This is a genomic window from Streptomyces sp. NBC_01298 (genome assembly GCF_035978755.1).
Taxonomy (GTDB): Bacteria; Actinomycetota; Actinomycetes; order Streptomycetales; family Streptomycetaceae; genus Streptomyces.
On the sequence record NZ_CP108414.1, the window covers coordinates 7737805 to 7794445 of the forward strand.

49 protein-coding genes, 1 tRNA gene, 2 pseudogenes and 1 riboswitch (2 of these 53 running past the window's edge) are annotated in these 56641 nt (G+C 72.7%); of the genes and pseudogenes, 22 read left to right on the forward strand and 30 right to left on the reverse strand.

Going from position 1 to position 56641, the window contains the following annotated elements; translation table 11 throughout:
• On the forward strand, positions 1 to 3257 hold the 3' portion of the coding sequence (locus OG730_RS35400) for a Pls/PosA family non-ribosomal peptide synthetase (RefSeq protein ID WP_327308065.1). It extends 706 nt beyond the left edge of the window; 3257 of the gene's 3963 nt are visible here — the last part of the coding sequence; its start codon lies off the left edge, out of view; the stop codon is at positions 3255 to 3257.
• Positions 3258 to 3345: 88 nt separating this feature from the next.
• A complete protein-coding gene (locus OG730_RS35405; RefSeq protein ID WP_327308066.1) occupies positions 3346 to 4683 on the forward strand; it encodes a M1 family metallopeptidase in 1338 nt (445 codons plus the stop codon).
• Between the two features lie 34 nt (positions 4684 to 4717).
• On the opposite strand, the gene OG730_RS35410 is transcribed toward OG730_RS35405, so the two are convergent.
• Together OG730_RS35410 and OG730_RS35415 are read right to left on the reverse strand one after the other, a co-directional pair.
• The gene (locus tag OG730_RS35410) at positions 4718 to 5380 is read right to left on the reverse strand and encodes a response regulator (protein WP_327308067.1); all 663 of its coding nucleotides are present in this window, start codon (positions 5378 to 5380) and stop codon (positions 4718 to 4720) included.
• Complete coding sequence (locus OG730_RS35415) at positions 5355 to 6527, reverse strand: sensor histidine kinase (RefSeq protein WP_327308068.1); 1173 nt, start codon at positions 6525 to 6527, stop codon at positions 5355 to 5357. The genes OG730_RS35410 and OG730_RS35415 overlap by 26 nt, the downstream gene beginning before the upstream one ends.
• 175 nt (positions 6528 to 6702) lie before the next feature.
• On the opposite strand from OG730_RS35415, the gene OG730_RS35420 reads away from it, so the two are divergent.
• Complete coding sequence (locus tag OG730_RS35420) at positions 6703 to 8967, forward strand: MMPL family transporter (protein ID WP_327308069.1); 2265 nt, start codon at positions 6703 to 6705, stop codon at positions 8965 to 8967.
• A gap of 193 nt (positions 8968 to 9160) precedes the next feature.
• Here the strand turns inward: OG730_RS35420 and OG730_RS35425 are convergent, their stop codons facing one another.
• The 4 genes from OG730_RS35425 to OG730_RS35440 all read right to left on the reverse strand — a co-directional run bounded on the left by OG730_RS35425 (position 9161) and on the right by OG730_RS35440 (position 12492).
• Positions 9161 to 9682, reverse strand: a complete 522-nt coding sequence (locus tag OG730_RS35425) for a hypothetical protein (protein ID WP_327308070.1) — start codon at positions 9680 to 9682, stop codon at positions 9161 to 9163.
• Entirely contained in the window at positions 9673 to 10104 is a 432-nt protein-coding gene (locus tag OG730_RS35430) for a hypothetical protein (RefSeq protein WP_327308071.1), read from the reverse strand. The genes OG730_RS35425 and OG730_RS35430 overlap by 10 nt, the downstream gene beginning before the upstream one ends.
• A gap of 48 nt (positions 10105 to 10152) precedes the next feature.
• On the reverse strand, positions 10153 to 11877 hold the full coding sequence (locus OG730_RS35435; protein WP_327308073.1) for a SulP family inorganic anion transporter: 1725 nt from the start codon (positions 11875 to 11877) through the stop codon (positions 10153 to 10155).
• Positions 11878 to 12000: 123 nt separating this feature from the next.
• Positions 12001 to 12492: a DUF1269 domain-containing protein gene (locus OG730_RS35440; protein ID WP_327308074.1), complete on the reverse strand. Its 492-nt coding sequence runs from the start codon at positions 12490 to 12492 to the stop codon at positions 12001 to 12003.
• Positions 12493 to 12818: 326 nt separating this feature from the next.
• Positions 12819 to 13041: riboswitch (cobalamin riboswitch) on the forward strand.
• Between the two features lie 174 nt (positions 13042 to 13215).
• Between OG730_RS35440 and metE the strand changes: the two genes are divergently transcribed.
• Complete coding sequence (gene metE, locus OG730_RS35445) at positions 13216 to 15549, forward strand: 5-methyltetrahydropteroyltriglutamate--homocysteine S-methyltransferase (RefSeq protein ID WP_327308075.1); 2334 nt, start codon at positions 13216 to 13218, stop codon at positions 15547 to 15549.
• A gap of 61 nt (positions 15550 to 15610) precedes the next feature.
• On the opposite strand, the gene OG730_RS35450 is transcribed toward metE, so the two are convergent.
• Together OG730_RS35450 and OG730_RS35455 are read right to left on the reverse strand one after the other, a co-directional pair.
• A complete protein-coding gene (locus tag OG730_RS35450; protein WP_327308076.1) occupies positions 15611 to 17029 on the reverse strand; it encodes a nucleobase:cation symporter-2 family protein in 1419 nt (472 codons plus the stop codon).
• A gap of 367 nt (positions 17030 to 17396) precedes the next feature.
• Positions 17397 to 18116: a helix-turn-helix domain-containing protein gene (locus tag OG730_RS35455; protein WP_327308077.1), complete on the reverse strand. Its 720-nt coding sequence runs from the start codon at positions 18114 to 18116 to the stop codon at positions 17397 to 17399.
• 375 nt (positions 18117 to 18491) lie between these two features.
• Between OG730_RS35455 and OG730_RS35460 the strand changes: the two genes are divergently transcribed.
• Entirely contained in the window at positions 18492 to 20012 is a 1521-nt protein-coding gene (locus OG730_RS35460) for a nucleobase:cation symporter-2 family protein (RefSeq protein WP_327308078.1), read from the forward strand.
• On the opposite strand, the gene OG730_RS35465 is transcribed toward OG730_RS35460, so the two are convergent.
• Positions 19974 to 21335, reverse strand: a complete 1362-nt coding sequence (locus tag OG730_RS35465) for a DUF2254 family protein (protein ID WP_327308079.1) — start codon at positions 21333 to 21335, stop codon at positions 19974 to 19976. The genes OG730_RS35460 and OG730_RS35465 overlap by 39 nt on opposite strands.
• Positions 21336 to 21500: 165 nt before the next feature.
• On the opposite strand from OG730_RS35465, the gene OG730_RS35470 reads away from it, so the two are divergent.
• The 3 genes from OG730_RS35470 to OG730_RS35480 all read left to right on the forward strand — a co-directional run bounded on the left by OG730_RS35470 (position 21501) and on the right by OG730_RS35480 (position 23788).
• On the forward strand, positions 21501 to 22016 hold the full coding sequence (locus tag OG730_RS35470; protein ID WP_327308080.1) for a hypothetical protein: 516 nt from the start codon (positions 21501 to 21503) through the stop codon (positions 22014 to 22016).
• Between the two features lie 109 nt (positions 22017 to 22125).
• The gene (locus OG730_RS35475) at positions 22126 to 22887 is read left to right on the forward strand and encodes a hypothetical protein (protein WP_327308081.1); all 762 of its coding nucleotides are present in this window, start codon (positions 22126 to 22128) and stop codon (positions 22885 to 22887) included.
• Between the two features lie 310 nt (positions 22888 to 23197).
• The gene (locus OG730_RS35480) at positions 23198 to 23788 is read left to right on the forward strand and encodes a hypothetical protein (RefSeq protein ID WP_327308082.1); all 591 of its coding nucleotides are present in this window, start codon (positions 23198 to 23200) and stop codon (positions 23786 to 23788) included.
• Positions 23789 to 23845: 57 nt separating this feature from the next.
• On the opposite strand, the gene OG730_RS35485 is transcribed toward OG730_RS35480, so the two are convergent.
• Together OG730_RS35485 and OG730_RS35490 are read right to left on the reverse strand one after the other, a co-directional pair.
• Positions 23846 to 24721: an ABC transporter permease gene (locus OG730_RS35485; protein WP_327308083.1), complete on the reverse strand. Its 876-nt coding sequence runs from the start codon at positions 24719 to 24721 to the stop codon at positions 23846 to 23848.
• Positions 24718 to 25629, reverse strand: coding sequence for an ABC transporter ATP-binding protein (locus OG730_RS35490; protein ID WP_327308084.1), 912 nt, complete (start codon positions 25627 to 25629; stop codon positions 24718 to 24720). Before OG730_RS35490 ends, OG730_RS35485 begins: the two co-directional genes overlap by 4 nt.
• A gap of 133 nt (positions 25630 to 25762) precedes the next feature.
• Here OG730_RS35490 and OG730_RS35495 point away from each other — a divergent pair, with 133 nt between their 5' ends.
• Complete coding sequence (locus tag OG730_RS35495; protein WP_327308085.1) at positions 25763 to 26935, forward strand: sensor histidine kinase; 1173 nt, start codon at positions 25763 to 25765, stop codon at positions 26933 to 26935.
• Positions 26932 to 27639 carry a response regulator gene (locus OG730_RS35500; protein WP_327308086.1) on the forward strand — a complete coding sequence of 236 codons (708 nt, stop codon included), beginning with the start codon at positions 26932 to 26934 and terminating at the stop codon, positions 27637 to 27639. Before OG730_RS35495 ends, OG730_RS35500 begins: the two co-directional genes overlap by 4 nt.
• A gap of 12 nt (positions 27640 to 27651) precedes the next feature.
• Here the strand turns inward: OG730_RS35500 and OG730_RS35505 are convergent.
• From OG730_RS35505 to OG730_RS35515, 3 genes and pseudogenes are all read right to left on the reverse strand, one after another.
• Positions 27652 to 28233, reverse strand: a pseudogene (locus OG730_RS35505) (response regulator); the annotation flags it as partial.
• Positions 28234 to 28419: 186 nt separating this feature from the next.
• Positions 28420 to 29376 (reverse strand): glycoside hydrolase family 16 protein, encoded by a 957-nt coding sequence (locus OG730_RS35510; RefSeq protein WP_327308087.1) that lies wholly within the window; start codon positions 29374 to 29376, stop codon positions 28420 to 28422.
• Positions 29377 to 29642: 266 nt separating this feature from the next.
• Complete coding sequence (locus OG730_RS35515; protein ID WP_327308088.1) at positions 29643 to 30350, reverse strand: hypothetical protein; 708 nt, start codon at positions 30348 to 30350, stop codon at positions 29643 to 29645.
• Between the two features lie 62 nt (positions 30351 to 30412).
• Between OG730_RS35515 and OG730_RS35520 the strand changes: the two genes are divergently transcribed.
• Positions 30413 to 32506, forward strand: coding sequence for a bifunctional polysaccharide deacetylase/glycosyltransferase family 2 protein (locus OG730_RS35520; protein ID WP_442815232.1), 2094 nt, complete (start codon positions 30413 to 30415; stop codon positions 32504 to 32506).
• Positions 32503 to 33780 carry an acyltransferase family protein gene (locus OG730_RS35525; protein ID WP_327308089.1) on the forward strand — a complete coding sequence of 426 codons (1278 nt, stop codon included), beginning with the start codon at positions 32503 to 32505 and terminating at the stop codon, positions 33778 to 33780. Before OG730_RS35520 ends, OG730_RS35525 begins: the two co-directional genes overlap by 4 nt.
• Positions 33781 to 33848: 68 nt before the next feature.
• On the opposite strand, the gene OG730_RS35530 is transcribed toward OG730_RS35525, so the two are convergent.
• The 4 genes from OG730_RS35530 to OG730_RS35545 form a co-directional block, all read right to left on the reverse strand.
• Entirely contained in the window at positions 33849 to 34451 is a 603-nt protein-coding gene (locus tag OG730_RS35530; protein WP_327308090.1) for a TIGR03086 family metal-binding protein, read from the reverse strand.
• Positions 34452 to 34942: 491 nt separating this feature from the next.
• The gene (locus OG730_RS35535) at positions 34943 to 35104 is read right to left on the reverse strand and encodes a hypothetical protein (RefSeq protein ID WP_327308091.1); all 162 of its coding nucleotides are present in this window, start codon (positions 35102 to 35104) and stop codon (positions 34943 to 34945) included.
• Positions 35105 to 35298: 194 nt separating this feature from the next.
• Positions 35299 to 35703 carry an FKBP-type peptidyl-prolyl cis-trans isomerase gene (locus OG730_RS35540; protein WP_327308092.1) on the reverse strand — a complete coding sequence of 135 codons (405 nt, stop codon included), beginning with the start codon at positions 35701 to 35703 and terminating at the stop codon, positions 35299 to 35301.
• A gap of 242 nt (positions 35704 to 35945) precedes the next feature.
• Complete coding sequence (locus tag OG730_RS35545) at positions 35946 to 37967, reverse strand: ATP-binding cassette domain-containing protein (protein WP_327308093.1); 2022 nt, start codon at positions 37965 to 37967, stop codon at positions 35946 to 35948.
• A gap of 581 nt (positions 37968 to 38548) precedes the next feature.
• On the opposite strand from OG730_RS35545, the gene OG730_RS35550 reads away from it, so the two are divergent.
• On the forward strand, positions 38549 to 38968 hold the full coding sequence (locus OG730_RS35550) for a TOBE domain-containing protein (protein ID WP_327308094.1): 420 nt from the start codon (positions 38549 to 38551) through the stop codon (positions 38966 to 38968).
• Between the two features lie 131 nt (positions 38969 to 39099).
• Here the strand turns inward: OG730_RS35550 and OG730_RS35555 are convergent, their stop codons facing one another.
• Complete coding sequence (locus tag OG730_RS35555; protein WP_442815133.1) at positions 39100 to 39609, reverse strand: DUF2199 domain-containing protein; 510 nt, start codon at positions 39607 to 39609, stop codon at positions 39100 to 39102.
• 253 nt (positions 39610 to 39862) lie between these two features.
• Positions 39863 to 40239: pseudogene (locus OG730_RS35560) on the reverse strand (NADPH-dependent F420 reductase); the annotation flags it as partial.
• Positions 40240 to 40315: 76 nt separating this feature from the next.
• Between OG730_RS35560 and OG730_RS35565 the strand changes: the two are divergent.
• A complete protein-coding gene (locus tag OG730_RS35565) occupies positions 40316 to 40666 on the forward strand; it encodes a winged helix-turn-helix transcriptional regulator (RefSeq protein ID WP_327308095.1) in 351 nt (116 codons plus the stop codon).
• A gap of 62 nt (positions 40667 to 40728) precedes the next feature.
• On the opposite strand, the gene OG730_RS35570 is transcribed toward OG730_RS35565, so the two are convergent.
• The 4 genes from OG730_RS35570 to OG730_RS35585 form a co-directional block, all read right to left on the reverse strand.
• On the reverse strand, positions 40729 to 41583 hold the full coding sequence (locus tag OG730_RS35570; protein ID WP_327308096.1) for an NmrA family NAD(P)-binding protein: 855 nt from the start codon (positions 41581 to 41583) through the stop codon (positions 40729 to 40731).
• 8 nt (positions 41584 to 41591) lie between these two features.
• Complete coding sequence (locus tag OG730_RS35575) at positions 41592 to 42053, reverse strand: hypothetical protein (protein ID WP_327308097.1); 462 nt, start codon at positions 42051 to 42053, stop codon at positions 41592 to 41594.
• Positions 42054 to 42157: 104 nt separating this feature from the next.
• Positions 42158 to 42679, reverse strand: a complete 522-nt coding sequence (locus OG730_RS35580; protein WP_327308098.1) for a MarR family winged helix-turn-helix transcriptional regulator — start codon at positions 42677 to 42679, stop codon at positions 42158 to 42160.
• Between the two features lie 200 nt (positions 42680 to 42879).
• A tRNA-Met gene (locus tag OG730_RS35585) sits at positions 42880 to 42956 on the reverse strand.
• 309 nt (positions 42957 to 43265) lie between these two features.
• Between OG730_RS35585 and OG730_RS35590 the strand changes: the two genes are divergently transcribed.
• From OG730_RS35590 to OG730_RS35625, 8 genes are all read left to right on the forward strand, one after another.
• Positions 43266 to 44138, forward strand: a complete 873-nt coding sequence (locus OG730_RS35590) for a CAP domain-containing protein (protein WP_327308100.1) — start codon at positions 43266 to 43268, stop codon at positions 44136 to 44138.
• Between the two features lie 181 nt (positions 44139 to 44319).
• The gene (locus OG730_RS35595; RefSeq protein ID WP_327308101.1) at positions 44320 to 44883 is read left to right on the forward strand and encodes a hypothetical protein; all 564 of its coding nucleotides are present in this window, start codon (positions 44320 to 44322) and stop codon (positions 44881 to 44883) included.
• Between the two features lie 293 nt (positions 44884 to 45176).
• Positions 45177 to 45968: a thioredoxin family protein gene (locus tag OG730_RS35600; protein WP_327308102.1), complete on the forward strand. Its 792-nt coding sequence runs from the start codon at positions 45177 to 45179 to the stop codon at positions 45966 to 45968.
• The gene (locus OG730_RS35605; protein WP_327308103.1) at positions 45965 to 46588 is read left to right on the forward strand and encodes a TlpA family protein disulfide reductase; all 624 of its coding nucleotides are present in this window, start codon (positions 45965 to 45967) and stop codon (positions 46586 to 46588) included. The genes OG730_RS35600 and OG730_RS35605 overlap by 4 nt, the downstream gene beginning before the upstream one ends.
• A complete protein-coding gene (locus tag OG730_RS35610) occupies positions 46585 to 47373 on the forward strand; it encodes a cytochrome c biogenesis CcdA family protein (protein WP_442815134.1) in 789 nt (262 codons plus the stop codon). Before OG730_RS35605 ends, OG730_RS35610 begins: the two co-directional genes overlap by 4 nt.
• Before the next feature lie 47 nt (positions 47374 to 47420).
• Positions 47421 to 48050, forward strand: a complete 630-nt coding sequence (locus OG730_RS35615) for a hypothetical protein (protein ID WP_327308104.1) — start codon at positions 47421 to 47423, stop codon at positions 48048 to 48050.
• 27 nt (positions 48051 to 48077) lie between these two features.
• Positions 48078 to 48809 (forward strand): response regulator transcription factor, encoded by a 732-nt coding sequence (locus OG730_RS35620; RefSeq protein ID WP_327308105.1) that lies wholly within the window; start codon positions 48078 to 48080, stop codon positions 48807 to 48809.
• Positions 48806 to 50209: an ATP-binding protein gene (locus OG730_RS35625; RefSeq protein ID WP_327308106.1), complete on the forward strand. Its 1404-nt coding sequence runs from the start codon at positions 48806 to 48808 to the stop codon at positions 50207 to 50209. Before OG730_RS35620 ends, OG730_RS35625 begins: the two co-directional genes overlap by 4 nt.
• 62 nt (positions 50210 to 50271) lie before the next feature.
• Here the strand turns inward: OG730_RS35625 and OG730_RS35630 are convergent, their stop codons facing one another.
• The 6 genes from OG730_RS35630 to OG730_RS35655 form a co-directional block, all read right to left on the reverse strand.
• Entirely contained in the window at positions 50272 to 50907 is a 636-nt protein-coding gene (locus tag OG730_RS35630) for a TetR/AcrR family transcriptional regulator (RefSeq protein WP_327308107.1), read from the reverse strand.
• A 149-nt stretch (positions 50908 to 51056) separates the two neighbouring features.
• The gene (locus OG730_RS35635) at positions 51057 to 51917 is read right to left on the reverse strand and encodes a 3-hydroxybutyryl-CoA dehydrogenase (RefSeq protein ID WP_327308108.1); all 861 of its coding nucleotides are present in this window, start codon (positions 51915 to 51917) and stop codon (positions 51057 to 51059) included.
• A gap of 71 nt (positions 51918 to 51988) precedes the next feature.
• On the reverse strand, positions 51989 to 53164 hold the full coding sequence (locus tag OG730_RS35640) for an acyl-CoA dehydrogenase family protein (RefSeq protein WP_327308109.1): 1176 nt from the start codon (positions 53162 to 53164) through the stop codon (positions 51989 to 51991).
• Positions 53165 to 53225: 61 nt separating this feature from the next.
• Entirely contained in the window at positions 53226 to 54401 is a 1176-nt protein-coding gene (locus OG730_RS35645; RefSeq protein WP_327308110.1) for an acyl-CoA dehydrogenase family protein, read from the reverse strand.
• A 67-nt stretch (positions 54402 to 54468) separates the two neighbouring features.
• Entirely contained in the window at positions 54469 to 56562 is a 2094-nt protein-coding gene (locus OG730_RS35650; RefSeq protein ID WP_327308111.1) for an acetate--CoA ligase family protein, read from the reverse strand.
• 1 nt (position 56563) lies between these two features.
• Positions 56564 to 56641, reverse strand: partial view of a ferredoxin gene (locus OG730_RS35655; protein WP_327308112.1) — the final stretch only. 114 nt of this gene lie beyond the right edge of the window; the window shows 78 of its 192 coding nt (coding positions 115-192); its start codon lies beyond the right edge, outside the window; its stop codon occupies positions 56564 to 56566.

A 56641-nucleotide genomic window follows, 5' to 3' on the forward strand; every position in this document is an offset into this window, starting at 1 on the left:
CCGTGGCCTTCGACGCCTCCTGCGAGGAGATGTGGCTGGCCTGGCGCTACGGCGCCTGCCTGGTCCCCGTCCCGCGCTCGCAGGTCCGTAGCGGCGCCGACCTCGGCCCCTGGCTGGCCGAGCAGGAGATCACCGTGGTCTCCACCGTGCCGACCCTGGCCGCCCTGTGGGAGCCCGAGGCGCTCAACGAGGTCCGGCTGCTGATCTTCGGCGGCGAGGCCTGCCCGCCCGAGCTCACCCAGCGCCTTGTCACCGAGGGCCGCGAGGTCTGGAACACCTACGGCCCCACCGAGGCCACCGTCGTCGCCTGCGCCTCCCTGCTGACCGGCGAGGAGCCGATCCGCATCGGCCTCCCGCTGAACGGCTGGGAACTGGCCGTCGTCGACGAATCCGGCGAACCGGTGCCCATGGGCGGCAGCGGCCAGCTCGTCATCGGCGGCGTCGGCCTGGCCCGCTACCTCGACCCCGCGAAGGACGCCGAGAAGTACGCCCCGCTGGAATCCCTCGGCTGGGAGCGCGCCTACCGCAGCGGCGACCTCGTCCGCGCGGAACCCGAGGGCCTGGTCTTCCTGGGCCGCGGCGACGAGCAGATCAAGCTCGGCGGCCGCCGGATCGAGCTGGGCGAGGTGGACGCCGCCCTCCAGGCCCTGCCCGGGGTCGCCGGCGCGGCCGCCGCCGTCCGCACGGCGCGCAGCGGCAACCAGCTCCTCGTCGGCTACCTGGTCACCCAGGACGGCTGGGACCACGCGGCGGCCGTGACGCGACTGCGCGCCGAGCTGCCCGCCGCCCTCGTCCCGCTGCTCGCGCCGGTGGAGGAGCTGCCCACCCGCACCTCCGGCAAAGTCGACCGGAACGCGCTGCCCTGGCCACTCCCGGAACTGGAGACCAGCGGACCCACCGAGCAGCTCTACGGGACCGAGGCCTGGCTCGCCGAGCAGTGGAGCGAGACCCTGGGCGTGACCGTCACCGGCGCCGCCGACGACTTCTTCGCGATCGGCGGCAGCAGCCTCGCCGCCGCCCAGCTCACCACCCGGCTGCGCACCCGCTACCCGAGCGCCGCCGTCGTCGACATCTACCAGCAGCCCACGCTGCGCAAGCTCGCCCGGCACCTGGAGAAGTCCGCACAGGACGACGGGGCGGTCCGGACCATCGCCCCCGTGCCGCGCCGGACCGAGGTCATCCAGTCCCTGCTGCTGATCCCGCTGTTCACCCTGGTCGGCCTGCGCTGGACCGTGGCGGTGCTCGCCCTGGGCAACGTCCTGCACTGGTTCGGGGCCTACCCGTGGGCGCCCGCCGCCTCCTGGTGGCTCGTCGCCGCCGGCGCCGCCCTCCTCTTCAGCCCGCCCGGCCGCCTCGCGATCGCCGCCGGCGGCGCCCGGCTGCTGCTGCGCGGGGTGAAGGCGGGGCGCCACCCGCGCGGCGGAAACGTTCACTTGCGGCTGTGGACGGCCGAGCGGCTGGCCGAGTACTCCGGCGCGACCTCGCTCACCGGCTCCTGGCTGGAGCGCTACGCACGGGCCCTGGGCGCCAAGATCGGCCCCGAGGTGGACCTGCACTCGCTGCCGCCCGTCACGGGGATGCTCAAACTCGGCCGCGGCTGCGCCGTGGAGTCCGAGGTGGACCTCTCCGGCCACTGGCTGGACGGGGACCGGCTGGAGATCGGCGCCGTCAAGGTCGGCGCGGGCGCCGTGGTCGGCACCCGCAGCATCCTCTTCCCCGGCGCCCGGGTCGGCAAGCGGGCCGAGGTGGCCCCCGGCTCCGCCGTCGTCGGCCAGATCCCGACCGGCCAGCGCTGGGCCGGAGCCCCCGCCGGCAAGCTCGGCAAGGCCAAGCGGAACTGGCCCAAGGAGCGCCCGCCGCGCGGCCTGCCCTGGCGCGCCGCCTACGGGGCGGCCGGCTTCTGCCTCACCTCCCTGCCCGTGCTCGCCGCCCTGCCCGCCCTCCTGGTGGCCGCCCGGTTCGTGCCCGCCGACGCCGGAGCGGGCCGGGCCCTGGCCGGAGCGCTGCTCGCCGTGGTGCCCGGGGCGCTCGCCTTCGGGTTCGCGTACGCGGCCCTGATCCTGGTCTCCGTACGCCTCCTCAGCCTCGGGCTGCGCACGGGCGTCCACCCCACGCACAGCAGGATCGGCTGGCAGGCCTGGACGGTCACCCAGCTGATGGACCTCTCCCGGGAAACCCTCTTCCCGCTGTACGCCGGGCTGATCACACCGGTGTGGCTGCGACTCCTCGGCATGAAGATCGGCCGGGGCGCCGAGGTCTCCACCGTGCTCGCGCTGCCGAGCCTCACCACCGTCGGCGAGGGCGCCTTCCTCGCCGACGACACCCTGACCGCCCCCTACGAGCTGGGCGGCGGCTGGCTGCGGATCGGACACTCCGAGATCGGCCGCCGGGCCTTCCTCGGCAACTCCGGCATGACCGCGCCGGGCCGCTCCGTGCCGGACGACGGGCTGGTCGGCGTCCTGTCCGCCACCCCGAAGAAGGCCAAGAAGGGCAGCTCCTACCTGGGCCTGCCGCCGGTCCGGCTGCCGCGGTCCACCGCGGACTCCGACCAGAGCCGGACCTACGATCCGCCCGCGCGGCTGCTGTGGGCGCGCGGGCTGGTGGAGCTGTGCCGGCTCGCCCCGGTGTTCTGCTCGGCCGCGCTCGGCGTCCTGACCGTGGCGGCGTTCTGCGCGCTGGCCGGGGCGGACGGGCCCGGCCCGTGGGTGACCGCGCTGCTGTCCGGCGCTGTCCTGCTCGCCGCCGGGGCCGCCGCGTGCGTGGTCTCGGCGGCCGCGAAGTGGCTGCTGGTCGGCCGGCACCGGACGGGCGAGCACCCGCTGTGGAGCGGCTTCGTGTGGCGCAACGAACTGGCCGACACCTTCGTCGAGGTGCTGGCCGTGCCCTGGCTCATCGGCTCGGTGCCCGGCACGCCGGTGCTGTCCCTGTGGCTGCGCGCACTCGGTGCCCGGATCGGCCGGGGCGTGTGGTGCGAGAGCTACTGGCTGCCCGAGACCGACCTGGTCACCCTGGGTGACGCGGTCAGCGTGAACCGGGGCTGCGTGTTGCAGACGCACCTCTTCCACGACCGGATCTTGAGGACGGATACTGTGGTCCTGCGTGAGGGCGCCACCCTGGGCCCGGGCGGAATCGTCCTGCCCGGGAGCACGGTCGGGGCCCGCAGCACTCTGGGTCCCGCCTCCCTCGTGATGGCCGGGGAATCCGTTCCCGCCGACACCCGCTGGCTGGGCAACCCGATCGAGTCGTGGCGGCCTTGAACGACGGGTCCGGGCGATCGGAAACGGGCGTCCGGACCGGGCGGCACCAGCACGTCGTACGAGCACAACGCAGGGAGCGGAAGCGGCAGTGAACGGCCAGAAGACAGCGGCATCGGACCCGTACTTTCCGGCCAACGGCGACCACCGTTACCGCGTGCACCGGTACGAACTCGCTCTGGAGTACCGGCCCGGCCCCAACCGGCTCGCCGGGACGGCCCGCCTCAGCGCGATCGCCGGGCGGGCGCCGCTCACCGAGTTCCACCTCAACCTGGCCGAGTTCAAAATAGGCCGCGTCCTGGTGAACGGCCGCGCTCCGCACTACAGCCACCGCGGCGGCAAACTCCGCGTCCGGCCGCCCAAGCCGCTGCCCGCCGGCGCCGCCTTCACCGTCGAGGTGCACTGGGCGGGCAACCCCACACCGGTGCGCAGCCCCTGGGGCGGGCTCGGCTGGGAGGAACTGACCGACGGCGCGCTGGTGGCCAGCCAGCCCGTCGGCGCGCCCTCCTGGTACCCGTGCAACGACCGGCCCGCGGACAAGGCCTCGTACCAGATCTCCGTAAACACCCCCTCCGCCTACACCGTCGTCGCGGGCGGCCGGCTGCTCACGCGCACGACCCGCGCCTCCACCACCACCTGGGTGTACGAGCAGCCCGCGCCGACCTCCACGTACCTGGTCGGCCTGTCCATCGGCATGTACCAGACGGTGCTGCTCGGCGATCCCGGGCTCGGCGGGGTCCCGCAGAGCGCCCACGTACCGGCGCACCTGCTGCCCCGTTTCTCCCGCGACTTCGCGCGGCAGCCCGCCATGATGCAGCTCTTCGAGGAGCTGTTCGGCCCCTACCCCTTCGGCGAGTACGCGGTGGTCGTCGCCGACGAGGAGCTGGACGTGCCGGTGGAGGCCCAGGGGCTCTCGCTGTTCGGCGCCAACCACGTGGACGGCGTACGCGGCTCCGAGCGGCTCATCGCCCACGAGCTCGCGCACCAGTGGTTCGGCAACAGCGTGACCATCGCCGACTGGCGGCACATCTGGCTCAACGAGGGCTTCGCGAAGTACGCGGAATGGCTCTGGTCGGAGCGCTCGGGCGGCCGCACCGCGCACGAACTGGCGGCCGCCGCACACCGCTTGCTGTCCGGGCAGCCCCAGGACCTCCTGCTGGCCGACCCGGGACGCAAGCTGATGTTCGACGACCGCCTCTACCAGCGCGGCGGCCTGGCCGTACACGCGATCCGCTGCGCACTGGGGGACGGCCCGTTCTTCCGCATGCTGCGGGAGTGGGCCACCGTGAACCGCCACGGCGTGGTCACCACGGCCGGCTTCACCGCGCACGCGGCCCGCTACGCGCACGAACCGCTGGAGGACCTCTTCGGGGCCTGGCTCGGCGAGCCGGCCCTCCCGCCGATGCCTTCGCGGGTCGGGGCGTCCTAGGGCGCGCGTAGGCGGACATGGCCCGGCAGCCGGCTCAGGTTCCGGGGAGGATGCGGCGCGTTTCGTAGGCCCACATCGCGATCTCGACCCTGTTGCGGGCGCCGAGTTTGGCCATCAGGCTGGCCAGATGCGTCTTCACCGTGCTGAGGCTGATGTGCAGTGCATCGGCGATCTCGGTGTTGGTCAGCCCGCGAGCGACGGCGAGGAGCACCTGCTCCTCGCGGGCGGTGACGGGGGAGACCGGCTGGGTCGCGGGCCGGCCTGCGGGGAGGTCCGCGAATGCCCGGAGCAGACGGACGGTGACGCTGGGCGCGATGAGCGCCTCACCGTCGGACGCCGACCGTACGGCCTGCGCCAGCAGGTCCGGTCCCGTGTCCTTGAGGAGGAATCCGCGGGCGCCGGCACGCAGTGAGCCGTAGACGTACTCGTCGAGGTCGAACGTGGTGATGACGACCACGGCCAGTGGGTCGGCGACGCCCGGGCCGGCGACCAGCCGGGTGGCCTCGAGCCCGTCGAGTACGGGCATGCGGATGTCGAACAGGCAGACGTCGGGGCGTAGTTCGCGGGCCAGGCGGACCGCTTCCCGCCCGTCGGCGGCCTCGCCGACCACCTCGATGCCGGGCTGGGCGTTCAACATGATCCGCAACCCGGTGCGGATGATCGTCTGGTCGTCAGCGACGAGGACGCGAATGGACACGGCTCCGGCTCCTCGCTCCCGGCAGTTCGGCTTCGACGTGCCAGCCCCGGTCGGTACCCGGGCCGGCTCGTAGTGTGCCGCCGAGCAGGGTCGCGCGCTCGCGCAGTCCGGTAAGTCCGTATCCGTCGCGACCCCGGCCGGTGCGCCGGCCGTTGTCGCGCACGCTCACCCGTACCGTGTGCCGCTCCGCGGCGACCCGAACGACGAGTTCGGTCGCGTCGATCGCATGGCGCAGCGCGTTGGTCACCGACTCCTGCACGATCCGGTAGACGGCCGCGTCCACGGCCGGGGGCAGCGCGTCCAGTTCGCCGTCGAGCCCCAGGTCGACCCTGAGGCGACCACCCGGGGTGCGCACCAGGCGCTCCAGATCCGCGACCCCGGCAGGGGGCGCCAGCTCGGCGCCGACCCCGCGGTCGCGCAGCGCGGCGACCATGGCGCGCATTTCCTCCAGCGTGCGGGCCCCCTCCTCCTCGATCCCCTCCAGCGCCTGGACGGCGGCGGACGGGTCGGTGCCCGCGAGCACCCGTCCCGCCTGGGCGATGATCACCATGGCCGACACGTGGTGGGCCACCGTGTCGTGCAGTTCCCGGGCGAGCTGCTCGCGCTCGCGGGAGCGCACCTGCTCCAACAGCCGCTCGCGAGCGGTCACCCGGAACCGCACGGCAGCCCCGACCACGCCGGGCAGCAGCAGGAAGACGAGGCCCACGGCCTTTTCGATGACCGGGGTCCCGTCCGTGACGACACACAGCGAGCCGGCCGCGAGGATCACCGCGCCGCCCAGCACGATCTCGCGTCCCGATCCCCACCGGGTCAGCGCGTACACCAGCACGAGCACGACCGCGCCGGTGTCCAGGCCGACGGGCTCGAGCGGTGCGGCGACGAGCGAGGCCACCGGAAGCAGGATCACCGAGCCGAACGCCAGCGTCACCATCGCCAGCGGGCGGGTCCGGCGCCACAGGGGCAGCAGGCACAGCCATACGGCGATCACCACCGCCACCGGCCGCCACACGACGTTCTCGCGCAGGCCGGCCTCCAGCGCCACACCGGCAAGGCCCGCGGCGAGCAACGCCCAGTCCCGCCGCACCCGGGCGGGCGGGTCGGGCGGCCGGGGTTCGGTCCACAGGGTTCGCAGGTCGTCTCGGAGCACGGTTCTCAGCCTAGGGACCGCGGCGCGGCGCGCATCGGCCGAAAGGACGGGTCGTCACTCCGCCCCGGGGCTGACGGATCCGCGGCCCGCGGGCCGATGCCGCGGAGCGCCGTGGCGACGAGTCTCGGCATCGGCGGCCGTACTAGGACGGCCGACGCGGTGGTTGGAGGACCCGATGCTCTCGAAAGCCCTGTCGCGCCTGGGCGCAAGCGCAGCCCGCCATCCCTGGCGGGTGATCGCGGCGTGGCTGATCGCCGCCACGCTCGCCGTCCTCGCCGCCGTCGCCTTCGGCGGGCGGACCGCGGACTCGATGACCGCTCCGGGGCTGGACTCCCAACGGGCCGCGGAACTGATCGAGCGGGCAGGCACCGGCCAGGAGGGGATGACCGCCCAAGTGGTCGTCACCCCCCTCGGCGGCGGTGCGACGTTCTTCGACGACGACGGTGCGCGCACCGCTCTCGCGCGGCTGCGGGCCGAGGTGAAGCGGCTGCCGCACGTGCTCGGCGCGAGCGACCCCGTGGGGGCGCTCGACGCGGGCGGCGACACCGCCGTGCGCGGCGGCCTGGTTTCGGCCGACGGGCGGATCGCTGTCGTCCGGGTGCAATACCCCGACCAGAGCCGGCTGTCGGCCGAAGACCTCGACGCCCTCGTCGATCTCGGCGACCGGCTGCGCGCCGAACTGCCCCTGCGCATCGAGATGGGCGGGAACCTCTTCTACGCCTTCTCCGACCCCGACGGCGGAGTGAGCGAGCTGATCGGCCTCCTCGCCGCGGCCGCGATCCTGTTCCTGGCGTTCGGTTCGCTCGTCGCCGCCGCGCTGCCGATCGGCATGGCGGTCTTCGGGCTGACCATCGGGGTCGCCACGATGACGCTACTGGCGGGGGTGACGGACGTCCCGACCTTCGCACCGGTGCTGGGCAGCATGGTCGGGCTCGGAGTGGGCATCGACTACGCCCTGTTCGTGCTCGCCAGGCACCGGGAGTACCTCGCGTGCGGGCTCGATCCGCAGGCGGCGGCCGGACGAGCGGTGGCAACGGCGGGTCGGCCGGTGGTCTTCGCCGGCGGCACCGTCGTCGTGTCGATCCTCGGCCTGGCTGTCGCGAACGTGCCGTTCATGACGGTGGGCGGGGTCGCCGTCTCGATCGTCGTCCTGACGATGGTGCTCGCGTCGGTGACGCTGCTGCCGGCCTTCCTCGGCGCGGCGGGCCCGCGCCTGGCCCGGGCCGGCCGGCTGGGCCGGGCGTGGCGGACCAGGAAGCCGGGCCGACTCGCACGGCGGCGGGACCCGGCGGCAGGCGCCGCCCACGCCGCCGGGTGGCGTCGCTGGATCGGGCACGTCAGCCGGCACCCCGTGCCGTACGCGGTTGGCGCGGCGGGGCTGCTGCTGACCGCGACGCTGCCCGTGCTCGGCCTGCGCGTCGGCCTGCCCGACGACGGCTCGATGCCCCGCGGCCGTACCGAGCGCCGCGCCTACGACCTCGTCGCCGAGGGGTTCGGCCCGGGCACCAACGGTCCCCTCGTCATCGCCGCGGACGCCGCCGGTGATCCGGGAGTGCTGGACCGGCTCGTCGGGGCGGTCGCGGCGGATCCGGGCATCGCGTCCGTCGCGCCGACGCACATCGATCGGGCCACCGGCATCGCGACCCTCGTGGTGTTCCCGACCACCAGCCCTCAGGACAAGGCCACGGCCGACACCATCGCCCGGCTGCGCACCGACGTGCTGCCCACGGCGATCGGGCACGGCCCGGCCAGGGCCCACGTCGGCGGCGCCACCGCGAGCCTGTCGGATGTGGGCCAACGCACCAGCCAACGCCTGCCGGTGTTCGTCGCCGCCGTGCTGGCGATGTCGTTCCTGCTGCTGATGCTGGTCTTCCGCTCGATACTCGTACCGCTCAAGGCGGTACTGCTGAACCTGCTGAGCATCGGTGCGTCCTACGGCATCATGGTCGCGGTCTTCCAGTGGGGCTGGGGAGGCGCACTCATCGGGCTCGAAGCGACGGTTCCGATCGTGTCGTTCATCCCGATGTTCCTCTTCGCCATCCTGTTCGGCCTGTCGATGGACTACGAGGTGTTCCTCCTCTCCCGCGTACGCGAGGAGTACCTGCGCACCGGCGACAACGGGACGGCGATCGTCGAGGGCGTCTCGCGCACCGCCCGGATCATCACCTCGGCCGCCCTCATCATGGTGGCGGTCTTCCTGTCCTTCGCCGTCGCCGAGGACCCCTCCACCAAAATGTTCGGGCTCGGCCTGGCCACCGCGATCTTCATCGACGCCACGGTCGTACGCATGGTGCTGGTTCCGGCGACCATGACCCTCCTCGGCCGGAGCAACTGGTGGCTGCCGAAGTGGCTGGACCGGATGCTTCCCGGCGGCCCGGCCGGCACCGACGGGGAATCCACGGGTGAGGCCCCCGCGTCCACGACTCGACGCGCGCCCTAGAGCCACCCCTTCTTCTTGACGAAGACGAAGGTCCCGGGCGAAGCGGCGAGGACGGTGCCGAGGCAGCTTGTTCGGGCGGTCCATTCCCCTCGGCCGGGTCGAAGGTCCCTTCCGGTGGGAGCGCGAAACGCCCCGCCCGGCCCGACGGGCCCTCGGGGGCGCGGGGGTCGGACGGGGCGTACGGCGGGGCGGGTCAGTACCTGAGCGCGGTGCCGAGGGAAGCGCGCACCTCGCCCGAGAGCTTGTGGGTGCTGCGCGCCGTCGCGTCCTTGGGCTGCCCGGCGGGCACGTCGGAGACGGTGACGACCACCGTGTCCAGCGGGTTGCCGGAGGCGTCCTTGTAATCGACCTGGACGGCGAAGGACTTCGTCGACGCGTCGGTGTTGCGGGCCGTGACGGTGACGGCCGACAGTCCGTCGCCGTCGGTGGTGACGCTGCCGAGCGTCACCGCGTCCTTGGCGTCGACACCGTCCTTGACCTCGTCCAGCTTCTTCTTCGCGGCCGCGGTGGCCGAGTCGAACGCGTCGGCGGCCTGCGACTGGGCCGAGGCGGCGGCCGAGGCCGCCTTGGACACCCCGCTCGACACGTCGCCGTCCGAATCGGAGCAGCCGGCCGTGGTGGTGAGTACCGCCACGGCGAGCAGGGCGCCGCAGGCGCCGCGGATCGCCTTCTTGTGGTGCGCGCGGGTCTTGTGGTGCACGGGGGTCAGGGGCATGTGACGCCGACCTGGGCCGCGACGAGGGTCTCGTCGAACTTCTGGATCTGGGGCTTCAGCTGGGTCAGGGCCTCGGATCCGGTGGTGTCGCCGGGCAGGTTCCCGAAGCCGGACTTGAGGTCGCCGACGGCGGTGCCCACCGCCGACTTCTTCGCGGCTTCCAGGTCCTTCAGGGAGGAGGAGACGTTGTCCCAGTCCTTCTGGACCGCGTCGACGGCGTCCTTTACCTGGTCCTTCGTCGCGGAAGCCGGGTCCAGGGCCGCCAGTTTGGCCTGGTCGGCCTTCAGGGTGGACAGACCGGTGCAGAGCTCCGAGGCGGCCTGGGTCGCCTGCGCCTTGGGGCTCGGGTCGTCCGAGGAACAGGACGTGAGGAACAGGGCCGCGGCCGCGCCCAGGGCCGCGGTGATCGGGAGACGCTTCATGGAAATCCTTCCCCTTTCGGAACTTCTGGTCAAAACCTGACATACAAACTAATGAGCTGCATCCGGGGGGAGTTCGGGCAGCCGGCTCCCGGCGGCCGATACCGCCTCGTCCACGGTGCGGTGTATCCCGTGCGCGGCCAGGTGATCGCCCAGCGGATGGCGGGAGAGTTCGGCGGCGGCCGGTGAGCGCAGCCGGGCCAGGTGCAGGGCGACGCCCCGCCGGTCGAGTTCCTCGCGGAGTTCCTCCAGGGTGTCCAGGACGGGAACGCCGAGCTGGTAGCAGGCGGTGAGGTCCAGGACCACGGCCCGGGGCGCCACCGGGGCGCCGCGCGTCTGCTCCAGTACGGCCAGCCGCACCCGGTCCACGTTGCCGAAGAAGAGGCTGCCGTCGGGGCGCAGGACGAGTACGGCGGGGTCGGTGGCGGCGTCCTGGTGTCCGGCGGTGTCGCCGTACAGCCGGGTCCCGGGCAGTCGGCCGAGGAGGGCGACGTTGCGCCGGCCGGCCGCGCCGATGAACAGCACGAGGGAGAGCGCGACGGCGAGCAGCAGCCCGGGCAGCAGGTCGAAGAGGAGCACGCCGAACAGGGAGGTGAGCGCGACCAGAAGGCTGCGCCGGTCCAGGCGGAAGTAGCGGCGCAGCTCCCCGACCCGCAGGAAGCCGCGTACGGCGAAGATGACGATGGCCCCGAGGACCGGCTCGGGCAGGTCCGTGAACAGCGGGGTGAGGAAGGCGCCGGTCAGCAGGATCAGCCCCGCCGCGATCAGCGAGACCATCGGGGTCCGGCCGCCCGCTCCGGCCGCGGCCGCGCTGCGCGAGGCGCTGCCGGAGACGACGAAGCCGCGGAAGAACCCGACGGCGATGTTGGCGAAGCCGATGGCGGCCATCTCCCGGTCGGCGTCCACCTCCTGGCCGTGTTCCCGGGCGAAGCGGTTGGCGATGCTGAAGGCCTCGGCGAAGACGACCAGGGCCACGCCCAGGGCGCCGCCGAACAGTGCGATCCAGTCGGCGGCCGGGATCCCCGGCAGGTGGGGGACCGGGATGGCCGAGGGGATGTGGCCGACGGTGTCGACGCCGTGGCCTTCGAGGTCGAGGGCCGCCGACAGGAGGAGGGCTGCCACCAGGACGATCAGGGAGGCGGGCAGGCGCGGGAAGAAGCGCTCCAGCAGGAACAGCACGGCGAGCGCGCCCGCCCCGACGGCCAGCGTGACCAGGGACCAGTGCGGGGCTCCGGACAGGACGGTCCACAGCCGCTCGAAGAAGTCGCCGTCACCGCCGGACACGCCGACGAGCTTGGCGGCCTGCCGGACGACGATGGTCAGCGCCATCCCGAACAGGAAGCCCACCAGGGCCGGTTCGGCGAGGAATGCGGTGAGGAACCCGAGCCGGGCCAGCCCTGCCGCCAGCAGCACCGCGCCCACGATCACCGACAGGGCGGCCGACAGCCCCACGGCGTCCCCGGGGGCTGCGCTGACGGTCGAGACGGTGGCGGCCGACAGCACGGCCGCGGCCGAAGTGGCCCCGATGAGGAGAAAGTTGGAGCGGCCCAGCAGGGCGTATACGAGCAGGGCCACCGGGGCCGCGTAGAAGGCGTTCTGCGGGGGAACCCCGGCGATCTGCGCGTAGGCCACGCACTCGGGCACGATCAGCGCCCACGCGGTGAGGGCCCCCAGCGTGTCGCCCCGCAGCAGCCTGGCGCGGTAGCGGCGCAGCCAGGGGGCCACGAGGCCCGCCGCGGTCCTGTTCTCGGGTCCTGCCGTCCGCGGAACGCTCACCGCTCGGGCCCCTTCCTCAGCTCGGCGATAATCCCGCACGGGGCGGCGGTCGCGCCGCCGCGGCCCGCGACCGGGGGAGGGCCCCCGGTCCCGAGCCGCGGCGGTGTCTCGATGGGTGCCCGCTCAGGCCGCGAAGACCTCGCGGAGCTGCTGCTCCTGCGTGCCGGAGAGGTTGGAGCGGATCAGCTGGGCCTGTCCGCCCGGGAAGGCGCCGCGGACCCGCTCGACCACGGCGTCGGAGGAGAGCAGGAACAGCGCGGAGGTTCCGGGCTTCACCTCGGACTTCACCTCGTCGATGAACTGGTCGTCGATGCCCACGTCGGAGAGGGATCCGCCGATGGCCCCGGCCGCCGCGCCCACGGCGGCGCCCAGCAGCGGCACGAAGAACAGGAGCCCGAAGAGCATGCCCCAGAAGGTGCCGGAGAGCGCGCCCGCTCCCGTGAGGCTGTTCAGCTGCTGGGTCTTCGGCTTCTTGGCCTCTTCGTGCCAGGTGACGACGGCCGCGTCGTGCACCTGTATGAGCTGTTCCTTCTGCAGGGCGAGCAGGGCGGACTCCGCCTGCTTCGCTCCCTCGGGAGTGGGGAACTTCCAGACGGTGAGAGTCGTGGATGCCACGTAACGCTCCAGTTCATGGACGGTGTTGCCGGCGTCCAGTACAACCCATAATCAGACAATTCGCCACAATTCTTCTCAGGTGACTTGCTGTCACCTGTCGAGTCGTCAGAGTGATTCGCCCGTACCCGGCTGTCCGGTGGGACGGATCCGCCCCAGCCGCCGGCCGGCCGCCGACCACGCCGGCGCCGAGGCCGTCGCCGCGGACGACGTGGGTCGAGCACCGCGAGCGGGAGAAGTAGCCGGTCACGACGGGAGACGCCCTCCCCGTGTCTCATTTCACCGTCCGGCATGTGCGAAGTCGCGCTCGTTCCCCGGTCGGTCGATCTAGTGTGGGCCGCGCAGCTGGTTCGCCCCCGTCCGCCAGGCGGGAGGCGTCGTAAGAGGGAACCCGGTGGGAATCCGGGACTGCCCCGCAGCGGTGAGTGGGAACGACCGCCGTCATACGCACTGGGACCGCAAACGGTCCTGGGAAGCGACGGCCAGTAGGTGCGGACCTTGGTGGTCCGCGCGCCCGCGAGTCCGAAGACCTGCCCGTTGCCCGTGCGCGATCGACCGCGCGCGGTTTCCCGGTGACCTCGTGGGCGGGTCGGCGTGCACCTCGGGCGGACCCCTCCGTCGCGTACCCAGCCGTACGCGACCCCGGCGGCCCCGCCCGTTCCGGCACCCTTCGCGTCCGCGACCCGTCACCGGGTTCATGGAGACACGCTCGCGAAGGAGAGTTCCGTGACCAACGAGTCCGCAGCCGAGTCCGCAGCCGAGCCCGTACGGGCCACCGTGTACGGCTACCCCCGCCAGGGACGGAACCGGGAACTGAAGAAGGCGATCGAGGGCTACTGGAAGGGCCGCGTCACCGCCGAAGTCCTCCGGGAGACCGCCCGCGACCTGCGCCGGGCCAACTGGGCCCAGCTCGCCGAGGCCGGCATCACCGAGGTTCCGACCGGCGACTTCTCGTACTACGACCACGTCCTGGACACCACGGTCATGGTCGGCGCGATCCCCGACCGCCACCGGGCCGCCGTCGCGGCGGACGCCCTGGACGGCTACTTCGCGATGGCCCGCGGCACGCAGGACGTGGCACCGCTCGAGATGACCAAGTGGTTCGACACCAACTACCACTACCTGGTCCCCGAACTCGGGCCCGACACCGTGTTCACCGCCGAACCGGCCCGACAGGTGGCGGAGTTGAAGGAGGCCCTGGCCCTCGGCCACACCGCCCGCCCGGTCCTGGTCGGACCGGTGACCTACCTCCTCCTCGCCAAGCCCGCACCCGGAGTGGCTCCCGGCTTCGACCCGCTCGCCCTGCTCGACCGGCTGCTGCCCGTCTACGCGCGCGTCCTCGCGGAACTGCGCGCCGCGGGCGCCGCATGGGTCCAGCTCGACGAGCCAGCCCTGGTCCAGGACCGCACCCCGGCCGAACTGAACGCGGCGGCCCGCGCCTACCGCGAGCTCGGCGGCCTCACCGAGCGCCCCAAGCTGCTCGTCGCCTCCTACTTCGACCGGCTCGGCGAAGCCCTGCCCGTCCTGGCGAAGGCGCCCGTGGAGGGCCTCGCCCTCGACTTCACCGACCGGGCCGCCGCCAACCTCGAGGACCTCGCCGCGGTCGGCGGCATCCCCGGCAAGCGACTGGTCGCGGGCGTGGTCGGAGGCCGCAACATCTGGATCAACGACTACCAGGAGTCGCTGACCACCCTCGGAACCCTGCTCGGCCTCGCCGACCGGGTCGACGTGGCCGCCTCCTGCTCCCTGCTGCACGTCCCGCTCGACTCCGACGCCGAGCGCGACATCGATCCGCAGATCCACCGCTGGCTCGCCTTCGCCCGCCAGAAGACCACCGAGATCAGCACCCTGGCCCGGGGCCTCGCCCGCGGCACCGAGGCGATCGCGGCCGAACTCGCCGCCAACCGGGCCGACCTGGCCTCCCGCGCCGCCTCCCGGATCACCCACGACCCGGCGGTCCGCGCCCGCACCGCGGCGATCACCGAAGCCGACGGCCGCCGCGCCCAGTCCTACACCGAACGGGCCGCCGCGCAGCGCGCCCACCTGGGCCTGCCGCTGCTCCCCACCACGACCATCGGCTCCTTCCCGCAGACCACCGAACTGCGCACCGCCCGCGCCGACCTGCGCGCCGGACGCATCGGCACCGCGGCCTACGAGGACCGCATCCGGGCCGAGATCCGCGAGGTCGTCTCCTTCCAGGAGAAGACGGGCCTCGACGTGCTCGTGCACGGGGAGCCCGAACGGGGCGACATGGTCCAGTACTTCGCCGAGCAGCTGACCGGCTACCTCGCGACCCAGCACGGCTGGGTCCAGTCGTACGGCACCCGCTACGTCCGCCCGCCCGTCCTCGCCGGGGACGTCTCCCGCCCCGACCCGATGACCGTCCGCTGGACCACGTACGCCCAGCGGCAGACGGCCAAGCCCGTCAAGGGCATGCTCACCGGTCCCGTGACCATGCTCGCCTGGTCCTTCGTACGCGACGACCAGCCCCTCCGCGAGACCGCGCGCCAGGTCGGACTCGCCCTGCGCGACGAGGTCGAGGACCTCGAAGCGGCCGGCACGTCCATCATCCAGGTCGACGAGCCCGCCCTGCGCGAAACCCTGCCGCTGCGCGCCGCCGACCACGCCGAGTACCTGGCGTGGGCCACGGAATCCTTCCGCCTCACCACCAGCGGCGTCCGGCCGGACACCCAGATCCACACGCACATGTGCTACGCGGAGTTCGGGGACATCGTCGGGGCCATCGAGAGCCTGGATGCCGACGTCATCAGCCTGGAGGCGGCCCGCTCGCACATGCGGGTCGCCGACGAGCTCGCCGGCGCGGGCTACCCGCGCGAGGTCGGCCCCGGGGTCTGGGACATCCACTCCCCGCGCATCCCCTCGGCCTCGGAAGCGGCTGCCCTGCTGCGCAAGGGACTTGGGGCGATCCCCGCCGAACGGCTCTGGGCCAACCCCGACTGCGGCCTGAAGACCCGCGGCTGGCCGGAGACGAGGGCCTCCCTGGAGAACCTCGTCGAGGCGGCCCGCCGGGTGCGCTCGGAGAACCCGCCCAGGGCCTGATCCCCAACAGGACGGCGGGCACGCGGAGTTCCCGTGTGCCCGCCGCCTTCCTGCCGGTGCGTCAGTGCACGGACCCGGCGGAAGCGGGCTCCCTTTCCGGGGCGTCGTCCCCATCGGTGCGGCCGATGTGGTTGAAGGCGAGGTTGAGCAGCACCGCGGCGACGCAGCCGGTGCTGATTCCGGAGTCGAGGATGATGCGCATGCTCTCCGGGAAGCCGTGGTAGAAGCTCTCGCTGGCCATGGGGATCACGCCGACGCCGAGGCTGATGGCCACGATGAGGACGTTGTCACCGCGCTCGAGCCCGGCCTGGGCGAGGGTCTGGATGCCGCTGGCGGCCACGGTGCCGAACAGGGCGAGGCCGACGCCGCCGAGAACGGGCTGCGGCACCAGGGAGACGACCGAAGCGAGGAACGGGCACAGGCCCAGCAGGATGAGGATGCCGCCGCTCGCGGCCACGACGTAGCGGCTGCGGACCTTGGTGATGGCGACCAGGCCGACGTTCTGCGCGAAGGCGCTGGCGGCGAAGCCGTTGAAGAGGGGGCTCAGCGCGGTGCCCAGGCCGTCCGCGCGCAGCGCCGCGGCGAGGGTCTTCTCGTCCGCGGGCTTGTCGACGATCTGACCGAGGGCGATGACGTCGGCGGTGCTCTCGGTCATGGAGACGACCATCACGATCATCATGGAGACGATCGCGGCGACGGCGAACTGCGGGGCGCCGAAGTGGAAGGGCGTGGGGAAGCCGATCACGTCGGCGTCGGCCACGGCGCTGAAGTCGGCGAGGCCCAGGGGCAGGGCGATCAGGGTGCCGGCGACGAGGCCGAGCAGGATGGATATCTGCTTGAGGAATCCGCGCAGGACCCTGCGGAGCACCACGGTGATCAGCAGGGTCACCGCGGCGAGGGCGATGTGCTCGACGTCTCCGTAGTCCGGGGCCTGCGGGTTGCCGCCCTGGGCCCAGTTGAAGGCGACGGGCAGGAGGGACAGGCCGATCAGCGTGATCACGGTGCCGGTGACGACGGGCGGGAAGAACCGGATGAGTTTGCAGAACCAGGGGGCGAGCAGGAAGCCGAACACCCCGGCCACGATCACGGCGCCGTAGATCACGGGCAGCGCGTCCTCGGGTCCCTCGGCCTTGGCGATGGCGAGCATCGGGGCCACGCCGGCGAAGGAGACGCCGTTGACGAAGGGGAGGCGCGCGCCGATGTTCCAGAAGCCGAGCGTCTGCAGCAGGGTGGCGATGCCGGCGGCGAAGAGGCTGGCGCTCATCAGGAACGCGATCTCGCCCTGGCTCAGCCCCACACCGATGCCGACGACCAGGGGCGGGGCGACGACTCCGGCGTACATGGCCGCCACGTGCTGGAGGCCGGCGCCGAGGAGCTTCCCGAAGGGCAGGGTCTGGTCGACGGGATGCTTCGCGGCGGGCGCCGCGTCCGGGTCCGGGGCGGGTGCCGGGGTGGGGCTGGGGGCGGCGGTGGACGACATGGAAGGACCTCCAGGACTGCTGTGGCACGGCGGTCGCCGGGGGAGGGGCGCGCTGGGGCGCGGCCTGTGCCTCGGGGGGCCGTGTGGACTGGTGCGAGGACGCAGTCGAGCGGGCGGCAGAAGGGCCCGGGGGCATGGAGGTGCCCTGAGGTGACGGGGAACGGAAGAGTTGCCCGAACCGGGGTGCCGTGGGGTGAGCGAGCCCCGACGGCCCTGCCGAAGACTGCATGAACGGATCGTCCACGATGCGGAAAGCAGTTTCCGTATGGCTGGGTGGCTCTAGTGCCTCACGCCGAGGGGGTCGTGTCAAGACCCGGGATCGAGGAGGCGGGGGGAGTGGGCGGGAGGGGGTGGGAGGGAGGCGGGATCAGGCCGCCGGCACCCGCAGTCGCTGCCACAGCTGTTCGTCGATCCGGTCGAGGAAGGCCAGGGCCTCGCGCTCGACGGTTTCGGCGGCGGAGCCGGTCCTGCCGTGGTTGTCGATCCGCTGGTACTCCCGGTGGAGCTGCTCCAGGGCGCGGTGGATCTCCGCCGGTTCCACGGGTGCGATCTTCGCGACGGGGCCCACGTAGTTCGGCCACCACCCGGTGACCGCCTCGCGCAGCAGTACGCGCAACTGCCCCGTCCTGCCGCACGCCGTGACGAAGCAGGCGGGCGGCGGCCGGAGCACCTCGAACAGCGCCTGGGTCTGCCGTCCCGACCCGCGCCAGCGATTGCGCCGTTCCGCTTCGGCGTACCGGTCGCGCGTCATGCCGACCCCCACGGCCGCCTGCTCCACCGTCAGCCCGAGCAGCGTCCGGCACTGCAGGAGCGTGGCCGGTTCGCCGAGCAGTTCGCCCGGTGAGCACCACAACGCGGCCGCCAGCGCCTTGATCTGATGGCCCGTCGGTACCTCCGTGCCCTGTTCCCAGGCCAGCAGCGTGTCGGGGTGGAACGGGTGTCCTTGGAAGGCCGATACGGCCCAGGCGACCTGGCCGGGCGTGAGTCCGAGCCGCTCGCGCACGCCGACGGCGCGGCGCGGGTCCAGCGGGGGGTAGGGGGACATTTCGCCCGCGGAGGGGCTGTGGAGATCGTCTTGGGAGGGCATAGCCGCACACCGTAGGGCGAGGGGGCGCCCCCGCCAAGGCCCGGGAACCCGGCGGCTGCCCGGGGCGGGGGTCCGTGTACGCCGAAAGGGCGTGGTCAACGGCGATTGTGCGTACGTCCAAAGAATCGGAGGAATCGATTCGCCGCCCTGGAGGAGTTGACGGCCGGGGGGTCGGTTCGTAGGGTCGCTGTCGTCCACAGTGGAAAGTAAATTCCGCGATGAGGAATCGGGTCGTTCTCCGTACCCCGGAAACCGGCACGATTTCCGTATCCCTCCGGGCAAGTCCGTCCACTTGTCCGGCTCTTCCGGCCGTGCTTCGCCCCCGACCTTCCCCGCCGCCCGCCGGCCGGGAGGTCTCTCGGAGGGACTCTCCCCTTGCGCTCCCGTACGCCCTTCCCGCCCGAACGCTCCACCCCGCCCGACCCGCTCCACCCGTACGGACGGACCGCCCCGCCCGCCCCGCCCGGGCCGTCCTCTCCGTCCTCCCCGTCCGCCCCCGCCCATCCCGCCGACGAAGTGCTGCCCATGCGGCGTATGGTCCCCGCTGCCCTGCAGCACGTGGCCAGCATGTACGCGGGCCTCGCGGCGCCTCCGCTGATCATCGGCGGCGCCCTGGGGCTGACCGCCGCCCAGCTCACCGCCCTCCTCGCCGCGAGCCTGGTGGTCGCGGGCCTGACCACCGTCGCCCAGACGTTCCGCTTCTGGGGCGTGGGGGCCGGACTGCCCGTCACCAACGGCGTCTCCTTCGCCGTGGTGTCACCGCTCCTGGCCGCCTCCGTCTCACGGGGGCAGGACGCCCTGGCCCTGGTGTTCGGCGCCACCCTCGTCGCCGGGACCGTCTGCTTCCTCCTCGCGCCGGCCTTCTGCCGGCTCCTGCGCTTCTTCCCGCCCGTCGTGAGCGGCTCCGTCATCACGCTGGTCGGCCTCTCGCTGCTGCCGGTGGCCGGGGAATGGGCCCGGGGCGGCGACCCGGAGTCCTCCGGCTACGGCTCGCCGTCCAACCTCGCGCTGGCCGCCGGAACCCTCGCCTTCACGCTCCTGCTCCACCGGCTGCTCAGCGGACGCTTCCTGCAGCGGGTGGCCATCCTGCTCGGACTCGTCGCCGGCACGGCCGCCGCGGCGGCGATGGGCAAGGTCGATTTCCAACCGCTGTCCCAGGCGCCGCTGTTCGCGTTCCCGGAACCCTTCGCCTTCGGCGCACCGCAGTTCGAGGTGCCGGTCATCGCCACCATGCTCGTCATCATGCTGGTCTCCATGACGGAGTCCACCGCCGCCCTGATCGCGGTGGGATCGGTCGTCGACCGCCCGGTCGACGCCCGCGTCATCGCGGGCAGCCTGCGCGCCCAGGGGCTGGGCACCGCACTCGGCGGCGCCCTGGGAGCCTTCGTGAGCACCGCCTACGCGCAGAACGTGGGCCTGGTCGCGATCAGTCGCATCCGCAGCCGGTACGCGGTCACCCTGTGCGGAGCCATCCTGGTCCTCATGGGCCTGGTGCCGGTCCTGGGCTCGCTCGTCGCGCTCGTGCCGCTGCCCGTACTCGGCGGGGCGGCGGTCGTCTTCTTCGGCTCGATCACCGTCGCCGGGATCCGGACCCTGACCAAGGCCTCCCTGGCCACCGGGCACAACGGCATCATCGTGTCCGTCGCCCTCGCCTTCGGCCTCTTCCCCGTCGCGTCGGCCGACTTCTACGAACGGCTCCCCGCGCCCGTCGCCATGGTGCTCGGGTCGGGCATCACGGCGGGCTGCCTCGTCGCCGTCCTCCTCAACCTGCTCCTGAACCACTTCGGACGGGGCAGCGAGGCCAACGAGAGCCACGTGCCCACCGCCCAGGTCGATGCCTTCGACGGGATGGGCGGCTCACGCGCGGCCGGGGGAGGGGCTGTTCGGTTCCGCTGACGGCGCGTCCGGTCCCGCTGCCGACGGCGCTCCCCGTCCCGCTGCTGACGGCACCCCGGCACCGGCCCAGAGCAGCGGATACCTCTCCCGGCCCGTCCGGTCCACCCACTGGAGGCGCTCCCGTACGACCTCGCGCCGGCTCTCCGGGATCCGCTCCGCGAGCCGGTCCAGCAGGTCGTGCATCCTGCGCAGGGCCATCGGGGAACCGGCGGCGGAGAAGAGGAGGTCGTCGACGGCCGTGCGGACGTACCGCTCCCAGTCCGGCACCGGGATCGTCACCCGCAACCGGCCGTCCTCGCCGGTGAACCGGCCGATGCCCAGGTCGTGGCCGGAGAGCCGGGTCAGCAGGTCCTCGAGGCGGTCCAGGCTGTCCGCCGCCGTGGCCGGGTCGTTGATCGCCGGGGAGAGCGCGCGCAGGGCGATGTCGGCGAGGAGCCTGAAGGGCAGATCGGGGTCCTGGTCGAAGGTGCGCTCGACCCCGGTCTCCAGAGCGTCGCGCAGAGCCGCCTCGGACAGCTCGCCGCCGGTCACCTCCGCGAGCGTCACGCCCCGGGACACGGTCGCTCCCGGGGCGACGAGGAAGGCGAGGGAGCAGTCGTGCCGCTCGGCCAGACCGACCAGGGCGCGTACGTCCATCCGCTGCACCACCACCGCCGGGCCGGACCACCGTACGGCGGTGGTGCCTGCGCCCGGGGGCGGTTCGGGCGCGGCCGTCGCCGCGGCCGTCGCCGCTTCCGGGTCGTACGGCCTGACGTACAGCTCGTCGAACAGCCGGTGCGCGCGGGTGGCGATCGCGGTCAGGGAATGACCGAGCTGGATCGAGTGGAAGGCCCTCGTCTGCAGGGTCCGCATGAGGGTGAGCGCGATCAGGGTGAGCACCATGGCGGTACCCGGAACGAGGGTCGAGACGGCCGTCCGGCGGGCACCGATGGCCAGGCCCGAGGTGATGCTGAAGACGAACACGCCGACGGTGAAGGCGAAGGTGCGCCACACGATCGGGTCGTCCCGGAAGAGGCCGAGGCGTGGGGTGAAGGTGCTGGCGGAGAACTGGATCACCAGGAACAGCATCGAGTAGATGATGCTCACCAGGCTGATGACACCGAACCCGAGGGTGAACAGGAGCGTCACCACGGGCCCGGCGTCCACCTCGGGTCCCAGCGAGAACCTGGGGAGGGCCACCCCCAGGGCCAATCCGCCGACCGCGCAGACGAGCTGGGCCAGATCCCTGCGCATCGCGCGCGGGGGAGGGCGGAAGATCGCACGCCGCCCGTGGCGGCGTTCCCGGGTGCGGAGCCGTGCGGGGTCGTCGGCCGAGCCGGACATCCAGCCTCCTCCAGGTCCCGGTGAACGCACCGCTCCGCTGAGGATGCAATCACGGGAGCCGCGGGAGGCGGCGGCGGCGCGCGACGGAAGACGGACCACGGCCGTACACCTCGCGGCAACGGGGCTGCCGCACGGCGGATTCCGGCCGCCGGATAGGGTCTCGGCATGATCACGGCCCCCGTCGCATCCGGCGCGAAGCGGGCCCGCCGTCCGGCGGGTGCGCTGCGACTGCTGTGGCTGGCCGCCCTGTTGTTCGCGTTCCTCTACACGCACGCCGCCGGAGCGGACAGCGCCTCGGCGCACGTCGCCCGCGGTGCGGTTCCGGTGGCCCACCTGGATGTCATCGGGCTCGGCGGCGCGGGCGCGGGCCTTCACGACGACGCGGCGTCCGGCGGGCACGGCGACGGCGCCGGGCACGATGTCGGCGCCGGGCAGGGCGACGGCACCGGGCACGATGTCGGCACCGGCCGCGATGACGGCGCCGGGCACGGGCATCCCGCCGAGGCGTGCGCCTCCGGTCACCCGCCGCAGGGTGCGGAGCTGCCCGCGCCGCCGCTGGTTCCCCTCGACGGTCTGTCTCCCGCCGTCGGTGCGATGCGGACGGCCTCGTGGGAACGGACCGTTCCGTCCGGCCTTTCCCCCTTGCGCGGTGTCCTCGGCTCGGTGGTGCGCCGGGTATAGATCCGGGCCCTTCGCCCCGATCCGACCCGACCCTCGTCGAAGACCCGGTCCGCCCCCTCGTGGCGGGCCGGGCGATGAGCCGCGCACGCGGCACCAAAGGAACGCGCACGTGACTTCGCCCCATTTCCTCGGCACCCGTACCGCGGGCGCCTCACCCGGCTCTCCCGCCTCGCCCGCCTCTCCCGCCACGGGACGCGCCGCCCGCCGCAAGCGCCACGCCGGCCCGGCGCGGACCCGGTCCCTGGCCGCCCGGTACCTCGGCTACGTCGGCTATTTCGTCGGCGCCGGCCTCATCAGCGGCGCCGTGGTCCACCACCCGCTCGACCCCGACCGCTACACCCGCGTCGCCGCGTACGGCGCCCTCGTCTTCCTCGCCGCGACCGTACTCAACGAGTTCGTGCTCACCAGGGAGCGTCCGGGCCTGCCCCGTCTACTGCTGGTGATGGGTGCCTCGCTGCTGTTGTCCTTCGGCATCGGCATGCTCAGCGGCGGCCTGCAGCACTTCGACGACTTCCCCGCCCGCGGCGCCGTTCTCGTCCCCGCCGGACTCGTCGTCTCCTTCGTCGCCTACGTGATCAAGGACGCGGACACCCCGGCGCGCCGGGTGTTCGGCCTCGTCGGCCTGGCCGTCCTCGTCACCGCGGCCCTCGCCTTCCTCGGCCTGCGGGAACTCGCGGCCTCCATGGAGGGCGCGCCCGCCGGCGGCCACAGCCACGGCGGGGCCGAAGAACCCGCGGCAGACGGCCCCGCCCCCGCCGCCACCCCGGCGAGTCCGGCGGCGCCCGCCCCCGGAGCCTCGCCCACCGCGAAGCCCGCTCCCGCGAAGCCCGCTGCTTCGGGGGCGCCGCACACCGACGGCCACGCCCACTGAGTGACCGGGTGGGGCGGGGCGGGACCACCCGCCCCGCCCCACGCCGTGAGGTCGCCCGGTGAGCGGGCGTCGCACGGTGTGATTCCGGACGCACACCTTCCGCATCCGTCCAAGTGTGTCCGACTGTGTCCGGCTTTGGCCCGCGATCGCATGGCGAGACGGGTTGACGGACGGCCCTGGTGATGACTTAGGTTCGCCTTGCCTAACTCTTATCTTGTTCTTACGGAAGAAATCAGCCATGCGAAGATCGCTCGGGCACCGCAATGTCCTCAGTCGCCGCCCCGCCGCCTACAAGGTGGCGAGCTGACTCATGGCCCTCTCCGTTGACGCGCAGATAGCCGTTCCGGTCGCGCCGGCGCACCGCTCCGAGGGGGAGGGGCGGCAGCCGACCCCGGTATGGGTGCTCGGAGCGCTCGGGGTCTTCAGCACCGCCGCCCTGGCCGGCGCGTGCTGGGTGTCCGGCCATGTCCACGCGGACCCGACGCTCCAGACCACCGCCCGGTTCCTCCACTTGGCCGCCATGGTCGTGGGCCTGGGCGCCGTACTGGCCGTCGACTGGTTCGCCATCCTGTGGCTGCTCGGGCGCCGCCGCCTGGCCGACATCCTGAACACCGCCACCACGCTGCAGGTTCCGATCTGGGGCGGCCTCGCGGGCCTCCTCGTCACGGGTCTCTTCCTGAGCCCGAGCATGGAATCGAAGCTCACCCTCACCAAGATCGCCCTGGTCCTGGCCATCACCCTGAACGGCCTCTACGCGCACTGGCTCGGCCAGCGCCTGGAGCGGTACCGGGACACCGGCGTCCCCGTCCGCTTCCTCGTCCAGTCGGGAGCGGCCGCCACCGTCAGCCAGGCCGGCTGGTGGGGCGCCTGCGTCATCGGATTCCTCAACAGCCAGTCCTGACCGGCGCCCCCGCCGCACGCGGGGTGTGGGGCCCAGGGCGGGCAGGGACGGACCACCTCAGACGTCCCGGCGCCGTACGACCGTCACGGCCGTGATCACCGAGACGAGCGCCCAGCCCGCGAGCGCGATCCAGGAGCCGGTGACCGTCCCCGGGTGGGAACCCAGGGAGGTGGGGGAGTCCGGGTTCAGGGCCAGCCGGGCCTGGGCGGCGAGCGGCAGGTGGTTGCCGATCTCCTTCAGGAACCGGTACCGGTCGCCACCGAAGAGCAGGGGCATCAGGAAGAGCAGGCCCACGACCGCGACGATCGAGGCCGTGGCGTGGCGCAGGACGGCCCCGAACGCCATGCCGGTCAGCGCGCACACCGGGACGACCAGTGCGTAGGCCGCGACGGCCCGCAGGCAGCCGGGGTCGTGGATCGAGAGCCCGACGTGCCGGGAGGACAGCATCGCGTTGACCGTGAAGAACGAGCTCACGGAGACCAGGACGCCGAGCAGGAGCGTGGTCGCGGTGACCAGGACCACCTTGGCCGTGATCACCGCGCGCCGGTCGGGAACGGCGGCGAAGGTGGTGCGGATCATCCCGGTCGCGTATTCGCCGAAGACGGTGATGGCCCCGAACGCGGCCGCGGCCAGGGCCATGACGTCGGCGGCGATGCTGCTCAGGCCGTGGAACAACGGGTCGTACGTGTAGGCGGGTTCGCCGGGAACCAGGGGATGCGGCTGGTCGATGTACGGCAGGTCGGAGTGGACGGCGTTCACGTTGATCGCGATCGCCACGACGGCGCTGAGGGCGAGCACCCAGTAGGTCGACCTGAGCGACCGCATCTTGATCCACTCGGCGGCGAGCAGATCGGTGAAGGCGGCCGACGCGGGCTCGGCCGTCCGCTCGAACGGCCTGGTGCCGGACGGAGCCTGGATGTCCGGTGTGGTCATCGGGGGTCTCCCGCGAGGTATTCGGCGCTGTCGGCGGTGAGGGACAGGAACACCGCCTCCAGGGAGAAGGTGTGCGGGGCCAGTTCGTGCAGCACGATGCGGTGCCGGTGGGCGAGGTCGCCGATCCGGGCCGCGGTCAGTCCGGTGACGCGGACGGCCGGGCCGCCTTCCCGCCGCACCGACCCGCCCTCGCCGACGAGTACGGCCTCCAGGGCCGCCGGGTCGGGGGTGTGGACCGTCACGCCCCGGGAGCCCTGCCGCGCGGAGAACTCCGCCAGGCTCTCGTCGGCGATCAGCCGGCCCCGGCCGATGACGATGATCCGGTCGGCGGTGTGCTCCATCTCGGCCATCATGTGGCTGGAGACGAGGAGGGTGCGGCCCTCGGACGCCAGCCGCCGCAGCAGTCCGCGCACCCACAGCACCCCCTCGGGATCCAGGCCGTTGAGGGGCTCGTCGAACAGCAGCACCGGCGGATCGCCGAGCAGGGCGCCCGCGATGCCGAGGCGCTGCTTCATGCCGAGGGAGAACCCGCCGATCCGGCGGCCCGCCGCCTTTCCCAGCCCGACCTCCCTCAGGACCTCGTCCACGCGGGACAGGGGGATGCGGTTGCCGCGGGCCAGGGCGGACAGGTGGGCCCGTGCGCTCCGTCCGCCGTGTACGTCCTGGGCGTCCAGCAGCGCGCCCACGTGGCGCAGGCCCCGTGGGCGGCGGCCGAAGGGGACCCCGTCCACGGTGACGCCGCCGCCGGTCGGCGCGTTCAGACCCAGGATCATGCGCAGGGTGGTGGACTTGCCCGCGCCGTTGGGGCCGAGGAAGCCCGTCACCCGGCCCGGTTCCACGGTGAAGGTCAGGTCGTCGACGGCGACGGTGTCGCCGTACCGCTTGGTCAGCCGAGTCGATTCGATCACGGGCTCCACGCTGCCGGTACGGGCACCGCCCGCGCATCGGCCCGGGGTTCACACCACCGGGCCCCGCCGGTGGCCCGGGGGATTAGGTCTGCGGGCCAATGCCCCCGCGGACGGGCGCGGTTACGATCGACCGATGACCGCAGCCCCTCGAACACCCCTGCTCAGACGCGTACCACCGGGTGCGTGGGTGGGCGCCTTCTGGGTGACCCTGATCCTCGTGCGGATGCTGCAACGACCGGACGAGCTGCGTCACTTGGTCCAGTACGACGGCAACATCGAGGACGCGCCGCTGCTGGCCACCGCCGTCGTGACCACCCTGGGTGCGCTGCTGCTCTTCCGGGCACCGCTGGCAGCGGTGGCCGTCGCGCTCGCGGGCGCCGTGTTCTCGATCGGGATGGCGGTGCGGGAGACGACCTTCGTCCTGTTCCTGCTGGCCGACGCGGCCGTGGGCTACACCGCCGCGACCCGCTCACGACGCCTCTCCGTGCCCGCCGCCGGGCTCTGCCTCGCCACCCTGGCGGGCTACTCGCTCTGGCGGCTGGCCCGCGGCACCTTCTTCAACGCCTCGGCGCCGGCCGGGCTCGCGTCGACCGTCGCCATCGCCTGGCTGATCGGTAACACGATCCGTCAGGACCGGGCCCACACGGAGACGGTGCGCGCCCAGGCCACCCGCCAGGCGATCACCGCCGAGCGGCTGCGGATCGCCCGGGAACTGCACGACATGGTCGCCCACGCCATCGGCATCATCACCATCCAGGCCGGCGTGGGCAGCCGGGTCATGGACACCCAGCCCGCCGAGACGCGCAAGGCGCTCGAAGCCATCGAGGCCACCGGCCGGGAGACCCTCGCCGGCCTGCGGCGGATGCTCGGCGCGCTGCGCAAGGGCGAGGAGGAGCCGGCGCCGCTGGATCCGCTCCCCGGCCTCGCCGCCCTCGGCCACCTGGTCGGGCGGAGCGCGTCCGCCGGTGTCAGGGTCGATGTCCGCCGGCGGGGGGAGCGGCGCGAACTGCCCCCGGACGTGGACCTGGCGGCCTTCCGCATCGTCCAGGAGGCGGTCACCAACGTGGTGCGGCACTCCGGCACCCGGGAGTGCACGGTGACCGTCGACTACGGCCGGGGCGAGCTGGCCGTCGACGTGGTCGACCGGGGCCGCGGCCGCGGCGCCGACGGGGGCTCCGGATACGGCATCGTCGGCATGCGGGAGCGGGTCGGACTGCTGCACGGCGAGTTCAGCGCCGGGCCGCTGCCGGACGGCGGCTTCCGCGTGGCGGCCCTGTTCCCGATACCGGTGGAGGCGCAACGATGATCCGGGTGGTCCTGGTCGACGACCAGCCGCTGATCCGTACGGGCCTGCGCGTCCTCATCGCCGACACCCCTGACCTGGAGGTGGTCGGCGAGGCCGGGAACGGCGCCGAGGCCGTGGAACTGGTGGCGCGGCTGCGGCCCGACGTCGCCATCATGGACATCCGGATGCCCGGCACCGACGGCATCGAAGCCACCCGCCGGATCCACGCGGAGACCTCGCCGACGGGGGCGACGGGGGAGCCGACCCGCGTCCTGATCCTCACCACCTTCGACGACGACGAGTACGTCTACGGTGCGCTCCGCGCCGGGGCGAGCGGCTTCCTCGTCAAGGACATGCCCCTGGAGTCCATCCTCGACGGTGTCCGGGTCGTCGCCGCCGGGGACGCCCTGATCGCGCCGGGCGTCACGCGCCGTCTCATCGCGGAGTTCGCGGCGCGGCCCGATCCCGGTCCCGATCCCGAACCGGGACCCGCCCCCGCCCCGGCGCGCCGGGCGGCCGTCGGCGGCATCACCGAGCGCGAGCGGGAGGTGCTGACGCTGGTCGGCCGAGGCCTGTCCAACGCGGAGATCGCCGCGGAGCTCACCATCAGCGTGGCCACCGCCAAGGCCCACCTCGCGCGGCTCTTCACCAAACTCGACGCGCGCGACCGGGTCCAACTCGTGATCCTCGCCTACGAGATCGGCCTGGTCGCGCCCCCGGGGTGAGGACCCGGCGCGTCAGACCGACGGCCCGGCGCCCCGGCCCCGTCCCGGGTTCCCCGGCCTCCCCGGTGCGGCCGGGGTGACCAACCCCGTCTCGTACGCCGCGATCACCGCCTGTGCGCGGTCGCGCAGGCGGAGCTTGCCGAGGATCCGGGCGACGTGCGTCTTCGCCGTGGCCTCGCTGACGTGGAAGCGGACGGCCAGTTCGGCGTTGCCGAGGCCGCGGGCCAGGGCTTCGAGGAACTCCAGCTCGCGCGGTGTCAGCGCGGACAGGTCCCGGTGGAGGGGAGCCGTGCGGTCGTCGGCGGAGGCGAAGCGTTCGACCAGCCGGCGGGTGATGGCCGGGGCCAGCAGGGCGTCGCCGGAGCGCACCAGCCGGACCGCGGCCCCCAAGTGCTCGGGGGTGACGTCCTTCAGCAGGAAGCCGCTCGCCCCGGCACTGAGGGCGGCGTACACGTACCGGTCGAGGTCATAGGTGGTGAGGATGACGATCCGGGGCGCCGGGCCCTCGTGCCGCAGGATGCGGCGCGTGGCCTCCAGCCCGTCGGTGCCGGGCATCCGGACGTCCATCGGCACGACGTCGGGCAGGGTGCGCTGCTGCCGGCCGGGTGGGCGGCGCGGACGAGGACGGCGCAGGCTCTGCGGGCGGAGTGAGGCGGGGCGCGGCACCACCGGGTGGGACCTTGGCCGAAATCTGTCGGTCAGACAGGAGCGGTGCGGCCCCGCCGGCTTGGACGGAAGTCCGGGACGGCGGGGTCTTTCCGTTGGCGGAGGAACCGAGGATCAGGACTTCGGCACGGTGTTGATGAAGCTGGTTCCGGCGCTGTAGAAGCCGGCGACGGTCTTCTGGACATCCGCGTGGGAAACGGCCTCACCGGCCTTGTAGTAGAACCAGTTGACCTTCATGTTCCACGTGCGTGAACCGCCGGTGAAGGGGAGGTCGATGAACCAGTTGCTGAAATGCATGTCCATCTTTTCGCGCGGGACGTATTTGCCGGAACTGGTGAACAGGTTCTTGCCGTCCAGTGAATAGGTCACTTTCCCGTCCATGAAAGTGACCATCATGATGTGCCAGCCCTCCAGGCGCTGCTTCTTCAGCGCGTGGGTGACCCGGTCCGGCGGGTCGGCCTTGAACCAGCTCGTGGTGTCGAGCTGTGGTCCCGGGGCGCCCCAGCCGCCGTTCGGCAGGTACTCGTAGTCGAGTTCGCTGTAGTTCGCCGAGGAGTCCGCGGCCGATATCGGGAAGAAGGTCTCGACGACGTGGTCGCCGCCCCGGCCGGCGGCGGGCTCGTCGCTCAGATAGACCCTGGCGGCGAATGTTCCCGTGAAGAGCGGGGTGCCGGTGGTCTGCACCTCGACCTGCCGCGTTCCCTGCTTGGTGCCGTCGGTGGAGGACTGCAGCTGCAGGACCCTGCCCCCCTGGGCGGTCGAGTCGGAGGGGAAGCTCGCACCGGCGGCGGACCAGGTGTCCTTGATCCCCGGGCCGCCGCCACCGGTACGGACCTCCCAGCCGTGCTCGCCGAGCGAGGGGTCGTCGGGGCCGCTGTACCGGAAGTCGTCGAACAGGGTTCCCGGCGGTCCGGACGGCGTCGGCGAGGCGCTGGGGGTGCGTGCGCCGGATCCGGCGGCGGATCCGGCGAGGGTGCCACCACCGGAGCACGCGGCGAGTGCGCACAGGAGGACGGGCAGCGTGAGCGCGGTCCACGCGCGGCGACGAGGGGTGCGGCGGGGCTGACTCACACGGGCTCCTTGGGGCGTACGACAGATCAGCGGATCAGTGGCTGATCGCACGAGAGGGTCATCCTAAGGTTCGCGGCGGCCCCTGTTTCCCCGGCCGTATACGTGCTGATGATTGTCGGGCAACCGCGCATGCGGGCCTACTTGTCAGTACCGCCAATTGGTATTCCAATCCGATTACGGCACCGGAGCAGAACGCTCCAAAACCGCACATCGGGCCCAAGTCGGTTTGGCCCGGTGCACTAGCGTTCGCCCTGCCATCCAACGGTCTACGTACCCTGCAATGAAAGGCCCCGCAAGGTGCGCTCAGTCAACGGTTCCCCTGATCGCGGATCGGCGTACCCCACGCAGCTTGAAATGTCCGAATTGGACGTCGAGGAGCCCGCTCCGGCGCCGGTCTTCGTCGACCAGTCGGGTCTGCGCGGCCGGCTGCTGCGGGGCCTCGGCTGGCCGGTTTCGGTCGTCGGCGCGGTCCTGGCGGTCGCCATGGGCAGCAGCCTGATCGGCATACAGGCGGACGCCCCGGCGATGGGGATCCCCGCACAGCCCTCGCGGCAACCCGCGGCACCGCCCTCGGCCGTACCGCCCCCGTCCCCCGGCTCGTCGTCGGTGCCGTCGGCGTCGTCGGCGTCGCCCGGGCCGTCCTCGCCGCGGCCGGCCTCACCGTCCGCGACTCCCCGGCCGAAGCCCTCGGCCACGCCGTCGAAGCCGGTGGTCACCCCACCGAAGCCGTCGGCCGCCCCGTCGAAGTCCGCGCCCGCCAAACCGAAACCCCCGGCGGCCAAGCCGAAGCCCACGGCCACCGGCCCGAAGCCCATGGCCACCACGCCGGACGCCCCGGCCACCGCGCCGCCGCCCGGGTCGAGCCCTTCGGGCCGCCCGGTCAACACCCCCTGAGCTTCACCCTGAGCTCCACCCTGAGCTTGACCCTGATCTTCTGCCTGATCTTCCGCACCACCCATCTCCAGGAGCGTCATTGTCCCGCCATCAGCGCCGCCGGCAGTCCCTGCTCAGGCCGCGCCGACTGGCCGCGCCGCCGCTGCGCTTCTTCATGCCGCTGTCGCTGCTGGCGTGCCTGCTCGCGCTTCTCGTCCTGCGCGGCCTCGCCACCAACGAGGCCTTCCACGACGACCGGATCGCGATCTCGGTCGACAAGACGACCGTGCCGAACGACCTGCTCAAGGGTGGTCCGGTCATCGACGCGCGCGGCAGCAAGAACGAGAAGCCCGTGAGCTATCACATCCCCGACCGCACCGCGGTCCTGAGCTTCGACGACGGCCCCTCGCCGCAGTGGACTCCGAAGATCCTGGACGTGCTCGCGGACCGGGATGTCCGCGCGGACTTCTTCGTGACCGGCGCCATGACCACCCGCAACCCGGAGCTGATCCGGCAGATCGTCGCGGGCGGCCACGAGCTCGGCGTGCACACCTTCACCCACCCCGACCTGGTGTACCAGTCCAAGACCCGGATCAGCTGGGAGCTGGCGCAGACCCAGCTCGCGCTGGCCGGCGTCGCGGGCGTGCACAGCGCGCTGTTCCGCCCGCCGTACTCCTCCGACGCCACGGCGATGGACGACTGGAACTACCCGGTGATCAAGTACGTCGGCGCACGCGGCTACCTCACCGCGTTCATCGACCGGGACACCGACGACTGGAAGCGTCCCGGAGTCGAGGAGATCGTCAAGGCGGCGATGCCGGCCAAGCCCGGCGCGGGCGCGCTGATCCTGCTGCACGACGCGGGTGGCGACCGTACCCAGACCATCGCCGCGCTCGAGCAGATCATCGACAAGCTGAAGGCCCAGGGCTACCGCTTCACCACCATCTCCGACGCGCTCGGCGCCTCCAGCGCCACCGTGCCGGTGACCGGGTACCAGCTGTGGGCGGGCAAGGGCTACATCTGGGCCACCCAGTTCGCCGTGCACACCCTGCCGGTGCTGGTCGGGCTGCTGGCCCTCGTCGGCTTCCTCAACTTCGGCCGGTTCGGCCTGATGCTCGTGCTCGCACCGCTCCACGCCCGCCGCGCCAAGAAGCGCGACGCCTGGGGACCGCCCGTCACCGGGATGGTCACCGTGCTGGTCCCGGCGTACAACGAGCGCGAGTGCATAGCCAACACCCTCAACTCCCTGGCCGTCAGCGATCATCCGATCGAGGTGATCGTCATCGACGACGGCTCCTCGGACGGCACCGCGGACATCGTCGAGGCGATGAACCTGCCGTTCGTCCGCCTGATCCGCCAGGCCAACGGCGGCAAGTCCAGCGCCCTCAACACCGGTATCGCGGCCGCCTCGCACGAGATCATCGTGATGATGGACGGGGACACCGTCTTCGAACCGTCCACCGTGCGCGAGCTGGTCCAGCCCTTCGGCGACGAGGCGATCGGCGCGGTCGCGGGCAACGCCAAGGTCGGCAACCGCGACAGCCTGATCGGCGCCTGGCAGCACATCGAGTACGTCCTCGGCCACAACCTGGACCGCCGGATGTACGACATGCTGAACGTCATCCAGACCATCCCCGGCGCCGTCGGCGCCTTCCGCAAGGAGGCCCTGCGGCGGGTCGGCGGGATGAGCGAGGACACCCTCGCCGAGGACACCGACATCACCATCGCGGTGCTCTGCGACGGCTGGCGGATCGTCTACGCCGAGCACGCCCGCGCCTGGACCGAGGCACCCGTCAGCCTCCAGCAGCTCTGGTCCCAGCGGTACCGCTGGAGCTACGGCAGCATGCAGGCGATGTGGAAGCACCGCCACGCGGTGACCTCCAGCGGCCCGGGCAAGCGCTTCGGCCGGGTCGGGCTGCCGCTCGTCGTGCTGTTCGGCGTGGTCGCCCCGCTGCTGGCGCCGCTGGTCGACATGTTCCTGCTGTACGGCGTGTTCTTCGGGGACGCGGGCATCACCCTCGCCAGCTGGGGCGGCTTCATCCTGCTCCAGGCCGCACTGTCCTGGTACGCCTTCCACCTGGACGGCGAGAAGCCCTGGTACCTGATCAGCCTGCCGATCCAGCAACTGGTCTACCGGCAGCTGATGTACATCGTCCTGCTGCAGTCCGCGATCACGGCGATGACCGGTGGCCGCCTGCGCTGGCAGAAGCTCCGGCGCACCGGTGAGGTCGCCGTACCCGTGGAGGTCCGACCGTGAGCGCGTACACCGAGCCCGGGCGCATCCGGGACACGGTCCAGCTGAGGGTCCTCACCCTTCCGCTCCAGGGGCCGGGTGCGGATCCGGTCCCGGATCCCGATCCGGATGTCACCGCGGATCCGGCCCCGCGCAAGGGCGGCCGGGACCGATACCTCGACCTGCTGCGCGCGCTGGCCCTCGTGCGCGTGATCTTCTACCACAACTTCGGCTGGTTCTGGCTGCCGCTCCTCTTTCCGTCGATGGGCGTGATGTTCGCGCTGGCCGGCTCGCTGATGGCCCGCTCGCTCAGCCGTCCCGCCCTCGGCGTGATCCGCGGCCGACTCCGCCGCCTGCTCCCGCCGATGTGGCTGTTCGGCGCGGTCCTGATCACCCTCCAGTTCCTCGACGGCTGGGGCCCCGACTCCGACGGCCACCCCACCTGGTGGTGGGCCAAGATGGCGTTCTGGATCCTGCCGCTGAGCACTCCGCCGTACGCGGAATCCCTGCCCGGTCTCGGGCTGACGGAGGGCGGCTGGGCCCTGCAGATCACCGTCCCGCTCTGGTACCTCCGGGCGTACCTGTGGTACGTGCTGCTCTCCCCGCTGATGCTCCGGGCGCTGCGAAGGCTTCCGTGGGTGACCCTGTTCAGCCCCCTGGCGGTGCTGATCGTCATGAACTCGTTCCTCGCCGACCAGGAGTTCGTCTACGGCCGGGTCTGGGAGACCGCCAACGACTTCGCCATGTTCGGCTCCTGCTGGATCCTGGGCATGGCCCATCAGGAGGGGCTGCTCAAGAGGATCCCGCAGTACGTCCTGCCGTCCATCGCGCCGCTGGTCATGGTGGCCGGCCTCTGGTACCTGCAGACCCGGCCGGTCGACCCGACCGTGCCGACCGACATCGAGGCCTGGCCGATCGCCCAGGCCCTGTGGTCCCTGGGCTTCGTCGCCATCCTGCTCCACGTCAGCCCGTCCTGGGACCAGTGGCCCAGAGTGCTGGAGCGCTGGAACGGCTTGGTGAGCCTGCTCAACTCGCGCGCGGTCAGCGTCTACCTGTGGCACCAGGTGGCCCTGGTGGCCGCGATCCCGCTGATCGACCCGCTCTGGAGCGTCCCCTTCTTCTACGACAACCTCCAGTGGCTGCTGTCCAGCCAGTGGTTCACGCTGCTGGTGGCGATACCGCTGGTCGGTCTGCTGGTACTGACCTTCGGCTGGGTCGAGGACGTGGCCGCCCGACGCTCGCCCCGGCTCCTGCCGTACCCGCGCCGCCAGCGGGGCAAGCGCCGGTCCGCCGACTGACGGGGGCCGCCGGGGCGGCCCCCGTCGCCGGACGCGTCACCCGGCCACCCCGTCACCCCGTCAACCCGTCACCCCGTACCGCCCGGCCGGCGGTCCGGATCACGCCCGCTCAGCCCGACCGCCCGGTCGAGCAGCGGGGCGCCGTCCGGTACGGGGACGACGGGCCCGAAGATGCCCCCGCCGCCACCCTCTTCCTCCACCGTCGCCCGGAGGAACGCGTACGAGCTGTTCAGCGCGGCCTGATCGGGCGCGTACTCCTGGCCGGTGGCCCGCGCCAGGTCCCAGCCGTGGATGACCAGTTCGTTGACGGCCACCCGACCCGCGATCTCGCCCGGCAGGTCCACGCCGCCCGCACGGGTCATGCCGGTCCAGGCGTCCGGATCCCTCCAGGCCTCCGCCAACTCGCCGAGCACCCGGGGCAGTTCCTCCCGCCAGCCGGCGGGCAGGGCGGGTACGGCCGTGCCGGGGGCCGTGTCCGTCGTGGGGCCCAGGTCCTTGCGGCCGGCGTCACGGAAGGCGACGGCCAGCCCCGTGACGTGGCCCAGCAGGTCGCGGACCGCGTAGTCGGGGCAGGGCGTCGGGCCGGTGAGCAGGGCGTCCGGGACGCTCGTAGCGAGCCGGGCCACGATCCGGCACTGCGGTCCGAGGTCGAGCATCGTCGTATCGGTCATCTGCCGCTCCTTCGGGGCACGGGGCCAACGGTCAGGGGGGAAGGGTGAAGGGCCAGGGGTTCAGGGGCAGCTGATGCGGCTGTCGCCGGTCGGTGGTGCAGGTGTCGGATCCCATGCCCCCGTCGGCGGTGTCGTTGCCGGGCGACGTCCAGCCCCTCGGCGTAGTCCCACGGCCCGCCGTCGTCGGGGAAGTACGTCTGCACCTTGCCGGAGCCGGCGAAGGCCGGGTCCAGGTCCCCCGGAGCCGCCACCACCCTGCCCGCCCGCCCTCCGGGCCGGCCGGGGCGGAGGCGCTCTTCAGCTGGTCTGGGGTGGGAGCGGGTCATGGGCGTACGGACCTCCGGGTCGCGCCGGTGCGAACGAGCAGGCAGCAGCTTCGTCCCGCCCGCGCGCGGTCCGCCCGAGGCGCGGTCCGCACTAAGCCCTCTGAGCGCGGGGATCCACCCCTGCGGGCGAACGGACGGGGGCCGCCCTCAGGGCCTGCGCACCCGCTACCCGCTGACCTGAACGTCGTCGCAGGGCGGGGGCGTCGGTGCCACGGCCCGCTGCGCGTCCCTCCAGTGAGCGGCCTCCCCGTCGACGCCGCGCTTCGCGGGTGCCGCGTAGCCGACCCACGGCCCCCGGCCCTCGTTGTCCATGGTCTCGATGCCCACCACGTACCGCCGGCCCGGCAGGGCGCCCCCTAGGCCGTCTCTTTCGGATCTTGTCGGGCCCGCGACGCCTGGTGCCGTGCCTGGCCGCACTGCCGAGGCGACCACGTACGCCCAGTGCGCGAGCGCCCCGACAGCACGCCCAGGCCCGGCACCAGACGCCGCGGACTCGGCCGACAAGATCCGAAAGAGACGACCTAGCCCTTGCTCCACCCGGTGGTGCCGGAATAGCAGTCCAGCAGGTCCACCACGAAGACCAGGGTCGAGCCCGCCGGGATCAACCGGGAGGGCGACTGGTTGCCGTAGCCGAGACGCGGGGGAACGATGATCTCGCGTCGACCGCCGACCCTCATCCCCTTCACTCCGCGGTCCCAGCCCTTGATGACCCGGCCGCCGCCCAGGGCGAACTTGAACGGCTCACCCCGGTCCCAGGAGGCATCGAACTCCTTGCCGGACTCGAAGGTCACCCCGACGTAGTGGACCCTGACCACCATGCCCGACTTGACCTCGGGCCCGTCCCCGACGACCAGGTCCCGCATGGTCAGCTCGGCGGGAGCGGCACCCTCCGGAACCTCGACCTCGGGCTTCGTCAGCTCATTCATCGCAGCCTCACACTCTTCAACGGAAGCCCCGCACGGGCCGGCCCGCACACAGGGACACATGGACACCCATGCGGCAGCTGTCCACGCTACCGACATCGCCGACACCAGGAGCACACGGGCGCGGTGGGCGCGGGGCCGTGTGCGGCGGACGCGCGGCCGGGTGGACCGGGAGGAGGAGGGTCCGGCCCGGCAGTACGCCACCATCGGCTCCGGCAGCCCGCCCTCCGGCTCCGGCATCCGCGTCACGACACCTCCTCCACGCCGGCCGTGGCGGATTCCCCGCGCGGGCCGGGCAGGGTGTCGGCGAACGCGGATGCCTGGATCCGGTACGCGGTCCGGAAGTCCCCCGTGCCCGTACCGGCGTTCTCGTCCATGAGCTCGGAAAAGGTCCCGGACTCCGCGAGTCGTCCGTCCTTCATGACGTGGATGACGTCCGCGTGCCGTACGGAGTGCAGCCGGTGGGTGATCAGTACGACGGTCTGGCCGGCCGCGGCCAGGGCCCGGATCTGGTCGAAGACGCGTTGTTCGGCGACGGCGTCGAGGGCGCTCGTCGGCTCGTCGACCACCAGGATCTGAGCGCGTTTGTACCAGGCACGGGCGATCCCGACCATCTGCCACTCGCCGCCGGAGGCTTCCTGGCCACCCCTGTAGCCGCGCCCGAGGAGAGTGGAGAGTTCGCGGCGCAGGCCGGCGATGAACCGGTCGGCGCCGGAGAACGCCGCGGCCTCCCGCACCGCCCCGTCGTCGATCGGCGGGGTCGGGTTTCCGATGCCGATGTTGACGCGGACGGTGAAGGGCCACCGGAAGAAGGACTGCGACATGAGCCCGACGCGGGCGAAGATCTGGCCGCGGTCGGCGGCGGCGGCGTCCACGTCGTCCCACCAGACCGTCCCGCCGCCCGGATCGGGCTGGTGGAGGCCGGCCAGGAGCTTGACGACCGTGGACTTGCCGGAGCCGTTCTCCCCGACCAGGGCGACGACCTTGCCCATGGGGAAGGCCATCGACACCTCCCGCAGGGTGGGCTCGGGCACCTCGCCCCCGCTGCCGGGATAGGTGAACGTGACCTTCTCGAAGCGGACTTCCCGCACCCGCTCGGGCAGGTCCACGCCGCTCTCGGGGATGGCCCTCGCCTTCGCCTCCGTGCACAGCCGCTCGAAGTCGGCGACGAACAGGGACTCCTGGTGCAGGTCGGCCATCTGCAGCACGAGACCGTCCAGGCTGGAGGACCCGGTGCGGATGGCCAGGACCGCCGTGCCCGCGACCGCGAGGTCCATCCGCCCGCTCCACAGCAGCAGCCCCAGCGCCCCGTACGTGAGCAGGGTGGCGACGCCGGACGCGCCGTCGGCGATCAGACCGATCTTCGCCGCGTTGCGGGCCAGCCGGGTCTGCTCGCGCTCGCTCGTCTCGGCCATCTCCCGGAAGTGACCGAGGAGGAAGGGCCCGACCTCGTGGACGCGGACCTCGGCGGCCGCCTCCCGCTGGGTCAGCAACTGCCCCAGGAGGTGTCCGGCCCGCGCGTGCTGGACGAAGGCGTGGAAAGAGAGGTAGCGCTGCCGGGAGATCGTCAGGGACCGCCACCCGCTCGGCAGGGTCATCAGCACGAGCAGGGGGAGGAGTCCGATGTGCAGCACGGTGAGCACGCCGGCCGCGGCGACCAGGGAGATGCCGGAGTTCAACGTGTTGGTGCAGTACCGGATCATGCGCCGGGCGGAGTCGGCCCCGTAGCGGGCGGCGTCCAGCAGCCGGTGGAACTCGTCGTCCTCGATCGCCGCGAGCTCCACCCGGTGCACCAGCCCCAGGTACTGCTCGGTGGCGACCCGCTGCACCTTCGGCTCCAGCTCACCGGTGGCGGCCGTGGACGCGGACCGCAGCAGCGAACCGAGCAACGCGGTGACGGCGACGACCGCCAGTGCCGGGAACGCGCTGGTCAGCCGCTCCTTCGTCCCACCCCCGGCGAGGATGTGCCCCAGGACGGCGTTGACCGCGACCAGCCCGGCCGCCTGCGCGATGCCGCGCCCCACCTCGGCGCCGAGTACGACGCGCAGGGCGCGCGCGTCGGCGAGGTGCGCGAGCCGCAGCCCCGTCCCGATCATCCGGGGTAAGCCCTTGGCCATGGCCCAGAGCCCCAGCTTGAGCCAGGCACCCTCGTGCTGGTCCCAGCCCACGTCGTAGGCGAGCTCCCCGCCGAACAGGAGCCGCTCGGAGTCCGACACCGAGACGGCCGCGGGCGTCTCCTGCGCTGCCTGCTCCTCGGACCGGGTCATTCCCCCCACCCCCCATCCGGTCGTGCGGTGCGGCGGACCCGGCTGACGGCGTCAAGCCGATGCCCGGAGGACGGCCGGGGGCGGCATTCGCTCTCGCGCTGTTCGATTGCGGGCCGGGTGAGCCGGGTGAGTCGAGGGGCGGGGCTGGGATGCACGGGATCCTCCGGATGGGGGAGTCAGGGGTACGTATGCTCCAAGAACGGCCCGGATTGCGGCTCGTAACGGTCGATCCGGGGGCAGACCGTGAACGGATGTTCCAGTCTGGCCGGTCGGTCAAGTGCCGCCCGGGCAGCGGGCACCGGTGATTGTTCGACCGGGCGGGCCACCCTTTCGAGGTATTGCCGCCGAGCAGGTGTCGTCGGGCGCCGGGGCCTGGGGTGGCGCTGCCGCCGAAGTGGCCGATGGGCTTCGCTTCGCCCCCTGCCGGGCGCTGAAGGGCGCGCAGGGCGTGGAGGGCGACGAGCGGCTGCTGCGTGGCCGACACCTTGGTCCGCCCCGGTGTCGACTGCTGCGGATAGCGTGATCGTCAGGGCGGCCGACAGGTCGCTTTCCCCACCGATTCAGAGCGAGGCGTCGACCCCATGAGCCTGAGCATCCGCAACCAGTTCCCCGGCACCATCACCTCCGTCACGGCCGGCGAGGCCATGTCCACGGTGAAGGTCCGCCTGGCCGGCGGGCAGGACATCACCGCCGCGATCACCACCGACGCCGTCAAGGAACTCGGCTTCGCCGAGGGCGCCGCCGTCAAGGCGCTCGTGAAGTCCACCGAGGTCTCCCTCGCCACCGGCCCGGTCGAGGGCATCTCCATCCGCAACCAGATCGCGGGCACCGTCACCGAGGTCGCGACCGGTGGCGCCATGGGCTCCGTCAAGGTGTCCGTCGAAGGTGGCGAACTGACCGCCGCCATCACCAAGGACGCCGTCGAGGCCCTCGGCCTGGCCGCCGGCTCCTCAGTCGTCGCGCTGATCAAGTCGACCGAGATCTCCCTCGCCACCGCCTGATCGCCCCCGCCACGCCCGAGGGCCCCTAGAAACCGCCGCCGGTGCGGGGCCCTCGGGCGTCCGCGTCCGCCGCGGCGGTGTCCGACGCCGCAGGGAACGCCGGCGCCGCACGCCACGGCCGACGCGGCCCGTCAGGCCGGATGCAGTACGGCCATGGCGATCTCGCGTACGCGGTCCCGCGTGATTCCGGTGCGCTGTTCGACGGCGAGCGGGTGGTCGGTGGGCTCCAACTGGATGAGGGGCCTCTTGCCGACCGGCCGGGTGTGGGCGTTGGTCTTCAGGTCGGTGGTGCTCTCGGAGTAGAGCGCGAGTTCGGTGCTGAGCCAGCCGAAGTACGGCTTCTCCGCTTCACGCCCCTCGGTGTTCCACACGTCGAGGGCGCGGTCGAAGTTGTCCCTGCTCAGAGAGACCCAGACGCCCCACGAGAAGACGTCCTCGCTCCCGATCACAGGTATCTCGATCAGGCCCCGGACGAAGAAGTGCTGTCCCTTGATCACGCACTGGTCGGACGACAGCGTGCTGTTCGGATCACTCTCGAAGGCGGGATCCCATACGTCAGGGGCCATGGCCGAGTAGCTCATGGGGAGCTCGGCGTGGTGATCGCCGCAGCATGAGCACGTGAAACCGAGACTGTTAGGCATGGCGCGAGCCTAGCGACCACCTGGACACGTGCGGCCCCCGGGCCGTTCTACAGCCGTGGGCGCCGGTGATCGGGGGAGCGTCCACGTGCGTCCACGTCGGTCAACCAGCGCCCCTACGCCCAGGCAGGCCGCACCTGACCGTCCGATGGGCTGTCACGCGCGGACGGACGGGGCGGGCGTCTCGGCGAGCGTTCCGTCACGCGATGCCCGGTACGGCTCACCCTCTCCGTACTCGGGCCCGTCGCAAAGGCCGGTTGAAGGCCTTGACGACGTGCGCACCCGGTGCCGCCGCGGCAAGCCGGCCCGCCGCCGAGGGGCCGCCTTCCGTCAGCAGCCGGAAGCCGGGTCCGACTGGATTGGCGCAGTCGAGCAGGACCTTCCCGCTCAGCGCCGCCCGGAGGTCCGCGACGACGGCCGCCCCCGCTTCGTACGGCAGCGCGGCCAGCACCACCTCACCGAAGCGTGCCGCCGCGTGCGGACTCCCGTGCCCGCACCGCCCCCGACGCGTCCCGCGAGCCCTCGGGCCTTCGGCTCGTCCCGGCCCCCTATGAACACCTCGTGCCCGGCCCGCACCCAGTGCGTGGCCAGTGCGTCTGCCATGTTCCCCGTCCCCAGCACACCGATCCTCATGGATCCACCCCTCTCCGTGCTTGCTTCGACCGCTTCCGGGACGACAGTAGGAAACCCGTCAGGCACCATGTGGTAAGTGACGACCGACGCCCACCTCGCCGACTGCCGCGCCCGCCTCGCCTTCGACCTTCTCTCCAACACCTGGAACGCCGTCCTGCTCTGGGTCCTGCGGGACGGTCCCATGCGTCCCGGCGAACTCCGCGAGCGCATCGGCGGCATCAGCCCCAAGGTCCTGACCGAGACGCTGCGGCGGCTGGGGTTCAGCGGTCTGGTGGAACGACACGCCTTTGCCGAGGCTCCGCCCCGTGTCGAGTACGAACTCACCGCCCTGGGAAGGACGTTGCTCGGCCCGATCGGCGCATTCGGTGTCTGGGCCTTCGAGTACGGCGATGAGGTCATGGCTGCTCAAGACCGAAACGGTGGGTGAGTTCCGGACCGCGACGCGCGACGGGACGGTGACGGTCCCGTCAGGGGACGGTGGAGCCGCTCTCAGCGGAACGTGTCGGCGTGTTCCGTCAGGAACGCCTCCAGCCCGCGCGGGGCGCGCCCCAGCAGCCGGGCGACGGCGTCGGTGGGCCGCTCCGGTCGGGTGAGCGCGAGCTGTTGGATCTCGACGATGTGGGCGGCCAGCCAGTCCGGCAGCCCTCGTGTCGTGCTCAGTTGTGCGCGGAACTGCTCCGGCGGCAGGTCGAGGTAGCGCACGGGCTGCCCCCGCAGCCGGGTCAGCAGCGTGGCGAGACGGTCGAAGGAGCAGGTCTCGGCGCCGGTCAAGGCGTACGTGTGGCCCGCCAGTTCGGGTCGGGTGAGGACGGCCCTGGCCACCTCGCCGATGTCCCGGCAGTCGACGTAATTGCAGGGAGCCCGGCCCATCGCCCCCACCAGCAGGCCGCCGTGGACCACGCCCGGCCCGAGCATCAGGAGGTTCTGCATGAACGCGTAGGGGCGCAGGACGGTGGCGGTGATGCCGGCCGTCCGCAGCCGGGACTCGACGGCGTGGTGGCCGCGGGCTATCGCGACCGGGGAGTCCGGCTCGGCGGCAGGGGAAGAGATCTTGACGATGTGTTCGATGCCGACGTCCAGGGCGGCCTCGATGGCCGCGAGCTCGAACTCGACCTGCCGCGGGCCGTTCTCCATGGTAAGGAAGAGTTGGCGGCCGCCACTGAACGCGGTCCGCAGCGAAACGGGGTCGGCCGCGTCGGCGTACCGGAATGCGGTGGACGGCCCGGCACCGGAGCCGAGGAGGGTTTGCAGCCGGCGCGGGTCGCGGCTGAGGGCCCGGCAGGGCGCCGAGCCGTCGGCCAGGCTGCGGACGAGTGCGCCGCCGGTCGATCCGGTTGCTCCCATGACGATGATCATCGGTTTCCCTTCGAGGGGCGAGTGGTGAACCGGGCGCGCCAGCGCCAGCCCACGATCGTGGCGGCCAGCGCCGCGGAGAGCGGCAGGTCGAGCGAGAGGCGGTCGAGCGCCGCCCCGTGGAGCGGCCCGAGGCCTTCGGGCCGCGCGTGCTGGACGGCGTAGGCGAGGGCGAAGGCGAGAGCGGCCGTGAGGGCGGCCCCCGTCAGGGACAGTGCGGCGCGGCGCGCCCGTCCGGCCGGGCGTCGGCTGCCGAAGAGCTGCAGCCACGCGCCGATCAGGGCGGCGACCACGGCGGAGGTTCCGGCGATCGAGGTGCCGGCGGCCCACAGGAGCCGGCTGTTCCCGCCGATGAGCGCGCCCGCCCCCGCCGACACCGCGGGTGCGACGTAGGCCGTCGCGACCTCGCGCCAGAGGACGAACGGTCTTGGATCGACTGTCTGTTGGTCCATCTTGGTCATGCGGTCCTCGCGTAGCTAGGAGAGTCAGATAATTAGCTGGCTAACTACATGGGCTGAAAAAGGCCCCCGCCGCTAGGCGGGGGAGTGTGCTACCCGTATGGCCCCTACTCCTCGACCAGTGCGCCGATGCCCTGCGCGATCCGGTCCAGCAGCTCCAGGAACGTGCCGAGCTCGGCCTCGGTGAGTCCGCCGACCATCGACTCCAGTCGCCGGAAGTGCTCCGGCGCCATGTCCCGCAGGCGCTGTGCGCCGCGAGCCGTCAACACCACGACCGTTGCCCGACCGTCCTCCCGGGAGGAACGGCGGGCCACCAGGCCTTCCCGTTCCAGCCCGTCCACCAGCCCCGTGACCGTGGCCCGCGATACGCCGAGCCCGGCCGCCAGCTGTGAGGGCGACTTCTCGCCCCCGCAGTCCTCGAGGTCGGCCAGGAGCCGGTAACGGCCCGTGGAGAGGCCGAACCTGCCGAAGTGCACCTCGGTCGCCTGGCCGAGCCGGGCGCCGGTCGCCATCAGCCGGACGGCGACCAGAACGGCCTGCGGGTCCGCGGTCAGCCCGTAACTCCGGATCTGGCGGGCGGCCTGATCCAGCGTCGGCTGGGCTTGGTGATGATCGGCGTCCTGGGGCATGGAAGTAATATGGCACCTAACTACTGGTGCGGTCAATCGGTTGGGCCGACATGCGCCGGGGATGCCCGCGGTCAGGGTGTGATCGGGTGACGGGTTCGGAAGGCAGGGCGCATGAAGGGTGTAAGTGCGCACCTGGGAACGTCCGCGCCGGATACGGCACAAGGGCCCGGATCCTTGTTGAGGATCCGGGCCCTTGTGAGTGGTAGCGGGGACAGGATTTGAACCTGCGACCTCTGGGTTATGAGCCCAGCGAGCTACCGAGCTGCTCCACCCCGCGTCGATGTCTCCACTATACGGCACCTTTGGCCCGGGCTTCGCCAGGTTTCCCTGCCCGACCGGCGCCCGCAAGCGCTCGCAGCGCCAGCGGCCTGGTGATCGCGACCGCCAAGCAGGGCGGTCTGCGGTCTACGACCTGGAGGCCCGGCGCCTTCCGGATCACGGCGGCCTCCGGTGCCCCGCCGTTCCTGTGGCGAGTCTGCGGGCTTCCTTAAGGGACCTTGAAGAACGCCCCCGGGCCGCTGTTTTCGCTGGTCATCAGCCTAGGCTCGGGGGCCCGTCCCTCCTTTCCCGCAGAGGTGTCACCGGCATGAGCCGCAGCCGAACCCCCGCAGTGCCGTCCCGCGTCGAGACGCGACGGAAGAAGGCGGTGCGCACGCGCGTCGTGCTGTCCCTCACCACGGCGGCCGCGGCTGCGGCGGTGGCGGTCGGGGTCGCGGTGGCCGACTCCGACGACGGCGTACGTGCCCGTGCCGCCGGCCCGAACTCCGGGGCGGTGGGGTCCGGTCGTGAGGGCGCGACGGCAAGCCCCTCTCCGGCCGCCCCCGCGTCCTCCGGCGTCGCCGCGTCCGTGACGGGCACGACGCCGTCCTCGACGCCCACCGCGGGTGCCACCGGATCCGCCGTCCCCACGAAGCCGGCGGCGGTGAGCCGCCCGACCCCCGCGGCGTCGACCGAGGCCGTCAAGCCCCAAGCCCCGACCCGTAAGCCCACCGCGACCACGGGTGGCGGCTCCGGGGGCTCCAGCGGTTCCGGCGGCTCCGGCGGTTCGGGTGGTTCGGGTGGTTCCTCCGGTGTGTCCGGTGCGGAGTCCGCGGTCCTGTCCCTGGTCAACAAGGAGCGGGCCGCGGCCGGGTGCGGTGCACTGACCGCGAACTCCAAGCTGAGCGCCGCGGCGCGGGCGTACAGCGACACCATGGCTCGCAGCGGCGTCATGTCCCACACCGGCCCCGACGGTTCCACCATGACCACCCGCGTGGAAGCTGCCGGATACGGCTGGTCCCGCCTGGGCGAGAACATAGCCCGGGGCCAGGCGGACGCCGCCGCGGTCATGAAGGCTTGGATGAACAGCCCCGGTCACAAGGCCAACATTCTCAACTGTGGGTTCAAGGAGATCGGCATAGGTTTCCACAAGGGCGACGGCGGTCCCTGGTGGACGCAGGACTTCGGAACGTCCAGGTAGGAACCCTCACCCGGCCCGTACCCACGGGCCCGGCACACGACGTCCTGCGACCCGTACGCGGGCCAGGAGGACGTTTGTGTTCCCCCGTACATCCGGGGCCCTCCGGGGGCTCTCCGGCGGGCCGGCTCCCTCGCGGGGGAGGCGGTGACGGGCGGCCGAGCGGGTCCGCCACTATGGGGCCGTGCCCCGAATTCCGCGCTACCTGCTCATATGGCTGTCGTGCACGGCCGCCAGCGTGACCGCCGTACTCGGCACGGTCCAGTTCGTCGTCGGTTCGACCAGGCACACGCCCCCGGTCGCGCGGTCCGCCCCCGTGGTCATCGAGACGCCGCCGGCCTGGACGGCGTCGCCGGCCCCGTCACCGGGCCCGCCGTCCCCGGGCGCCACCGCCAGTGGTTCGCCCGTCGCGACCGAGCGGCAGTCACCCCCGGCTTCGACACCCACCTCCGTGAAGCCCCCGACGGCAACGCCCCGGACGACAGCGGCCAAACCACCCGTCGACTGCGACGGAGGCGGATTCGGCCTGCACACCGTCCCCTCGGAGGGCGGCAAGGTCACCGTGCGCTACGGCAGCCGCGGCGTGTGCCTGATCTCCGCGGTACCCGGCCGGGGATACAAGGCCGCCACGTCACAGACCGCGGACGACACCCTGACCGTCACGTTCACCGGCGCGGACCATCGCTCGGTGATCACGGCGACCATCACCCCGTCGGCGAAGGCCAGCGTGCGCGAGACGTCCTTCTGACTTCCCTTCCGGGTTCGCCCCCTTCTGCACGCCTATCCGCCGAGCTCCGGTGAAGCGGAAGGTGAGCTGTTCCTTAGGGGAACCTCAAGATCACGCCCAACCGGTTCCGGCGGCCCCCGGCGGTCATATGCTCGCGTCAGCCGAGCGGCCTTCGGCGCCCGGGCACGACTGCCCCGGCCCCCCGACGAGCCGCTGTGCCGCGGTGCTGCCGTGCCGCCGTGCCACCGGCTCCACCGATCCGGAAGGCGTTCCGCGCTTCCGTACTCCGAACCGTGCCCTGGGGTGTCTTCGCCATGACTTCTCGCATCCTCCGACCCGCCCGTGCCACCCGCCGTACGCCGCGCCCGCGCACCGCCGGGCCCCTGGGCAGGCGGCTGCCCCTGGTGGCCGCGGCCGTGGTCGCCGCCGCGCTGACCGCGGCGTGCGGTCCGTCCGCCCAGTCCACCGGTGCCGCCGCGCCGGCCGCGCCCGGACAGCCGTCGCAGACCCTCGCGGCCGCAACGGAGTCCGCGTCCGCGGAGGCCTCCCCGACCGCGTCCGGCACGCCGTCCACGCCGCCGTCGGCGTCCGCGTCGGCCGGCACCCCGGCCGGCGCCTCGCCCACCTCCTCGCGCGGCAAGCCCGCCCCGCCCGCCAAGCCCGCCCCCAAGCCGTCCCGCACCACCGCCGCCGCGCCCGCCCCGGCGGCCCGGATACCGGGCCCCGGCTACGACAGTTCGGCCGACGCGCAGAAGCTGATCGACGCGGCGCTGCGCGCGGCCAAGGCCGACGGCCGGATGGTGCTGCTCGACTTCGGCGCCAACTGGTGCGGCAACTGCAAGGCGGCCGACAAGGTGTTCGCCCAGCCCCGGACGGCATCGGTCCTCGGAGCCTCGTACCACCTGGTCAAGGTGGACATCGGCGGCGACAGCTCCGCCAACTCCGCCCTCCTGCGCAAGTACAGCCCCTCGGGCGGGACGTACAAGATGCCCGTCCTGGTCGTGGTCTCGGCGACCGGCACGGTACGCACCGACACGCACGTCACCGGCAATCCCGCCCTGACCTCGGACGGCATCGGCTCCTTCCTCCGCAAGTGGGCGTCATGAGACGAGCGGTCCCGCGCCGCACCGTCCTGGCCGGTGCCGGCCTCGCGGTCGCCGTCGCCGGCTGCCTCTACGCCGCCGCGGGCCCCACCCCCCAAGACGGCGGCGGGGCGCCGCCCGGCCCGGACGGCGCCGCGGTCAGGCCCGTGTCCGTGTCCGCGGCCGTGGTCGTGGACACGGGCGGCCGGCCCCCCGCGCCCGTGCTGACGGGCGCAGACCTGGACGGAAAGCCGCTCAGCCTCACCGAGTACCGGGGGCAGGTCGTCGTCCTCAACGTCTGGGGATCGTGGTGCGGGCCCTGCCGGGCGGAGGCCGACGACCTCGAACGGCTCAGCGGGCAGACCCGCACGCAGGGCGTCCGGTTCCTCGGGATCAACACCCGCGACCCGGACCGCGCGGCGGCACGGTCCTTCGTACGCGCGCACGGCCTGGGGTTCCCGAGCCTCCACGACCCCACCGGCAAGCTCCTGCTCCGCTTTCCGCCCGCACTCCTCAACCCGCAGACCATCCCCTCGACGCTGGTGATCGACCGCCGCGGCCGGATCGCCGTCAGCATCGGGGGAGCGGTCACCGACGAGGAACTGAGGCCCTTGCTCCTCCGCGTCGCCGAGGAGACGGCATGACGACGCTCACCGGCATGACGACGCTCACCGCCGCCGACGTCGCCCCCTCCCTCCTCCACGGGACGCTGGCCGTGGCCGCCCCCGTGGCGTTCTTCGCGGGACTGGTCTCCTTCCTCTCGCCGTGCGTACTGCCGCTCGTGCCGGGCTACCTCAGCTACGTGACCAGCCTGTCGGTCTCCGACCTGGCGGACGCCCGCGGCGGGCAGCGCAGCCGCATGGCGGCCGGCGCGGCGCTGTTCGTCCTCGGCTTCACGGCCGTACTGGTCTCCGGAGGCGCCCTGTTCGGGTACTTCGGCCGCACCCTGCTGGCCCACCAGGAGGCCGTCACCCGGGTGCTCGGCGCCTTCACCGTGCTGATGGGGCTGTCCTTCATGGGCTTCCTGCCGGGTTTCGCGCAGCGGGAGTTCCGCAGCCACCGGCGGCCCGTGCTCGGCCTGGCGGGCGCGCCGCTGCTGGGGGCGGTGTTCGCGGTCGGGTGGACCCCGTGCATCGGCCCGACACTGGCCGCCGTACAGGCGCTCGCCTGGAGCGAGGCCAGCGCGGCCCGCGGGGCCCTGCTGATGGCGGCCTACTGCCTCGGGCTGGGCCTGCCGTTCCTCCTGGCGGCCCTGGCCTTCCGCCGGACACTGGGCGCCTTCGGCCTGGTCAAACGGCACTACCAGTGGGTCTTGCGGACCGGCGGCGCAATGCTCGTCCTCGTCGGCCTCCTGCTGGCCACCGGGGTGTGGAACGACCTGGTGTACCGGCTCCAGTCGTGGAGCGCGGCGTTCACCACCGCCGTCTAGAACCGGCCCCGCCCATGTCCCGTCCTTTCCTCACGAAGGCACAGCCGATGAACGTTTCCCCGTACGCGAAGGACTCCCGCAAGGCCGGCGTCGCCGCGGCCCTGGTCGCCATGCTCTCCCTGGGCGCCCTCGCGGCATGCGGCGAGCAGCCCGCCGCGACCGGCTCCGCGACCGGCTCCGCGCCCGGCTCCGCGCCCGGCTCCGCGACCGGCTCCGCGCCCACGACGAGCTTCACCGAGAACGGCGTCACCGTCACGCTCTCCGTCTCCGACTGGCAACCACCGAGGGCCACCTTGACCGCGGTCTTCACCCCCGAGGAGAAGGGGTTCCACCTCTACAGCACCGATCTGCCGGCCACCGGAATCGAGGGCGTCGGCCGGCCGACCTCGCTGGCCGTCACCGGCGTGCTGCGGGCGGACGGGAAGCTGACGGCCGCGGCGGACGTACGGACGATCAGCGTGCCCGGCGTCGACGCCCCGGTCCCCGTCTACCCGGACGGCCCGGTCACCACCACCCTGCCCGTCCGCCTGGACGGCAGCGGGGACGCGACCGTACTGCTCGGGTACGCGAGCTGCAGTGCGCAGGAGGGCTGCACCATTCCGGTCTCCGACCGCCCCGTCCACCTGCACGTCACCGACGGGGGCCCGGCCTTCGGCGACCAAGCCGGCAACCAATAGGAACGAGCGTTCACCTAAGGTGTGCCCATGCCGAGCGTCCTGGTCGTCGAAGACGACCCCAGCATCCGCCAGTCACTCATCGAAGTCCTGACGGAGCACGGCTATGCCGTACGCAGCGCGGGCGACGGGTTCGGCGCCCTGCGCGAGGTCACCCAGTCACCCGTCGACGCGGTGGTCCTCGACCTGGGGCTGCCCGATCTGGACGGAGGAGACGCACTGCGCATGATCCGGGGCATCTCCTCCGTTCCCGTCCTGGTGGCCACCGCCCGCGACGACGAAGCGGAAATCATCCGGCTCCTCAACGCGGGCGCCGACGACTACCTGGTCAAACCCTTCTCCGGGGGACAGCTCATCGCACGCCTCTCCGCCGTCCTGCGGCGCACCAACCACCTGCCGCCGGCCCATGCCGCGCACGGCGGCGGGGGTGCGCGGCCGGCCCCCGCGGCCGAGCCGCTGCGCCCCACCACCGTGGGCGAGCTGGCGGTGGACCCCGGGGCGCGCACCGCGTACCTGTCCGGCCGCGAGCTGCGGCTCACCCGGCGCGAGTTCGACCTCCTGGCCTTCCTCGCCCACCACACCGGCCAGGTCGTCTCCAAACGGCGGCTGCTGACCGAGGTCTGGCGCGAGCCCTACGTCGACGACCAGACCGTCGACGTGCACCTGTCCTCGCTGCGCCGAAAGCTCGGCGAACGCGCGGCGGCCCCCCGCTACTTGCTGACCGTCCGCGGTGTCGGCATCAAGCTGGTGGCGCCGCGGTGAGACGCTCGCTCGCCGGAGTGGCGCTCGCCGTCACGTCCATGGTCGCCCTCTCCTTCCTCATACCGCTGGCCGCCCTGGTGATGTCGCTCGTCAAGGAGCAGAGCGTCACCGCGGCCGAGCAGCGGGCCGCCGCCCTGGCCCCCGTACTGGCACTGACCACGGATCCGTCCGCCCTGCGGGAATCCGCGGCCAGCCTGGACGCGGCCGAGTACGTGGTCGTGCACCTGCCGGACGAGCCCGCCCTCGGCGCCTCCCGCGCCCCGGCGGCCCTGCTCGAACGGGCCCAGCGGGGACGCGAGTCCATCTCCCAGCGGATGCCCGACGGGTGGATCTGCCTGCAGCCGGTCGTACTGCCCGGGGACCAGGTCGCCGTCATCGAGAACTTCGTCCCCGAAGAGGAGCTGACCCGCGGGGTCACGGCCTCCTGGACGGTCATGCTCCTCCTCGCCGTCGGACTGGTCGGCGGGTCCGTCCTGGTCGCCGACCGCCTCGGCGCGAAGGTCGTCAGGTCCTCCAAGAGGCTCGCCCACGCCTCCCAGGCCCTGGGCCGGGGCAATCTGGACGCCCGCGTGGACCCCATGGGACCCAGGGAACTGCGCGAGGCGGGCATCGCCTTCAACACCATGGCCCACCGGATGACCGAACTGCTCGCCGTCGAACGCGAACTGGTCGCCGACCTGTCCCACCGGCTGCGCACCCCGCTGACCGCCCTGCACCTGGCAACGGAACGCATGGCCGGCTCACCGGAGTCGGCCAGGGTCGAGGCCGCCGTGTGCGCCCTGGAGACGGAACTCCGGGCCATCATCACCGCGGCCCGCACCCCGCTCGCCGTGGGCCCGATGGGGCAGGGCATGCTCGGCCCGGAAACGGGCGGGGCACACCGCGCCACGAGTCCCGCACCGGCCGGACCCCGCTGCGAGGCCGCGGACGTCGTGCGCCGGCGGACCGCCTTCTGGGCGGTTCTGGCGGAGCAGCAGGACCGCCCCTGCTCCCTCGACCTCACCCAGGAGCCCGCGGCCGTCGGCCTCTCCGAGGACGACGTCGCCGCCGTGGTGGACGCGCTCATCGGCAACGTCTTCCGGCACACCGCGCCCGGCACCGCGTTCGCCGTCCGTGTCGCCCGTACCGCCCAGGCCGTGGAACTGGTCGTGGAGGACGAGGGCCCCGGCATCCCCGAACCGGACCAGGCACTCTCCCGCGGAAGCAGCACCGGTTCCTCGGGGCTCGGCCTCGACATCGCCCGCAGGGCCGGGTCCGTCACCGGCGGCTCGGTGCGCATCGCCCGCGGGCCCCGCGGCGGCGCCCGGATCACCGTGGTCTTCGGCCTGGCCGCACCCCTGCCGTCCGGGCGTGCGTCGCGCGGCTCCCGGCGGCGTACGGGATGGCCGCGCGGCCGGTGAAGGTCGGCCGCGGGCCGCGGGACGGGCCGTCCGACCGCCGGGGAGACCTCGGGCGCGAGCTCTCAGACTGCCGGGGGGACCTCCGGCGCGACCTCGGGGAAGACGGGGGCGATCCCGAGGGCCGGCGCGATCGCCCGCCAGATCGTCGACTGAGCCGTGGCGAGGTCGATCCGGGGGTCCTCCAGCATCAGCCGGTTGCCGAGGCCGTCGCACAGGGCCAGCACCAGCGTGCCCACCTCGGCGACGTCGCAGTCGGTGAACTCTCCGGAAGCGATGCCCCGTTCCACGACCCCGGCGACCCACGCGTGCAGCTGGTCGTACAGGTCGACGGCGAGGTCCCGGGCCGCCGCGTCGCGCAGGGCGCGCACCCACAGCTCCTGCCAGAGCTTCCAGTCCTGGCGGAGTTCGGCGTCCGTGGGCAGCATGCTCCGTACGATCCGCGCCAGGACGGCGGCGGCCGGGAGCGAAGCGTCCTCGCTGCCGGTGTCCGTGCCGGTCTTGGCGAAAGAGTGCGTCATCGCCTCGGCGAAGAGCTTCTCGCGGGTGTCGAAGTGGTAGTGGAGCAGGGCCTTCGAGACACCCGCGTGCTCGGCGACCTTGCGCATGCTGACGTGCTCGAAGCCGATGTCGGCGATCACTTCGCACGCGGCCGTGAGGATTCGCTCACGCGTTTCGAGTGCCCGCTCGGCCTTGGTCACGTGGGCTGCTCCCCGGGTCGGCACCCGTCGAGTGGGGTGCGTGGGTGGGTGGGTGGAAGGGCCCCGGCGGCCCCGCCCGCCGGACCCCCATCCTCGCGCATGAGGCGTCCGGGCTCCGGCCGCCGGGGCACCGCGGTCATGAAGAGCGGTCATGAATAGGTGTGGAAGCCCCGGCCCGTCTTGCGGCCGAGCAGGCCCGCGTCCACCATCCGCGCCAGCAAGGGCGGCGGTGCGTACAGCGGCTCCCGGTACTCCGCGTACATCGACCGGGCGATCGCCTGGACGGTGTCCAGTCCGATGAGGTCGGCCAGGGCCAGCGGCCCGAGCGGGTGCGCGCAGCCCAGGGTCATGCCCCGGTCGATGTCCTCGGCCGAAGCGGTCCGCGATGCGGCCATCCGGACGGCGGCCAGCAGGTACGGGACGAGGAGCGCGTTCACCACGAACCCTGCCCGGTCCTCGGCGTGGACCACCTGCTTGCCCAGCACGTCGGCGGCGAACTCCCCGGCGCGCCGGACGGTCTCCGCGGAGGTGAGCAGGGAGGGCACCAGCTCGACCAGGGGAAGCACCGGGACGGGATTGAAGAAGTGGAGGCCGACGACCTGCTCCGGCCGGGACGTTGCCGCCGCCAGCCGGATGACCGCGATGGAGGAGGTGTTCGTCGCGAGGACCGCGTCCCCGCGCCCGACGGTCCGGTCGAGCCGGGCGAAGACCTCCAGCTTCGCCCGCTCGTCCTCGGCCACCGCTTCGACCACGAGGTCCCGGTCGGTCATCCGGTCCATGTCCGTGGTCATCACGATCCGGCCCAGAGCGGCTTCGCGGTCCGCGGTGGTGAGCTTTCCGGCGGCCGTGGCGCGGGCCAGGGAGCGGGTGATCCGCTCCAGGCCGGCGTCCGCGGCCCTCCGGTTCGACTCCACCACCACGACGTCCCGCCCGGCGCGGGCGCAGACCTCGGCGATCCCGGAGCCCATCAGGCCGCACCCCACGATCCCGACGCGTTCGACATCGGCCATCGGTTCTTTCCCTTCGGATCTGTCGGATGCCCCGGATGTGCCGGATGCCTCGGATGCGTCGGATGCGGAGGTCACACGGCCGACGGCATCCGCAGCACGCCCGTGCCGCGCTTGACGAGTTCGCCCGCGATGATCAGGCGCTGGATCTCGGAGGTGCCCTCCCAGATCCGGTCCACGCGCAGTTCGCGGTAGAGCCGCTCGACGGGGTACGAGCGGTCGTAGCCGCGGCCGCCGAAGATCTGCAGGCAGCGGTCGATGACCCGGCCGGACGCCTCGCTCGCCGACAGCTTGGCGATGGCGGCCTTCGCGTGCAGCGTCTTGCGGTCGAGGACGCCTTCGTCGGCCTCCCAGGCGACCTGGTGGGTGTAGGCGCGGTTGACGGCGATGTCTACGGCGCAGTCGGCGAGCATGCCCTGGATCAGCTGGAAGTCGGCGATGGGGGAGCCGAACTGGCGGCGCTCGACCGCCCAGTCGCGGGCGAGTTCCAGGGCCCGCTCCGCCGCTCCGATCGTGCGTGCGGCGATCATCAGCCGTTCCTCGGTGAACCAGGAGCGGGTGATGTCGTAGCCGGTGCCCACTTCCCCCAGCACGGCGTCCGCGGGCAGGCGGACATCGGTGAAGGTGAACTCGGGGTGCTCGTAGACGAAGGTGTGCATCCAGCGGGGCACCCGGGTCATCTCGATGCCCGGGGTGTCCTTGTCGACGAGGAACAGGGTCGGTGCCCGCTCCTCCCCGGCGGCCGCGAGCACGATCATGAAGTCGGCGTGGTCGCCCACGGTGACGAACCACTTCTCGCCGTTCAGCACCCAGCCGCCGTCCCCGGTCCGCGTCGCCGTGGTCCGCAGGCTCTGCGGGTCCGAGCCCGCCTCGGGCTCGCTCACCGCGTAGCAGTCGCGGCGCCGTCCCCGGATCACCGGGACGAGGTAGCGCTCGCGCTGCTCCGGCGTGCAGAAGGACAGGGCGTTGGCGGGACGCCACACCATGTCCCACAGGGCGCCGGTGAGCCGTCCCAGTTCGGCCTGGACGGTGACCTGCTCCAGGATGCTCAGGCCGGCGCCGCCCCATTCCACGGGCATGTTGACGGCCTGGAGTCCGCTGTCGAGGACGGCGTCGCGGATCTCGGTGTGGGCCTGCGGGGGCAGCCCGTTGTTCTCCTCGCAGTCGAGCTCGTACTTCGTGATGAAGCCGGTGAGGGCGCGCGCCGAGTCGCGGAGCTCTTCCTGACGGGCGGTGAGGCGGAAGTCCATGGGGTGTTCGTCCTCGTGATCGTGGTGGAGGGGGGCAAGTGGTGGTGGTGAAGGGGACCCGTCAGGAGCGGCCGGGCAGCGCGAGTGCCCGCGTACCCCGCTTGACGAGCTCGTTGGCGATGATCAGGCGCTGGATCTCGGAGGTGCCCTCCCAGATCCGGTCGACGCGCAGTTCGCGGTACATCCGCTCGACGGGGTACGAGCGGTCGTAGCCGCGGCCGCCGAAGATCTGTACGCACCGGTCGATGACCCGACCCGCCGCCTCGCTCGCGGCGAGCTTCGCCGTCGACGCCTTGGCGTGCAGGGTCTTGGGGTCGGTGTGCGGCTGGTCGGCCTCCCAGGCGACCTGGTGGGTGTAGGCGCGGTTGACGGCGATGTCGACGGCGCAGTCGGCGAGCATGCCCTGGATCAGCTGGAAGTCGGCGATGGGGGAGCCGAACTGGCGACGGCCGACGGCCCAGTCGCGGGCGAGTTCGAGGGCCCGCTCCGCCGCTCCGACGGTCCGGGCGGCGATCATCAGCCGCTCGTCCGTGAACCACTCCTTCGTCAGCTCGTAGCCGTTGCCGACACCGCCGAGGACGTCCTCGTCGGCGACGAAGACATCGGTGAAGGTGAACTCGGGGTGCCCGTTCACCGCGGAGTGCATGAACCGGGGGACCCGCGTCATCTCGACGCCCGCCGCACCCTTGTCCACGAAGAACAGCGTCGCGGCCCGCTCCGGGCCCGCATCGGCCTGCACCAGCAGGAAATCGGCGATGTCACCGCAGGTCACGAACCACTTCTCGCCGTTGAGCAGCCAGCCGCCCGCGGTGCGGGTCGCCGTACTCGTGCACGAGCCGGGGTCCGAGCCCGCACCCGGTTCGGTGACGGCGAACGCGTCGAACCGCTCGCCCCGGATGACGGGCAGGAGGTACTTCTCGCGCTGCGCCCCGGTGCCGTGGGCGAGGACGTTCGCGGGCCGCCAGGGGATGTCCCAGAGGCAGTTGGTGACCTTGCCGAACTCCTCCTCGACGATGACCTGGTCCAGCAGGGACAGGCCGGCCCCGCCCCAGGCGGCGGGCATGTTGATCGCGTAGACGCCGGCGTCCATGGCGGCGCGGGTCAGTTCGCGGACCGTCTCGGCGGGCAGCGGACCGCCCGCTTCCTCGGACTGCTCCTCGTACCCCATCAGGAGGTGTGCGTAGGCGGCGGCGCGGGCCTTGAGGTCGGCCTGCTCGGGCGTGTAGCGGAAGTCCACGGTGTTCTCCTGGGCCTAAGGGGCGGAAGAAGTAGGGAAGTCGAGGTGCGCGGAGAGTGGCGCGGGATCAGCCCAGGACGGCCCGTGCGTCGAGCGCCAGGGCGCCGCCGGGGCGGACCAGCAGCGGGTTGACCTCAAGCTCGGCGATCTCCGGATGCGCGGCGGCCACGGTCGTGATGCGTTCGATCACGTCGGCCGCGGCCGCCACGTCCACGGCCGGCCGGCCGCGGACACCCGACAGCAGGGCGGCGGTCCGCAGCCCCCGCAGCAGCTCCCCGGCCCGCCGCGCCGGTACCGGCGCCAGCGCGAAGGCCACGTCGCGCAGGGTCTCGGTGAGGACCCCGCCGAGCCCGACCATGGCCACCGGTCCGAAGCGGGGGTCGCGGTTCACGCCCACGATCAGCTCGATGCCGTCCGAGAGGTCGGCCATCGCCTCGACCGAGTACGAGCCGGGGCCGAGCCGGGCGCGCATGTCCCGGTAGGCGGCCAGGAGATCGTCCCGGCCGGCCAGCCGCAGCGCCACGCCACCCGCGTCGGACTTGTGCAGGAGGTGCAGGGCCTTCAGTACGTACGGGCCCTCGAACTCCCCGGCCGCGGCCAGTGCTCCGGCCTCGTCGGTGACCTCGCGGGCCGGCGGGAACGGCACTCCGGCGGCGCCGAGCAGTCCGCGCACCGCGTGGTACCCCGGGTCCCGCAGCGGCGCGGCGGCGGCGGGCAGTGCGGCGAGCTCCGGGCCGGAGCGGGCCGCCCGGCGGGTCATCGCCGACAGCGCGCGGGCGGCGTCCTCCGTGGCGGCGAACACCGGTATCCCGGCCCCGGCCAGGACGCGGCAGCTCGGCGAGCGCGGATACATCGACTGCACCACCAGGGGTTTGGGTGACTCCGCGAGGCGGGTGACGATCTTCTCGGCGGCCCGGGTCTCACCCTCCGCGAGCACGGAGCCGCCCGCCTGCCCGCCGCCCAGGCCGCCCTCGGACGCCGCGTACCCGCCGAAGTAGCCCGTCATCAGCACCGCGTCGACCTCCTCGGCGGCGAGGAGGTGCCCGACCGCGTCGGCGTACGACAGGGGCCGCTGCTCGCCCATCCCCGCCAGGTCGACCGGATTGGCGACCGCCGACTGCTGCCACAGCACGGTCCGCAGCCCTGCCTGGGTCGCCTCCGCGAGCTCCGGCACGTCCAGCCCGGCGTCCTCGGCGGCGTCGGCCGCGATCGCCCCGTGGCCACCGCCGTCGGTGAAGACCGCGGTCCGGCGCCCTCCCGTACGAGGCCCGGGCCGACTGCTCACGGCGGCCAGTACGACGGTCATCTCCCTGGGCGTGCGCACCAGTTCCACTCCCGCGTCGCGGCAGGCGGCGGCCACGACGTCGGCCGACGTGGTGAGCGCCCCGGTGTGCGAGCGGGCGCTGCGCGCCGAGGCGGAGCCGCGCCCGGCGGTGAGCAGGACCACCGGTTTGCCCGCCGCGGCGGCGGCCCCGGCGAAGGCCCTGCCGTCGCCGAAGTCCTCGGCGTACACGGCGATCGCGGTGGTGGCCTCGTGGCGGGCGCAGTCCTCGACGAGGTCGACGAGGGTGACGTCGGCCTGATTGCCGAGCGAGACGAACCGGGAGAAGCCCAGACCGTGCGGAGCGCCGCGGAGCTGGAGTTCGAGGGCGAGGTTGCCGCTCTGGCTCAGCAGGGCGGTGCCGCCGGGCGCGAATCGGTCCGAGGCGAGGTACAGCTCGGTCGTGTTGTCCGCGACGCCCAGGCAGTTGGGCCCGACGAGCACGGCTCCGGCCTCCCGGACCCTGGCGACGACCGCGCGCTGGCGGGCCGCTCCCGCGGGGCCGGCCTCGGCGAAGCCGGCGGTGATGCCGACGATCGCCTTCGCCCCGCAGGCCAGGGCGTCCTCCACGGCGGCTTCGAAGCCGCTGCCGGGGACGGAGATCACCACCAGCTCGACGGGTTCGCCGATCGCCGAGAGGGACGGGGCCGCCCGTCTGCCGAGGACGGTGCCACCGCGCCGGTTCACCAGGTGCACGGGGCGCCGGCCATCGGCGCGGAGCGCCTGGGAGGCCACGGCGTGGCCGTACTTGGCCGGATCGTCGCTGGCACCGACCACGGCGACCGAGCGGGGGTCGAAGAGAGCGGTCAGATCACGGGGAGCGGTCAGATCACGTCCCATGTCACTTCTCCACTCGGAGCGCGGAGTTGGGGCAGCTCGCGGCGCAGTCGCGCGCCGCTTCCTCGGCGCCGGGCGGGAC

Excerpts from the sequence above, each read along its gene's own strand:
- OG730_RS35420 (WP_327308069.1), top strand. The coding sequence starts at position 6,703 with ATGCTCTCGAAAGCCCTGTCGCGCCTGGGCGCAAGCGCAGCCCGCCAT.
- OG730_RS35425 (WP_327308070.1), bottom strand. The coding sequence starts at position 9,682 with ATGCCCCTGACCCCCGTGCACCACAAGACCCGCGCGCACCACAAGAAG.
- OG730_RS35430 (WP_327308071.1), bottom strand. The coding sequence starts at position 10,104 with ATGAAGCGTCTCCCGATCACCGCGGCCCTGGGCGCGGCCGCGGCCCTG.
- OG730_RS35450 (WP_327308076.1), bottom strand. The coding sequence starts at position 17,029 with ATGTCGTCCACCGCCGCCCCCAGCCCCACCCCGGCACCCGCCCCGGAC.
- OG730_RS35455 (WP_327308077.1), bottom strand. The coding sequence starts at position 18,116 with ATGCCCTCCCAAGACGATCTCCACAGCCCCTCCGCGGGCGAAATGTCC.
- OG730_RS35465 (WP_327308079.1), bottom strand. The coding sequence starts at position 21,335 with ATGTCCGGCTCGGCCGACGACCCCGCACGGCTCCGCACCCGGGAACGC.
- OG730_RS35470 (WP_327308080.1), top strand. The coding sequence starts at position 21,501 with ATGATCACGGCCCCCGTCGCATCCGGCGCGAAGCGGGCCCGCCGTCCG.
- OG730_RS35480 (WP_327308082.1), top strand. The coding sequence starts at position 23,198 with ATGGCCCTCTCCGTTGACGCGCAGATAGCCGTTCCGGTCGCGCCGGCG.
- OG730_RS35485 (WP_327308083.1), bottom strand. The coding sequence starts at position 24,721 with ATGACCACACCGGACATCCAGGCTCCGTCCGGCACCAGGCCGTTCGAG.
- OG730_RS35495 (WP_327308085.1), top strand. The coding sequence starts at position 25,763 with ATGACCGCAGCCCCTCGAACACCCCTGCTCAGACGCGTACCACCGGGT.
- OG730_RS35500 (WP_327308086.1), top strand. The coding sequence starts at position 26,932 with ATGATCCGGGTGGTCCTGGTCGACGACCAGCCGCTGATCCGTACGGGC.
- OG730_RS35515 (WP_327308088.1), bottom strand. The coding sequence starts at position 30,350 with ATGACGCTCCTGGAGATGGGTGGTGCGGAAGATCAGGCAGAAGATCAG.
- OG730_RS35530 (WP_327308090.1), bottom strand. The coding sequence starts at position 34,451 with ATGACCGATACGACGATGCTCGACCTCGGACCGCAGTGCCGGATCGTG.
- OG730_RS35540 (WP_327308092.1), bottom strand. The coding sequence starts at position 35,703 with ATGAATGAGCTGACGAAGCCCGAGGTCGAGGTTCCGGAGGGTGCCGCT.
- OG730_RS35545 (WP_327308093.1), bottom strand. The coding sequence starts at position 37,967 with ATGACCCGGTCCGAGGAGCAGGCAGCGCAGGAGACGCCCGCGGCCGTC.
- OG730_RS35550 (WP_327308094.1), top strand. The coding sequence starts at position 38,549 with ATGAGCCTGAGCATCCGCAACCAGTTCCCCGGCACCATCACCTCCGTC.
- OG730_RS35555 (WP_442815133.1), bottom strand. The coding sequence starts at position 39,609 with ATGCCTAACAGTCTCGGTTTCACGTGCTCATGCTGCGGCGATCACCAC.
- OG730_RS35570 (WP_327308096.1), bottom strand. The coding sequence starts at position 41,583 with ATGGGAGCAACCGGATCGACCGGCGGCGCACTCGTCCGCAGCCTGGCC.
- OG730_RS35575 (WP_327308097.1), bottom strand. The coding sequence starts at position 42,053 with ATGACCAAGATGGACCAACAGACAGTCGATCCAAGACCGTTCGTCCTC.
- OG730_RS35580 (WP_327308098.1), bottom strand. The coding sequence starts at position 42,679 with ATGCCCCAGGACGCCGATCATCACCAAGCCCAGCCGACGCTGGATCAG.
- OG730_RS35590 (WP_327308100.1), top strand. The coding sequence starts at position 43,266 with ATGAGCCGCAGCCGAACCCCCGCAGTGCCGTCCCGCGTCGAGACGCGA.
- OG730_RS35600 (WP_327308102.1), top strand. The coding sequence starts at position 45,177 with ATGACTTCTCGCATCCTCCGACCCGCCCGTGCCACCCGCCGTACGCCG.
- OG730_RS35605 (WP_327308103.1), top strand. The coding sequence starts at position 45,965 with ATGAGACGAGCGGTCCCGCGCCGCACCGTCCTGGCCGGTGCCGGCCTC.
- OG730_RS35610 (WP_442815134.1), top strand. The coding sequence starts at position 46,585 with ATGACGACGCTCACCGGCATGACGACGCTCACCGCCGCCGACGTCGCC.
- OG730_RS35615 (WP_327308104.1), top strand. The coding sequence starts at position 47,421 with ATGAACGTTTCCCCGTACGCGAAGGACTCCCGCAAGGCCGGCGTCGCC.
- OG730_RS35620 (WP_327308105.1), top strand. The coding sequence starts at position 48,078 with ATGCCGAGCGTCCTGGTCGTCGAAGACGACCCCAGCATCCGCCAGTCA.
- OG730_RS35635 (WP_327308108.1), bottom strand. The coding sequence starts at position 51,917 with ATGGCCGATGTCGAACGCGTCGGGATCGTGGGGTGCGGCCTGATGGGC.
- OG730_RS35640 (WP_327308109.1), bottom strand. The coding sequence starts at position 53,164 with ATGGACTTCCGCCTCACCGCCCGTCAGGAAGAGCTCCGCGACTCGGCG.
- OG730_RS35650 (WP_327308111.1), bottom strand. The coding sequence starts at position 56,562 with ATGGGACGTGATCTGACCGCTCCCCGTGATCTGACCGCTCTCTTCGAC.